The 57671-nt window shown below is 46.5% G+C and carries 52 protein-coding genes (2 of these 52 cut by a window edge); 35 read left to right on the top strand and 17 right to left on the bottom strand.

The features are described 5' to 3' along the window. The 8 genes from dcuC to ACXAGQ_RS21155 form a co-directional block, all read left to right on the top strand. Nucleotides 1–307 carry the 3' portion of a C4-dicarboxylate transporter DcuC gene (gene dcuC / locus ACXAGQ_RS21190; protein WP_475256527.1) on the top strand. 1055 nt of this gene lie to the left of the window's left edge, so 307 of the gene's 1362 nt are visible here — the last part of the coding sequence; the start codon falls outside the window, past its left edge; its stop codon occupies nt 305–307. Between the two features lie 10 nt (nt 308–317). Further along, nucleotides 318–1676: a class-II fumarase/aspartase family protein gene (locus ACXAGQ_RS21185; protein ID WP_475256526.1), complete on the top strand. Its 1359-nt coding sequence runs from the start codon at nt 318–320 to the stop codon at nt 1674–1676. Between the two features lie 214 nt (nt 1677–1890). Then, nucleotides 1891–4962, top strand: a complete 3072-nt coding sequence (locus ACXAGQ_RS21180) for a prealbumin-like fold domain-containing protein (protein WP_475256524.1) — start codon at nt 1891–1893, stop codon at nt 4960–4962. Between the two features lie 383 nt (nt 4963–5345). Next, complete coding sequence (locus ACXAGQ_RS21175; RefSeq protein ID WP_475256522.1) at nt 5346–6359, top strand: helix-turn-helix transcriptional regulator; 1014 nt, start codon at nt 5346–5348, stop codon at nt 6357–6359. 150 nt (nt 6360–6509) lie between these two features. After that, a complete protein-coding gene (locus tag ACXAGQ_RS21170; protein ID WP_475256521.1) occupies nt 6510–7964 on the top strand; it encodes a TolC family protein in 1455 nt (484 codons plus the stop codon). Next, complete coding sequence (locus tag ACXAGQ_RS21165; RefSeq protein ID WP_475256519.1) at nt 7961–8950, top strand: HlyD family secretion protein; 990 nt, start codon at nt 7961–7963, stop codon at nt 8948–8950. The genes ACXAGQ_RS21170 and ACXAGQ_RS21165 overlap by 4 nt, the downstream gene beginning before the upstream one ends. Beyond that, nucleotides 8947–10092 carry an ABC transporter permease gene (locus tag ACXAGQ_RS21160; RefSeq protein ID WP_475256518.1) on the top strand — a complete coding sequence of 382 codons (1146 nt, stop codon included), beginning with the start codon at nt 8947–8949 and terminating at the stop codon, nt 10090–10092. The genes ACXAGQ_RS21165 and ACXAGQ_RS21160 overlap by 4 nt, the downstream gene beginning before the upstream one ends. Then, the gene (locus ACXAGQ_RS21155) at nt 10089–11255 is read left to right on the top strand and encodes an ABC transporter permease (RefSeq protein ID WP_475256516.1); all 1167 of its coding nucleotides are present in this window, start codon (nt 10089–10091) and stop codon (nt 11253–11255) included. Before ACXAGQ_RS21160 ends, ACXAGQ_RS21155 begins: the two co-directional genes overlap by 4 nt. 96 nt (nt 11256–11351) lie before the next feature. Here the strand turns inward: ACXAGQ_RS21155 and ACXAGQ_RS21150 are convergent, their stop codons facing one another. The 4 genes from ACXAGQ_RS21150 to ACXAGQ_RS21135 all read right to left on the bottom strand — a co-directional run bounded on the left by ACXAGQ_RS21150 (nt 11352) and on the right by ACXAGQ_RS21135 (nt 15389). Next, nucleotides 11352–11984 carry a heme-binding beta-barrel domain-containing protein gene (locus ACXAGQ_RS21150; protein WP_475256515.1) on the bottom strand — a complete coding sequence of 211 codons (633 nt, stop codon included), beginning with the start codon at nt 11982–11984 and terminating at the stop codon, nt 11352–11354. Nucleotides 11985–12284: 300 nt separating this feature from the next. Beyond that, a complete protein-coding gene (locus ACXAGQ_RS21145) occupies nt 12285–13130 on the bottom strand; it encodes a hypothetical protein (protein ID WP_475256514.1) in 846 nt (281 codons plus the stop codon). A 271-nt stretch (nt 13131–13401) separates the two neighbouring features. Next, nucleotides 13402–14781: an IS4 family transposase gene (locus ACXAGQ_RS21140; RefSeq protein ID WP_475251517.1), complete on the bottom strand. Its 1380-nt coding sequence runs from the start codon at nt 14779–14781 to the stop codon at nt 13402–13404. Nucleotides 14782–14912: 131 nt separating this feature from the next. Continuing rightward, nucleotides 14913–15389, bottom strand: a complete 477-nt coding sequence (locus tag ACXAGQ_RS21135) for a CreA family protein (RefSeq protein ID WP_475256512.1) — start codon at nt 15387–15389, stop codon at nt 14913–14915. A gap of 244 nt (nt 15390–15633) precedes the next feature. Between ACXAGQ_RS21135 and ACXAGQ_RS21130 the strand changes: the two genes are divergently transcribed. Beyond that, nucleotides 15634–17400 carry a lysophospholipid acyltransferase family protein gene (locus ACXAGQ_RS21130; RefSeq protein ID WP_475256511.1) on the top strand — a complete coding sequence of 589 codons (1767 nt, stop codon included), beginning with the start codon at nt 15634–15636 and terminating at the stop codon, nt 17398–17400. 48 nt (nt 17401–17448) lie between these two features. On the opposite strand, the gene ACXAGQ_RS21125 is transcribed toward ACXAGQ_RS21130, so the two are convergent. From ACXAGQ_RS21125 to ovoA, 5 genes are all read right to left on the bottom strand, one after another. After that, on the bottom strand, nt 17449–18540 hold the full coding sequence (locus tag ACXAGQ_RS21125; protein WP_475256509.1) for a hypothetical protein: 1092 nt from the start codon (nt 18538–18540) through the stop codon (nt 17449–17451). A 90-nt stretch (nt 18541–18630) separates the two neighbouring features. Then, complete coding sequence (locus ACXAGQ_RS21120; protein ID WP_475256507.1) at nt 18631–19077, bottom strand: META domain-containing protein; 447 nt, start codon at nt 19075–19077, stop codon at nt 18631–18633. A 104-nt stretch (nt 19078–19181) separates the two neighbouring features. Next, nucleotides 19182–19514 carry a hypothetical protein gene (locus ACXAGQ_RS21115; protein WP_475256506.1) on the bottom strand — a complete coding sequence of 111 codons (333 nt, stop codon included), beginning with the start codon at nt 19512–19514 and terminating at the stop codon, nt 19182–19184. A 95-nt stretch (nt 19515–19609) separates the two neighbouring features. Beyond that, nucleotides 19610–19921, bottom strand: a complete 312-nt coding sequence (locus ACXAGQ_RS21110) for a DUF1289 domain-containing protein (RefSeq protein ID WP_475256505.1) — start codon at nt 19919–19921, stop codon at nt 19610–19612. Nucleotides 19922–20043: 122 nt separating this feature from the next. Then, nucleotides 20044–22170, bottom strand: a complete 2127-nt coding sequence (gene ovoA, locus ACXAGQ_RS21105; RefSeq protein ID WP_475256503.1) for a 5-histidylcysteine sulfoxide synthase — start codon at nt 22168–22170, stop codon at nt 20044–20046. A 205-nt stretch (nt 22171–22375) separates the two neighbouring features. Between ovoA and ACXAGQ_RS21100 the strand changes: the two genes are divergently transcribed. After that, entirely contained in the window at nt 22376–22933 is a 558-nt protein-coding gene (locus ACXAGQ_RS21100; protein ID WP_475256501.1) for a hypothetical protein, read from the top strand. Between the two features lie 109 nt (nt 22934–23042). On the opposite strand, the gene ACXAGQ_RS21095 is transcribed toward ACXAGQ_RS21100, so the two are convergent. Then, nucleotides 23043–23351, bottom strand: a complete 309-nt coding sequence (locus ACXAGQ_RS21095) for a hypothetical protein (protein WP_475244816.1) — start codon at nt 23349–23351, stop codon at nt 23043–23045. A 574-nt stretch (nt 23352–23925) separates the two neighbouring features. Here ACXAGQ_RS21095 and ACXAGQ_RS21090 point away from each other — a divergent pair. Then, entirely contained in the window at nt 23926–24417 is a 492-nt protein-coding gene (locus ACXAGQ_RS21090; RefSeq protein ID WP_475256500.1) for a GNAT family N-acetyltransferase, read from the top strand. 7 nt (nt 24418–24424) lie between these two features. On the opposite strand, the gene ACXAGQ_RS21085 is transcribed toward ACXAGQ_RS21090, so the two are convergent. Continuing rightward, a complete protein-coding gene (locus tag ACXAGQ_RS21085) occupies nt 24425–24988 on the bottom strand; it encodes a GNAT family N-acetyltransferase (RefSeq protein ID WP_475256498.1) in 564 nt (187 codons plus the stop codon). Nucleotides 24989–25112: 124 nt separating this feature from the next. Next, nucleotides 25113–25577: an SRPBCC family protein gene (locus ACXAGQ_RS21080; RefSeq protein WP_475256496.1), complete on the bottom strand. Its 465-nt coding sequence runs from the start codon at nt 25575–25577 to the stop codon at nt 25113–25115. Nucleotides 25578–26865: 1288 nt separating this feature from the next. Between ACXAGQ_RS21080 and ACXAGQ_RS21075 the strand changes: the two genes are divergently transcribed. From ACXAGQ_RS21075 to ACXAGQ_RS21060, 4 genes are all read left to right on the top strand, one after another. Beyond that, nucleotides 26866–27906: an amino acid ABC transporter substrate-binding protein gene (locus tag ACXAGQ_RS21075; RefSeq protein ID WP_475256494.1), complete on the top strand. Its 1041-nt coding sequence runs from the start codon at nt 26866–26868 to the stop codon at nt 27904–27906. A gap of 133 nt (nt 27907–28039) precedes the next feature. Further along, nucleotides 28040–29314, top strand: coding sequence for an amino acid ABC transporter permease (locus tag ACXAGQ_RS21070; protein ID WP_475256492.1), 1275 nt, complete (start codon nt 28040–28042; stop codon nt 29312–29314). Between the two features lies 1 nt (nt 29315). Further along, nucleotides 29316–30413, top strand: coding sequence for an amino acid ABC transporter permease (locus tag ACXAGQ_RS21065; RefSeq protein WP_475256491.1), 1098 nt, complete (start codon nt 29316–29318; stop codon nt 30411–30413). 21 nt (nt 30414–30434) lie between these two features. After that, nucleotides 30435–31202, top strand: coding sequence for an amino acid ABC transporter ATP-binding protein (locus tag ACXAGQ_RS21060; RefSeq protein WP_475256489.1), 768 nt, complete (start codon nt 30435–30437; stop codon nt 31200–31202). A gap of 85 nt (nt 31203–31287) precedes the next feature. Here the strand turns inward: ACXAGQ_RS21060 and ACXAGQ_RS21055 are convergent, their stop codons facing one another. Next, nucleotides 31288–31905 (bottom strand): hypothetical protein, encoded by a 618-nt coding sequence (locus ACXAGQ_RS21055; protein WP_475256488.1) that lies wholly within the window; start codon nt 31903–31905, stop codon nt 31288–31290. 551 nt (nt 31906–32456) lie between these two features. Between ACXAGQ_RS21055 and ACXAGQ_RS21050 the strand changes: the two genes are divergently transcribed. The 4 genes from ACXAGQ_RS21050 (at nt 32457) to ACXAGQ_RS21035 (ending at nt 38128) form a co-directional block, all read left to right on the top strand. Continuing rightward, nucleotides 32457–33083 (top strand): NAD(P)H-dependent oxidoreductase, encoded by a 627-nt coding sequence (locus ACXAGQ_RS21050; RefSeq protein ID WP_475256487.1) that lies wholly within the window; start codon nt 32457–32459, stop codon nt 33081–33083. Next, the gene (locus ACXAGQ_RS21045; RefSeq protein ID WP_475256485.1) at nt 33080–35014 is read left to right on the top strand and encodes a monovalent cation:proton antiporter-2 (CPA2) family protein; all 1935 of its coding nucleotides are present in this window, start codon (nt 33080–33082) and stop codon (nt 35012–35014) included. Before ACXAGQ_RS21050 ends, ACXAGQ_RS21045 begins: the two co-directional genes overlap by 4 nt. 533 nt (nt 35015–35547) lie before the next feature. Then, the gene (locus ACXAGQ_RS21040) at nt 35548–36756 is read left to right on the top strand and encodes a NupC/NupG family nucleoside CNT transporter (protein ID WP_475244827.1); all 1209 of its coding nucleotides are present in this window, start codon (nt 35548–35550) and stop codon (nt 36754–36756) included. 889 nt (nt 36757–37645) lie between these two features. Beyond that, on the top strand, nt 37646–38128 hold the full coding sequence (locus tag ACXAGQ_RS21035) for a hypothetical protein (RefSeq protein ID WP_475256484.1): 483 nt from the start codon (nt 37646–37648) through the stop codon (nt 38126–38128). Nucleotides 38129–38198: 70 nt separating this feature from the next. Here ACXAGQ_RS21035 and ACXAGQ_RS21030 read toward each other — a convergent pair whose 3' ends face one another. Further along, nucleotides 38199–39080, bottom strand: a complete 882-nt coding sequence (locus tag ACXAGQ_RS21030; RefSeq protein WP_475256483.1) for an NAD(P)-dependent oxidoreductase — start codon at nt 39078–39080, stop codon at nt 38199–38201. Between the two features lie 217 nt (nt 39081–39297). On the opposite strand from ACXAGQ_RS21030, the gene ACXAGQ_RS21025 reads away from it, so the two are divergent. The 5 genes from ACXAGQ_RS21025 to ACXAGQ_RS21005 all read left to right on the top strand — a co-directional run bounded on the left by ACXAGQ_RS21025 (nt 39298) and on the right by ACXAGQ_RS21005 (nt 44671). Then, complete coding sequence (locus ACXAGQ_RS21025; protein ID WP_475256482.1) at nt 39298–39933, top strand: hypothetical protein; 636 nt, start codon at nt 39298–39300, stop codon at nt 39931–39933. A 165-nt stretch (nt 39934–40098) separates the two neighbouring features. After that, nucleotides 40099–41919: a protein translocase subunit SecD gene (secD, locus tag ACXAGQ_RS21020; RefSeq protein WP_475256480.1), complete on the top strand. Its 1821-nt coding sequence runs from the start codon at nt 40099–40101 to the stop codon at nt 41917–41919. A gap of 1 nt (nt 41920) precedes the next feature. Next, complete coding sequence (secF, locus tag ACXAGQ_RS21015; RefSeq protein ID WP_475256479.1) at nt 41921–42817, top strand: protein translocase subunit SecF; 897 nt, start codon at nt 41921–41923, stop codon at nt 42815–42817. Nucleotides 42818–42991: 174 nt separating this feature from the next. Next, on the top strand, nt 42992–44179 hold the full coding sequence (locus ACXAGQ_RS21010; RefSeq protein WP_475256477.1) for a cystathionine beta-lyase: 1188 nt from the start codon (nt 42992–42994) through the stop codon (nt 44177–44179). Between the two features lie 141 nt (nt 44180–44320). Then, nucleotides 44321–44671: a hypothetical protein gene (locus ACXAGQ_RS21005; protein ID WP_475256475.1), complete on the top strand. Its 351-nt coding sequence runs from the start codon at nt 44321–44323 to the stop codon at nt 44669–44671. Between the two features lie 144 nt (nt 44672–44815). On the opposite strand, the gene ACXAGQ_RS21000 is transcribed toward ACXAGQ_RS21005, so the two are convergent. Then, nucleotides 44816–45097 carry a hypothetical protein gene (locus ACXAGQ_RS21000; RefSeq protein WP_475256473.1) on the bottom strand — a complete coding sequence of 94 codons (282 nt, stop codon included), beginning with the start codon at nt 45095–45097 and terminating at the stop codon, nt 44816–44818. Nucleotides 45098–45469: 372 nt separating this feature from the next. Here ACXAGQ_RS21000 and ACXAGQ_RS20995 point away from each other — a divergent pair, with 372 nt between their 5' ends. The 6 genes from ACXAGQ_RS20995 to ACXAGQ_RS20970 all read left to right on the top strand — a co-directional run bounded on the left by ACXAGQ_RS20995 (nt 45470) and on the right by ACXAGQ_RS20970 (nt 50391). Further along, a complete protein-coding gene (locus ACXAGQ_RS20995) occupies nt 45470–46051 on the top strand; it encodes a DNA-3-methyladenine glycosylase I (protein ID WP_475256472.1) in 582 nt (193 codons plus the stop codon). A 164-nt stretch (nt 46052–46215) separates the two neighbouring features. Then, complete coding sequence (locus ACXAGQ_RS20990; RefSeq protein ID WP_475256652.1) at nt 46216–47139, top strand: cation diffusion facilitator family transporter; 924 nt, start codon at nt 46216–46218, stop codon at nt 47137–47139. A 151-nt stretch (nt 47140–47290) separates the two neighbouring features. Continuing rightward, entirely contained in the window at nt 47291–47677 is a 387-nt protein-coding gene (locus ACXAGQ_RS20985; protein ID WP_475256470.1) for a hypothetical protein, read from the top strand. A gap of 117 nt (nt 47678–47794) precedes the next feature. Then, the gene (locus ACXAGQ_RS20980; protein WP_475256651.1) at nt 47795–48127 is read left to right on the top strand and encodes an SMR family transporter; all 333 of its coding nucleotides are present in this window, start codon (nt 47795–47797) and stop codon (nt 48125–48127) included. Nucleotides 48128–48410: 283 nt separating this feature from the next. Next, nucleotides 48411–49745, top strand: a complete 1335-nt coding sequence (gene astB, locus ACXAGQ_RS20975) for an N-succinylarginine dihydrolase (protein WP_475256468.1) — start codon at nt 48411–48413, stop codon at nt 49743–49745. A 124-nt stretch (nt 49746–49869) separates the two neighbouring features. Then, the gene (locus tag ACXAGQ_RS20970) at nt 49870–50391 is read left to right on the top strand and encodes a DUF2058 domain-containing protein (RefSeq protein ID WP_317520595.1); all 522 of its coding nucleotides are present in this window, start codon (nt 49870–49872) and stop codon (nt 50389–50391) included. Nucleotides 50392–50481: 90 nt separating this feature from the next. Here the strand turns inward: ACXAGQ_RS20970 and ACXAGQ_RS20965 are convergent, their stop codons facing one another. Further along, nucleotides 50482–51402, bottom strand: coding sequence for an alpha/beta hydrolase (locus tag ACXAGQ_RS20965; protein ID WP_475256467.1), 921 nt, complete (start codon nt 51400–51402; stop codon nt 50482–50484). Beyond that, complete coding sequence (locus tag ACXAGQ_RS20960; RefSeq protein WP_475256465.1) at nt 51353–52324, bottom strand: LysR family transcriptional regulator; 972 nt, start codon at nt 52322–52324, stop codon at nt 51353–51355. The genes ACXAGQ_RS20965 and ACXAGQ_RS20960 overlap by 50 nt, the downstream gene beginning before the upstream one ends. A gap of 261 nt (nt 52325–52585) precedes the next feature. Between ACXAGQ_RS20960 and fabG the strand changes: the two genes are divergently transcribed. From fabG to ACXAGQ_RS20935, 5 genes are all read left to right on the top strand, one after another. Beyond that, the gene (gene fabG, locus ACXAGQ_RS20955) at nt 52586–53320 is read left to right on the top strand and encodes a 3-oxoacyl-ACP reductase FabG (protein ID WP_475256463.1); all 735 of its coding nucleotides are present in this window, start codon (nt 52586–52588) and stop codon (nt 53318–53320) included. 226 nt (nt 53321–53546) lie between these two features. Then, entirely contained in the window at nt 53547–54872 is a 1326-nt protein-coding gene (locus ACXAGQ_RS20950; protein ID WP_475256462.1) for a serine/threonine protein kinase, read from the top strand. A gap of 27 nt (nt 54873–54899) precedes the next feature. Beyond that, nucleotides 54900–56357: a chromosome partitioning protein ParA gene (locus tag ACXAGQ_RS20945; protein ID WP_475256460.1), complete on the top strand. Its 1458-nt coding sequence runs from the start codon at nt 54900–54902 to the stop codon at nt 56355–56357. After that, on the top strand, nt 56357–56929 hold the full coding sequence (locus ACXAGQ_RS20940; protein ID WP_475256458.1) for a sigma-70 family RNA polymerase sigma factor: 573 nt from the start codon (nt 56357–56359) through the stop codon (nt 56927–56929). The genes ACXAGQ_RS20945 and ACXAGQ_RS20940 overlap by 1 nt, the downstream gene beginning before the upstream one ends. 6 nt (nt 56930–56935) lie before the next feature. Further along, on the top strand, nt 56936–57671 hold the beginning of the coding sequence (locus ACXAGQ_RS20935; RefSeq protein ID WP_475256457.1) for a hypothetical protein. The gene runs 980 nt beyond the window's last position; only the first 736 of its 1716 coding nucleotides appear in the window; its start codon is at nt 56936–56938; its stop codon lies off the right edge, out of view.

The following is a 57671-nucleotide window of genomic DNA, read 5'->3' as shown; positions in this document are numbered from 1 at the left end:
GGTAAGTATGCTGGTGGCGATTATTGGTATTACGGCGTTGATGTCGGGTTCAGGTAATGCTGCGTTCTTTAGTTTTTCCAACTTGGCGCCGGATGTGGCGACGCAGGTTGGCGTATCGACGGCTGCCCTTGCACTACCGATGCAGTTATCGGCAGGTATATTCCGCTCATTTTCACCCGTTGCTGGAGTCGTCATTGCGTGTGCGGGGGTTGCTGGCATTCCTCCTACAGAGCTTGTTAAGCGTACAGCAATCCCAATGATGGGAGGATTACTCACCGTTCTTCTTATTACATTTATTGGCGCTTAGGATAATATCTATGTCCGGTTCAAACGTTTCTGTCTTTGACTCTACCCTTTACTCACCGTTGTTTACCCAACAAGAGATGAAGCGGATTTGGTCTGACGATAATCTAATCCAGTCATGGTTAACCTTTGAGGTAAGCATTGCTAGGGTACAAGCTGAAGTGGGGCTTATCCCTCAGCAGGCCGTTGCTTCAATAGAACAAGTCTGCAAAAGCGAAAATATTGACTGGACTCGCTTGGCGCAAGACACCCAAAAGGTAGGCATGGCAATCAAGCCTTTGGTCGATCAGTTAACCGAACAAGGTGACGAAAACGTCAAGAGTTACCTGCATTGGGGATGTACTACTCAGGATCTGCTCGACACCAGTTTGGCGATGCGGGTGAAGCAAACGCTAGACTTAGTGCGCACCCAGCTAGTTACCTTGGGTGACTTGCTTGAAGGCATGATTGTTGCCCACAAGCACACCGTGATGGTGGCGCGGACTAATGCGATGGACGCCCTGCCAACAACCTGGGGTCTACAGGTAAGCAGCTATCTGCAGGAAATTAGTCGTCATATTATTCGCCTTGATGCGCTTTACCCAAGGGCAACCACAGGTATGTACGGTGGGGCCGTGGGTAATTTATCGTCGATTGGCCCTCAAGGTTTAGCCGTTCGTAAAGGTCTATTTGCCTCCCTTGGCCTGACAGAGCCAAAAGGCTTGGGAAATGCGAGCTTGGATAACATTGCCGAGCTTATCCAGTTCTTCGCCTTGATCCACGGTACTTTGTGCCGTATTGCCAATGACACCGAAACCATGGGGCGGGCGCCGATTGCAGAAGTACGCGAAGGGGAGACCGGCGGAGGTTCAAGCACCATGCCGCACAAAGCCAATCCGCGTGCAGCCAATATGATTCAAACCCTGTCTCGTATGGGGTGGATGTACGCCAGTAGCGCGCCTAACCTGATGGATCAGCACGATGTCCGCTCTGCCTCGATGCGGGTTCTGAACTGGAGTTTAGTGCCCGAATCGTCTTTGGCTGTTTCTACCGCACTGGAACGAGCCCAGCGTTTGATAGCGAACCTTGTAGTGAATAAACAGCAGATGCGTGATAATTTCGAAGCATCACGCAACTTCATCATGTCGGAAGCGGTAATGATGAGAGTGGCTGAAAAAGCCGGTCGCGGTGACGGTTACAGCAAGGTCAAATCAGCGATTGCCAATGCCCCTGCTGAGGGAAGCTTGGCTGAGGTACTCAAACAGGACCATGCGGTGTCAACCATCTTGTCTCCGGCTGAGATAGATGAGGCATGTGACCCGCAATACTACCTAGGGTGTAATGATGAGTTGATCGATGAAACGGTCGTTAACTACCATAAGTTGTTGGCCTAAAAGGCATAAGATTGCTTTTATCTCGGGTTTGTAGATTTAAGTCGGTTTTGGGGATGCGTCTTGATGACGATAATATGATTCATCCTTGCTAAGTTCTTAGAACTAAGGATATTTTATTCCTCACTGTAACTAACTTCTAAATAACTTAGGGGCATGCAGAGCCAATCACTTGGCTCTGACTTTGCGTTATTTTGTAGTAGAAGGGCTGTTACAGATGAAGACAAAAATCCTCAATAAACTGCGGAAGGGGGCTTGGCCAAGTATCGCTTTGATAGCGAGCATGCAAGCAGCTTCCGTATGGGCGTTTGATGAAGCGCCTAATACTGTCCAATTTAGGCTAGAAGGGTGCCGCAATGATGGTAACCCGACACTGATTCCCGGAAGTAACACACTACCTAACACAGATAGTAATTTTACCTGCCAAGACCCATCGCCGTTGGGAGGGAATGATACCCCTTATACTACGGGTAACTTGGGTAAAGGTTGGAATGAACTGGATTATGTTCCACATAGACTGATCACCACAAACAATAAAAACGGTGGCACTGTTACTTATAACGTGATCATTGCTGCTGATAATGCTGATAGTAATGGTATTGAAGGTTACGATGAAATCTTTGATGTTCAAATTATTACGAACCCAAATGATACGCAAAATGCCTTCTCTGATTCATCCTGTCAGCTTACTGTTGGCAATCAACAGATAGATACATCAGGCAATGTTACAGGTGGAATTCAGGATGTAATTTATCGTGAACTAACGATTACGCAAGCAGCTGATACTACATGTGTGATTGACTGGGCAAACAGGTTGGCCATTGGTGCCAGTCAGTTCCCAGGTTCATCGTTGCAAGCCTATATGTTCGAGTCCGAGGACTTCCAAAAAGGCAAGCGAACGGTTCCAATCCCTGTCAAAGATATTGTAGCGGTGGGGATCAGAAAGGACATGGCTGCTTCATCGGGCGAAGGGGTTATTTGGAATGTTAATAAAACGGTTAATCCTGTTAAGCTAGATCTTGGTAATACCTGTGATCAGCAAGTTGATAATTCAGGGGAAGTTAAGGTTACTGTTGAATGGAGTGTGATCCCGTCATCGGCTGATAGCGTCAAAGTTGTGACCAATATCTTTGTGTCTAACTCTGCATCACGAGATGTCCGTGCGGATATCACTGATGAAATTTTCGGTAATATTGATGACGGCGATGGAAAGAAATCATTGGACGTGGAAACGTTCAATAATGTACTTGTGCCAGCAAATAGTGAAGTTTTCGTCACACACACTTATGACATAGACGCTGCACCTGGAGATGTTTCAGAACTCAGTGATACAGCTTCTGCGATTATCAAGGATCCATCAAAACCTGGAACCCCCCCATTTTCGAACGATCCGATAATAGCTACGTTTGATTTGGGCGATCAAATCCAGATCATTAATGATACATCGACGACTGCTGTGATTACTGAAAGAGAAAAAATCACAGGTGACAGCCTTGTTTTTTCTGTAGATAGTTTGTCTGATGATTTAGGTGATTTCAACCCTAGCTATTCACTCGGTACGGAACGTGATTCTACTGATGATCCTTTGGTTTGGGTGTCCGATACCCAAAACCCAGTAGTATGTAACCAAGATAGCGGGTGCGTTGTTGACTCAATCGAGTTTACCAAAACGGTTTCCGTAGCCGATGGTGAAATAGTTGCTGCCACAGGTTCTTTGGATGACTGGGTAACACTGCTTGCTTCAGATGGTTCGAGTGCAACAAGTGGAACAGAAATGTCACCTATCTCAGTGGATGTGACAAGTACTGCGCTTGTTGATCTTGATGTACAACTTATTATTCCAGAGCTTGATTCAGGAACTTTGGATTGTACTGTCGAAGTGACTAACACCGGAGACTTTTCTCAGGAATTGATTTACAACTTCACCACTTCTGTTAACGATATCACCAAGACTCTTGAAAACCTTGAACCAGATATGTACACCGCGACAGTCAAGAGTTGTGGGAATTTTATTGGCGATATGATGGAAAGTGTAACTTTTGACTTGTCCTCAGAGCCAACCATTGAAGATTGTTCTGATAAAATTGTTTTGGAGCTTGAAGAGCCGGAGGTACCTTCAGATCCCGCTTATGCTGCTGTTGACAAGGTGACCTTCCCTGCTGGTGGAGAAGATGGCTGGCAAATGGTGTTGATTGGGCCGAATACCGGGGTTAACGGTATCGTGCTGGCCACATCAGATGGCACGCCGGATCAGTATGAAACCTTCCAGGGGGATTCATCGGACTTTGAGTTAATTACTGGTTCGTACACTATCACTGAGGTTTCTCGTGAGGGTTGGGTACAAACGGGAAGTAACGGTTGCTCGTTTGATGTTTTATTGCCTCGTGATTCGGGTAAAACCTTCCGGTGTCAGTTCACGAATAAGAAACTAGGTAAGATAATCATCAAGAAGAAAACTAAGCCTAAGTACGGTTCAGGGTTTAGTTTCACACAAAATATTGATGACAGCGGCAAATTCACCCTGGATCACGGCCAGAGCAAGGTCTTTGACGATGTCGAACCTGGAAGTTACGGTGTAGTGGAAGAAGACCCTAGCCCTGACTTTTTCCTCAAACAACTGGAGTGTACTGAATCGGTTACAGAAAATAGCCAAACCAGCGTGCCAAACCGAGTTGCAGTTATTGAGCTTGATCCAGGAGAAACCGTTGAATGTACCTATACCAATATTGAAAAAGGTATGGTTGTCATTAAAAAACATACCAATGGTTACCCGACTGAAGATAAGTGGATATTTACGCTGTACGGCCCAGAGGTCAACACTCATGCTATGACGCCTCCGAGTAAGCTAGACTTCGGTGTTAAACTGATTCCGAATAAAGTTTACAAGGTTTGCGAAATAGATATCCCTCAGGGTTGGTTGCCTATTTGGTTGGTTGATTCCGATAAAGATGGGTATCCTGATGAAAGGCTTGATCTAGAGATTAAATCTGCTGACTCACCGATCATTAAGTGGCTGGGAGCAAGTAAGGTCTTTAATCCTTACTACGGCAAGGGCTACGACAATGATGGTTACCAGAAATTCTGCGTTAACTTTAAAGTCAAGCCTGGTCAAACCCTACACTTCAAGGTTGATAACCTAAATCATGGTAAAGATGACAAAGGCTATAAGGAAAGCGAGCCGAAAGAGGATTGTCATGACACTTCGAAATATGGCGATTTCGGTAGTTACCATATGGAACCAACCGATTACTGGTCTGGCTCCTCGTTCTCAGGGGGCTGTGAAAGGTAATTTAGATATTTCAGTAACCTAACAGTTATACGATATATATCAAAGGCTCAATGGCTTCCAGAACCATTGAGCCTTTTTATTGTTGATTACAATATTGAAGAATCAGTAGTTACCACGGCAACGAATAAATTCCAGCAGTACACTAGAAAAATGACGGTATACACAGTCTGGTGGATAACACTCTTCCAATGCCAGCGACGTTCAAACGGGAACAGGACCAAGAGGAAAAAAGCATCGACAAGATACTGGGTAAAACTGATAAATGTTACTTTAATTTCAAACGCTTAGTTATGCATTGAAAGGTAATTTGCAGTTTGGCGTTTGCCATCTTGCGCTATCACTCTACCCTTAAGAGTTAGAGGATGTGCGGATGGCATTGATGTATGAGTAGTAGCAAAGATTCTGTTGTTCCTTTGATTAAGTCCGGTTACGCCCGTGTGTTGGTCGAGATCTTCTACGAATACAACCATGACCCCCACCAAGCGATCAAAGACTCAGGGCTTCCGCCCGACCTGTTTGACTTAGATCAGGAGTTCTTACCCCAGGAGCCAATGAAAAAGCTGATATACCTGTTGGCTAACCAATTGGGGATCACTCAGTTTGGCGATATTTTGCGAACGGCAATTAGGCGTAAAGCAATTCCACGTCTTATAGATGAATTTTCGCAATGTAAAACGGTTGAGGAGGCATTAGCGCTTAGTCAGGCGGTGTTTCTCTATGATTCCACTGTCGCTAATGTTGGCCTGGAAACCAATCACGGCAGGACGTGGTATTGGTGCAAACGTAAAGTTGATGATAGTGCGTTGTTCCTATGGTCGGAAATCTGGGCCGTGCTCTACGCCGTAGAGTTTATCAGTGTGCTGACCCAGAGAGATTGGCTGCCTGCTCAGATTAAAATCCAATCAAATAGCGCAGATGTCTATAAATCGATCCTAGGAAACTCGATCCAGTATTTTGTCGGCAATGATCGTATTGAATGGCTGATTGATGATGCCGTGTTGACGTTGCCGCTAAGAATAAGCCCCAAGGCATTTGAAGAGAAAAAACCATTGGTCAGCTGGCACGCAAATTTTACTGACCGTGTTTTTACTTCACTGTTACCCTATGTCCGAGAGCATAATCTCACCCTCGAAGAAGCCGCTGAGTTGCTCAGTATGACCCCCCGGACATTGCAGAGGAGGTTAACTGAAGAGCGTACCAGCTTCAGGCGGATCAAAGACAACCTCCTTTACACGGTTGCCGCGGATATGATGGGCGAAAATTTATCCCTTACCCATATTGCAAACCAGCTGGGCTACTCCAACATTGCCCACTTTTCCCGTTCTTTTAAGCGCATCAGTGGCCTTACCCCGAAGGTCTATCAGAAAATCATTCTGAGTTTGAACGATGAGCCATAGCTAGTTACTTCTATTTCGCATTCTATTTCAGTAAAAGTCACTGGTTTATCGATAAATTGCGTGACTTGCCCCACAGTTATTGATTTTTAGAGTTATTACTCTAAAATTGCAAATTCTAGCCATGAAAACAGGCAAATAGGTAATTTCACGATGAGAATAACGCCAGTTGCGGTGTTCACCTGCTGGGCAATGATGCTTGCTCCGGCATCGGCAAGTGTGAATATCACGCTTGCAAATAATGGAATAAATTCCACTTCGGCTTTGGAAAGTCAGACACAAGCTCAGCATCCAGTTAGCTTTCTTGATGCTTGGTATATTGTGCAAAACCAGAATGATGGTTTGGCTGCCGAACGCGCAAATGTAGAACGAAGCCAAAATATGCAAGATGCCGCGAGGGATTTGTATCTGCCATCTATCAGTGCCACGGCGAAGTATACGCGGCTTGATAAGCCTGTAGAGATCAAGCCTTCAGACTTAATTGAGAGTATGCCAATTGGTGACGTTGTCTCAGGCCTCCCCATTTTTGATCAACTATTTACTTCCCAATTGACCAAGCGTGAGGTGTTCACCAGTTCTATTCGAGCAGTCTGGCCGATTTTCACGGGTGGCAGGATTAATGCTGCGCAGGATATTGCCAAGGGACAAACCGAAGAAGCGTCCCAATTACTTGCCATGAAGCAGCAAGCGACCTTTGAAGATCTCTCCAAGTTCTACTTTGGTGTAGCACTAACCCAGCAAGTTCTGGACACACGTATCGAGGTCGAACACGGTCTGAAAAAGCATTTTGACCGTGCCCAGAAGCTAGAGCAGCAAGGACAAATCGCCAAAGTGGAGCGCTTGCAGGCTCAAGCCTCTTACGACAAGGCTAGAGTTGAGCGCCAGAAAGCCCAGCGTGATCTGGAAATTGCCCAAGTGGCATTGACTAAGTTATTGAAAGTCAATGACCCTGCGCTTCCGACGTCAGCATTATTCGTCAATGAAACCTTGCCACCAATGTCAGCATTTATTGATAAGACTTTGGCAGGTTACCCTGGGCTGCAGCTTCTTGATGCAAAGAAGAAACAAGCACAAGGCCTGATGGCGGCAGAGAAGGGTAAGTACTACCCGGAAGTGTATCTATACGGTAACTACAACCTGCATGAGGACGATACCCTCGCCGCGAAAACTGCCCCGGACTGGGCGGTTGGAGTGGGCGTCAATATCCCATTGCTTGATAGCTCGGGGCGCTCGGGCAAAGTGAAAGCGGCCCACAGTGCGGTGACCCAAGTAAATTATCTACGCGCACAAGCTGAGCAGGACTTGACAGTACTGGTCGAGAAAACCTACCGCGAAGCGATGCAATCACTCGAAGAATATAATGGCTTAGCCTCAAGCTTGGATCTTGCCAAAGAAAATGTCAGCTTGCGCGAAAAAGCGTTTAGCCAAGGGCTGTCAACTTCGTTGGATGTTGTTGATGCCGAGCTTTATTTAGCCAGCGTGAAAACCCAGCGTGCAGCCGCCGCCTATCAATACGTTATTTCTTTGACTCGCTTGTTAGCGGTCAGCAGTGAAATGAATAGTTTTAAACAATATCAGCAATATCAAGGGTTAGAGGTTCAGTCATGAGAAACGGCAAATCAAAGGCGACGTTGATCGCCACTGCGGCGGCAGCCACTGCAGTGGTTGGGTGGCTGGGCTATCAGTTCTGGTCGGCTTACCAGCCACAGCCAGTGCGCATGCAGGGCCAGATTGAAGCCCAGCATTACAATATTTCTTCCAAAGTACCAGGCAGAATCGAACAAGTGTTGGTTCGAAAAGGCGACATGGTTGAAAAAGGCGATTTGATCTTTACCCTCTCGAGCCCGGAAATAGATGCCAAGCTCGAGCAGGCCCGAGCCGGAGAGCAGGCTGCCGACGCCATGTCTCAGCAGGCAGAAAAAGGAGCCAGGGCGCAGGAAATTGCTGCCGCGCAAGACCAGTGGCAAAAAGCCAAAGCTGCTGCTGCCTTGATGCAAAAAACCTACCGTCGGGTTGATAACCTCTTTAAAGAAGGGGTAATGGCCGAGCAGAAGCGTGATGAAGCCTATACCCAATGGCAGGCGGCACGCTATACCGAGCAGGCTGCTTACCAGATGTATACCATGGCCAAAGAAGGTGCGCGGGTAGAAACGAAACGCGCCGCTGCAGAAAAAGTCCGCATGGCTGCCGGGGCGGTTGCGGAAGTCGAGGCGTATGCTGCCGATACCCAAATCTCTAGCTGGTTTGAGGGTGAAGTGAGCCAGGTATTGTTGCATGAAGGTGAGCTAGCGCCGCAAGGCTTCCCTGTTGTCAGTGTGGTGGACATGGATGACGCTTGGGCTCTGTTCAATGTGCGTGAAGATAACCTGAAACATTATCCGCAGGGAAAAGAGTTTGAGGTTAAGATCCCGGCGCTAGGCGAGCAAACTTACACCTTCAAGGTGACCCATGTTGCGGTTATGGGGGATTTTGCAACCTGGCGTACAACGGATGCGGCCCAAGGGTTTGATATGCTTACGTTTGAGGTGGAAGCGCGTCCGGTAGCACCGGTGAGTGGGCTTCGTGTCGGCATGGGTGTGATTGTCAGCGAATGAAGAGTCAACTCGCTCGTGAATGGCGGTTAATTCGCAATGAACGCTGGCTGTTGTCGATGGCAACGTGGCTGCCCTTGGTGCTGTTTGCCATCATCTGGGGCATCTTTTCGTCGGGTATTGCAAGGGATTTGCCCATTGGCGTGGTTGATTTAGACCACAGCCAAGTGTCCCGCCAGCTGGTGCGCACTTATGATGCCAACCCGGCTTTGGCTGTGTCGAGTGCTTATCCGTCCGTGGCCGAAGGCAGCCATGCGCTGCGCGGAGGAGAGATCTATGCGCTAGTGGTGATCCCGACCAACTTGGAGCAGGACACCAAGCTTGGCAAGTCACCGACGGCTACCGTGCTCTACAATAGCCAGTTTGTGCTCATTGGGAAGTTGGTGAACTCAGCAGTGGCACAAGCCCATGGCACGCTCAATGCGCAAATTGATACGCTGAAAAATATGGCTTCCGGTAGCCGGGTTCCCCTGCAGGCACTGGGGCAAGCGGTGCCTGTTAGCAATCAAATCACACCGTTGTACAACGGTAATAGCCACTATGGCCAATTTTTAGTGTCAGCGACGATTCCGGCAATATGGCAAATTGCGATAGTGATCACCACCATCATGGCCTTATCGGCGGAACAGCGAAACGCCGGGATTAACGAGTGGCTAGGGACAAAGCCGTTAAGCAACTTTGCCGGAAAACTGCTCCCCTATACCTTGCTGTTTGCTATTCAGGGTGCCATTTTCCTTACCGCGCTATATGGCCAGTTTGGCTGGCCGATGCATGGGCAATGGTGGATCTTGCTGCTTGCACAGTTGTTGATGGTTTTAGCATGCCAGGGCGTTGCGTGCCTGTTCTATTTATTCACCCTTGATGCCACCAAGGCCATGAGTCTGGCTGCTGGGTTCACCGCACCAGCCTTTGCCTTTGTCGGTGTGACGTTCCCGGCATCAGACATGCCCGGCTTTGCCTTGTTTTGGCGGGCTATGCTGCCGGCGACCCATTACCTAGATATTCAATTGCACCAGGTCAACCATGGGGTGTCAGCCTTGCAGGCAATGCCGCAGATGCTGAGTTTGCTGGCATTTCTTATTACCTTGGTGCTTTCAGCTTGGCGGGTTGGTCAGCTGGCTAAAATGCAAGGAGGAAACGTATGAGTTGGCGCTCACTGTTTAAGTTCGAGCTCAAGGCCATTTTCACCAATCCCTCGATTTTATTTACGGTGTTTGGCGGAGTACTTATTTACTCGTTTCTCTATCCGCTGCCTTATGCCAACCAGCTACCGAGAGAACAGAAGATTGTAGTGGTCAATCTTGACCAGTCTGAGCTGGGGCGCAAGTTTGAGCGTATGGTTGATGCTACACCGCAGGTGGTGATTGCTGCACGGGCCGAGTCGCTAGATGCAGGCAAAGCGCTGGTCAATCAAGGCGCAGTACAAGGGCTGCTGGTGATTCCGAAAAACTTCCAGCGCGATGTCTTGCTGGGGAAAAGCCCGACATTGGCCTACGGTGGGGATGCGGCTTACTTCTTGGTCTACGGTACGATTGCAGAGGGGCTTGCCACAGCAGCGGGGACATTGGGCGCTGAGGTGAAAGTCGCCAGAATGGTGATGGCGGGGAGTGACATGGCACTGGCTGCTGAACAATATACCGCGATCAAGCTAAACGCCCAGCCAGTGTTTAACCCGACGATGGGGTATGTGAACTACGTAGTACCCGCTGTTTTTGTCCTTATCTTGCATCAAACGCTGCTGATTGCTGTGGGCTTGCTCGGCGGAGGCCAGAATGAGTTCCTGCGCGCGGGGAAATGTGGTTACTGGGTTCATTATCCAGCGAGGCGGGTGGTGTTGGTAAGGGGGATTGTGTTCGCCCTTATCTACCTGCCCCTAGTGATGTACTATTTCGGTTTTAGTTTTAGCTATTACAGCGTAAGTCGTTTGGCAACAATGGCAGACTTACTATTGGTTACAGTGCCTTTTTTGCTTGCGATAATCTTCTTGGGAATGATATTGGGCCAGTTGATCCCTCGCCGTGAGCTGGCAACCGTTGTCGTCTTGCTAAGTTCCTTGCCGCTGGTTTTCTCAGCAGGGTTCATATGGCCTGTTGAAATGATCCCTGAGCCAATTACTTGGATGGCACAGCTAGCGCCCTCAACACCTGCAATTAATGCGTTTTTACGCCTAAATCAAATGGGGGCTGAATTTGACCAAGTTCTCACCTTATGGGGGCAGTTGTGGTTGCAGGCTATTATATATGGAGCCATTGCTGCAAGGTTGATGTTAAGGGTTAGCCGACATCAAAAATTAGCGGTTAAGAAATAATAATTAAGAGTGATACCTTATTTGGGTATCACTCTTTTTATTTGGTGTGAATATTACTTTGAATCGATGAAAGAGCTTGGTGACTCAATATTACTCTTATTCGACTTTCACCAAAATACTCGAGTCAGTATGAGAAACCGACTGACCATAAATATCTAGAAGAGTCGTTTGAGAATACGTCATTTTGTCGTCTTCTATTTGAATACTCATTGTAAAGTCAGTGGTTGTGGCATTCTCTTTCATGAAGTTTGATTCTGCGATACCGCGATCCGAGGCAACTAATGTCATGTGATCGCCTGCAGCTCCTTCGGCTGTTACGCAGGTATTTCTTGGCACACAGAATGAGTTATAAACGATCTGGTTGGTTTTATCATAAACAAAGTATCCACGTTGGTCATGGAACTTAGAATCGTCCTCTTTGCGGAAGACTTCCTGCTTATAGTAAAGCGCGACAAGGTATTGGTCGCTGGCATTGGTGGCATCGGCCGCGACTTCGAAAGTCATGGTTTCATAAAACGGTGTGACGGCTGGAGAGCCTGCAGCAACGTCAAGATCCTTCTGGGCTGGAGCAATATCAACACCGCCGGCATCCGCTGATATCCAGGTGCCAACTAGCTGCGCAAGTGGGCCGAAGTCCATACCATCAATGATTGTGCTTTCATTATCGTTAGCAAAAGCGGGTAGTGAAAGCGCCGCCGATATACCCAGAGCAATAATTGTGTTTTTCATATTGAGCTTCCTTTTGATTTATCATTTAAGATGAATTAATTCTTTTTATGGCGGTTACTTTATATGAATGAATAATGGTTAATTATTGATCTGTGTTAACTATTATTTGCGCCAATGGTATTTTCATTGCCATTTTGTGATGTAAAAAGTCGCATGAAATAAATAATTACATTGTGAAACATGATGAAGTGTTTTGCTAGTAATAACCTAACTTAATGGAAGGTGGATTAGAGCGGGATACTTGTTGTTTGAAAGCAAATTAAAGTCACCAAAAGATGACTTTAATTTGTATTAGTAAGTTTAGAATACTTCTATTTCTGCGGTTTGAGTCGAAACGGGGAATATTGAAATGTTTTTGTTGGAAAGAACTTTATTAATCGTTTCTGATTTTGAAGAAAATTCAACTTCAATAGTACAAGTGCCAAATTGTGATTTTAGGCTGTCGATATCTGTGTAAAAAAGAGAGCTGAACTTTTTGTTGTAATCGCCAGTTAAAACCCCTTCTCCGTCTTCAGAATAGATGCTTTGCACTGCCGCTGTAATATCGCCAGCATTTTCTTGGCAAACTAGCCTCTCTACCAGGTACTCATAGGTGTGATTTGCACTCTTATAGAGTGAGATGGATATATCATCGCCGTTAATATCTCCTGCGACGCCAAACGCTTGGGGTAGGGAGTCCAGACTTCCCTCTGAGACCAATTCACCATTTCGGGTATACCTGAACTCATAACTGCTGGCATTATTTGGCAGTGCGTAACTGTAGCTGTAGTTAGCGTTTAAATTAGTGGAGAAATCCTCCTTGATCTCGACAGGTTTGCCATCGGCAAAAATCGCAATACTATCGCTGTGATCTACCCGCAATCCCGTAAGGTGATTGTCGTAATTGTAGATTTTAGTGACGGCGTGAACTGAGTTGTTCTGGCTATTCACAATGATGTTGGTATTGAAATTTAAATTGCCCGTGTCATGACCGCTACTGGCGAGTCTATCTTGGGAAGTGGCGGGAAGATTAGCAACACTCCCGGTGTTTGCTGAGCTGTCATTACTGCCTGAACCGGAACTTTCACCGCCTCCGCCCCCTCCGCCACAGGCGGTAATAAGTAGGGTCGAGAGGGAAAGGGCTATCATTTTGGATACTAAGTTCATCTCAAATCCTTTTGTTGATTGTTTTAGTTAATCAACCAATGTTAACAGGAGCTTGGTGGCGCAAATATGCTCTTATGTTGTTTTGTTGTGGTTTTTAGAAGTGCTTCAAAAAGATAGGGTTTTAGGTTGTTAATTGCTGATATATAAAGCAAATATGTGATTTTTGTAATTGATTTTTATTCACTTTAGAATGATTTTTCTTTCTTATCGGGAAATACAGCTAATTCCTTTTTAGAGGGGTAGGTAAGGGAAGCCAAAGCCTGTCTCTTGATCACATCTCATCAGAGGTAAAGGATTGGGCTATAAGGTATCCTTCTTGAATTGCTGCTAATTTATACCAGCCTCGCCATAGGGCGGCCCAACCGGGCCGCCCTGTTCGCTTACTGTCATACCATCCGCCTAGCCTTGCTAATGTAACTCGAGCCCATTTCAGATCTGGAGCTGTTGTTGGTAAGGGCTTATTTTCTTGTTTGACCCATAATAATTTCCAGCATATTCCGGGTAGAACAGACTCACAGCTACTGGTTTCTTGTCCGCGGCTTTCTGCTCTAAGTTGTAACAAGCGGATAGCGATAAACGCTTGAATGACGGCAACTCTCTCCAGGTTGTCCTTTGATTGAAGTTGCAGTGCTTCGACATCGGTTCCATCACTTTTCCACGCCTTGTGGAACTCTTCAACCAACCAGCGCTGTTCGTAGTAACTGATTATCTCCTGGGCTTTCGCTAACGTTGTCACTGGCTCTGAAGTCAGTAAGTGCCACTCCAATTTTTCGTTGTTGTCACCTCGCTCTTTACAACCAACATAATACAGAGAAAGTGACTTGCCACACTTATTGGCTGGAACCTTAATCGTAATAGGAGCAAAGCATACATCTAATGTTGCTTTACGCGCTTTGCGACCACCCCGTTGAGCAATATGGACAGTTCGTTGTCCCGATGGGGATAACTCCTTTGCATAATCATGGAGCTTATAACCACTTTCCTCAATGCAGCGACTATAGGTCGAGCGCACAACAAAACGCTGCTGGTTGGTCAGCTTGTAATGTAAGTATTCGTAGATGTCTGACTCCCTATCACACACTGAAATGACTCGGGCTTGGAGTTGACCTAAACGTTCAGACATTGCGGTTGATGCCTGTTGCCACTTGAAGGTCTCCTTCTCTTCATACGGTCGCTTGGCGAACTTATGTCCCCGGCCTCGAGTCGCAATATCCCTCGTCCACCGCTGTTGTTCGATTAGCCCCACAACCTTTTGCTCGCGTGGTGCAAACAACAGAACAGAGTGAGCTAGCATCCCCCGGGTTCGATTTCCCGAGTTCACGTGACCAAGTTCATCGGAGAGGCTTTTATGCGTGTAGGTTAGAGCGGTGGAGTCTTCAAGGGCAAGTAATAAGTCATGCGCTTCAGCCTCGTTAGTTGTTGCCACAAAACCGGCTTCAGCTATCGCATTGGCTTCAACATCAGGGTTACGGATGAGGCGATATGCCCCTTCAATAGAGGCGGGATTAGGGCAGGCTTGCACAATAGACACTCCAACATTAGATGCCATATCACTGGCTAATTGGACTAGTCGTTGTGTACGTCTAGAGTCGCCAAGCTTGGCATGCGAAAAGGTTTGTTGAGCCCATTCTAAAGTAGAATTCCCTATCATGATGATGACCTTTACTCATATTGTGTAAGATCGGATCGCAATAAAGAAAAAGAGTTCAAAAAAAGCCCCCGCCATGAGGCGGGGGACTTGTGTATAAGAGACAGGCCAAAGCTTCCCTATGTATGAATAGGTTATTGAGCTGGTGTCGGTGCCTGATAAGCCTTGGTGCCCCACAGCGGCACTGTCGAAAGGCTGTGCTTGAAGCTACCTTCGGTCTCTTTGGTGGTGTACGACAGATAAAGTAACGTCTGGTTTTCAGCATCATAGATACGGCGAACTTTCATCGTCTTGAAGAAGATGCTTTTCGACTTTTTGAATACCACTTCGCCAGACTTTGATTTGTCTATCTGCGCAATCATCTCTGGGGTGATATCACCGGTTTGGCGGCAGGAAATGGAGCTGTCACTTGGATCGGCAAGGCTTAGGTTCGCTTCGACAGAGGCAATATGGCAGGTGACGCCGGTGACAACATCATCTTTCAAGTGCCCAATTTTGATGTCCTTCATGGTGAACATACCAAGGCTGACATCACCCACTTCATCATCCGAGCAGCCTGTTAATAAGGTGGACGCAGCCAGTAAACCCACAAGCAGTAATTTTGATTTCATTATTATTTCTCCATCATTTTTCATCATGATAGCAGCAACTTGGCGCTAAATTCTAATTTCTCTTTAGTAGATTGCTACGATTGAGAATGAATGGTGCTGGCGTAACACCGTTAGCAGAGTGCGGATTAATGCTTCATCATATCGTCGTATTTTGCTCATTTTTCTGACGTAAAAGTGCCACGGTTCGGTCATCTGCCTGTTTCATAATTTTCATTCACTGGTTGAATGACAAACAGGTAAAAACATGGAAGTGACAAGTCCTTTCCGGCTCCCACGAAAAACGCCCTTTGGTGTGGGAGAGCATGTTACTGAGTGGGCGACAGGGTTAAAGAAGCTGGATCAGTTCTATGCAGCTCGTCCTGTTGGCGGTGATGTGTCTGTTTTTCTCCGCTACGCGTTAGACACCTTAGGTATTCAGTACACAATTAAGCAGGGAGCGTTATCTCAAGTTCCTGCACTTGGTGCGACGGTTGTCGTGGCTAATCATCCACTGGGCTGTGTGGAAGGGGTGATCTTAGCCGAATTGCTTCGCTCTATCCGTAAAGACATTAAAATCCTAGCGAACCATTACCTGAAAACCGTTCCAGAGCTTGATGAGCTGTTTATCGGCGTTGATGTGTTCGAAGGCCCCCAAGCAGTAAAAGCCAATGTCAAAGCGTTGCGAGAAGCCAACAAGCACCTAGCCAATGGCGGACTACTGCTGATTTTCCCTGCCGGTGAAGTGTCGGCTTATGACAGGAAAACACGCAGTATTACCGATAAGGATTGGAGCCATTCAGTTAGCCGTTTGATCACTAAAAACAAAGCCACCACAGTCCCTGTATATATTGATGGCAAGAACAGCCGGAAGTTTTACATGGCGGGCCGTATTCATCCTTTGCTACGGACATTGATGCTTGGCCGAGAGTTGCTCAATAAGCGTGAAAGACAGATTCATTTAGCCATTGGTGAAGCGATTAGCTATAAAGAAATCAAAGGGTTTGATGATCACAAGCAGTTGGTTAACTATTTGAGGCTCAATACCTATCTGCTGGGAAGCCAACTGAAAAGTGCTCAGCAACGCAAAGCAATTGAGCATGCTAGCCATGCCGAACCGATCGTATCGTCTGTAGTTCCTGAGGCAATGGTTAATGAAATTAGCCTGCTGAATGAGAGTGAGCAATTACTATCGTCGGGGCAGTTTGACGTTTATTGCGCGCCGGCTCACCGTATTCCAATTATCATGCAAGAATTAGGACGACTTCGGGAGGTGAATTTTCGGGCCGTCGGGGAAGGGACGGGTAAGTCGACAGACATCGATGAGTTTGATCAGCATTACCAACACCTGTTTGTCTGGGATCGGGAAAAGCAGTGTTTGGTTGGAGCTTATCGACTTGGACTGGTCGATGAGATTTTGGCAGCGAAAGGCGTCTCGGGGCTCTATTCCCGAACCTTGTTTAATTACGACGAACGCTTTATTCGTCAGCAGGGGAGTGCGATTGAGTTGGGCCGCTCGGTTATCGCCGCTGATTATCAAAAGAGCCTGAGCGCCTTGATGTTGTTATGGAAGGGCATCGCCACCTTTGTGGCTCGCAACCCACACTATACCCATTTGTTTGGTCCCGTTAGCATCAGCAATGACTACAGTCCTGAAGCGCGGTATTTATTAGCAGAGAGTATGGCGGTGCATCATTATGATGTGCAGAGTGCGGAGTTGGTGTCTCCGAGCAATCCATTAGTGCAAAAAGAGCCGTTATTCTGGCAAACCGATATGTTGTCGTCATTGGCAGATATCCAACTGCTGTCGAAAGTGATCTCGCGCCTTGAGGGCGGAAAAGGTGTGCCGGTACTGTTAAGGCAGTATTTGGGGCTGAACGGTAAGCTGGTTTGCTTTAATGTCGATGCCGATTTCAATGATGCATTAGATGGCTTGATAGTCGTGGATTTGCGTGGAGTGCCAGCGAAAACCCTAGGTAAGTACATGGGAAAGGCAGAAGTTCAGGAGTATTTAGCAAGGTTTGCATCAAGCTAATAAGTGAGTTGTCAGGAGGGAGTATATTCGACACTCCCTCCTGAACTCCTAGTCTTCGTTTTCCTTGATATGACTAAGCTGCCACAGCTTCTCGGCTTTGGTGCCAATCAGCCAGAAACTCAGAGCCAGAAGCGCAAAGAAAACCGTCTTGTGCATCGCATCCCAGAAATACTCAAAGTAACGGGTATACAGGTTAATCAACAGGAAGGTGATACCAAAACTGCGGGTCAGTTTATCGGCATTTTTGATGCCGTGGTAAAGCAAGCCTAAACACACCAAGCCAGACAGGATCGCCCAAGGTAAAAATGAAACCTGGGATACCTTAGACCATGTAGCAGCATTGGTATGATTGCCAAACAAGGAAACCAACCATAGGGCAAACAGTAGGTAGAAAAGCCCAATGAAGCGGGTCGGCTCTTGCAAATAGGCAAACCGGTTAGTCGCAGCCGGTGTTCCTGCTGCAATATCTGCTTCGGCTGTTTTATGCTTGGCGAAAAACCACGCAGCAGCGAGGACGATTAAGCCTATCACCACAAGTCGCCATGGCATATTGAGCCCAATGAAATAGTCTGACGGCTCGGCAAAGTAACTGGTTTGCTCCAGTCCCCAAGCGGCAAAGCTCAGCAAGGCAAATATCCAAACCAGCATACTGGATAGGCGGAAGCCAATAACGCCGTAAATCACGGTTAATGCCAGCAGGAAGACGGCGATATGGGTGTCAACAAACCAGGCGGTTTCCCTCAGGAACCCTATCGATACCGCAGTCCAGAGCACACCAAAGAAATACATGGCTTCATTGCTGAAATACTTTTCGGGGTAGCGGCGTCGGCGCTTGACCCCGAAGGCGAATGAAGCCGCTGCCAGCCCTGCGCTGATAACAGACAAAACACTAGCGGGCGTATCGATCAAGGTCGCCAGTAGTGCCATAAGGTAATCATCAGCCAGCAAAATGCCGATAGAAATCACGAAGCAGGTGATAGCAATCCAAAACGAGTAGACAGCAAGGAGCTTCCAGTCAAAGCCAATAACCTCATAGCTGCTGCGCAGTGATTTGGCTGTTTCGGTATCGATCCGCTTTTCTGTTTCCCACTGGGTGATGGCCTCATTGAGCGTTTTGGCCTGGCGTTTATTAATCTTCATAGCTGAACATTTTGGAATATCGGAAAGCTTTCCTAGGAAAATAAAGCGCAGCCAGATGGCTGCGCAATGAGGTTTTGGCTCGGTGAATACTTACTGGCTGTCTTCCGCAGCGATCTCTTCGGGTGTGAACGTTAAGATATGCTGTTCTGACGTCAGGGTTAAAATATTGTTCTCTAATGCGGCATTGTTCCATTCTTGAAGGGACTGGGTCATGATCGCTTCCACCGTTGCCTGATCATCTTGGATACAGGCCATTTTGGTCGAGCCCATTCCGGTAAGGCGAAGCCTATTGCCGTTAGTCAGCTCGATTTGGCCGAAGAATCGATTGCATCCACCAAACCCTGATACTTTTAAGTCAGCATCAACAGCCATTCCCGGCACGGTGCGAGGCTCTGTAATAGTGATGTCTTTCCCGTCGACCTTAGCTAGCACCCAGCTTTGCTGAAGATTTTTGGCAGAAAAGCCTTGGTCTTGATCTGCATCACAGCCTGTGAGCAGCAAGAAGAGGGGAGCAAAAATGAGTAACCACTTTTTCATATACATTACCTCAAAGGTTTGCCTCATTGGGCTTTCAATCAACCATGATTGTTGAAAAGTTGTTTTGAATAATAGTAGCACTGCCAACCAGTTATCTGGAAATATCAATAGTGGCCGCGGCCAAAAAAGTTGACTTCCCCTTGTTTGTGGTGAAAGCCGTTTTCTCTCTCTAGTGTAAATTGTTGCAGTGCTCGCTGTGCGTCGCAATAACTGCCATTTTCGGCAAAAGCCTCGCGACTGGTATCAATAGCCCTCTCTGCCGTCCTGCGGACTTCGGAGGTTGCTTGGCTATCGCTAAAGATAATCTGTTGCTGGCTGAGCAAGGTTTCCATGTCTTTCAAACATATCTGTTCGTTGTCGGGAAACACGTTTCCAGCAGTGACTTGCAGTGGCAAGCCCGCAGTTAACAATATCAATACGACTCTAATTACGGTCATCTTTATGGCTACATCGAATGAGGGGAATTATAATACACTGTTCAATAAAAACAAGCTTAAGCATAAGTATTTGTTTTTATGATTTGTTTATAGGGTTAATGGTTTGCTAAAGGCAGGCTTTCCAAACATTTTCGGCACAGGCACGAACCCTCAGGCAGGCCTGATGTATCACGCTTGGTTAACTCAAAGCACCAGCATGTGCCTTTTCCTGCACTGATTTCGCAGTAGGCTGGCTGCCCGCACTGGCTACACGTGTGCGTTGATGACTGCCCTTGGATCTGCTCAATTTTCTGTTCTTGTTCTGAATCACTCATATTACGCCACGCTGTCAGTTCGGACATTGTACGGTGGCATCCACTGCAGATACCTTCATTGTTTTTACATTTTGCTACGCATGGAGTCTTCACGGCTGGTAGTACTATGTTATGTGCTTGGGGGCACAACATAACATATACCCAATTGACTGCAAGTCGGTTGGGTTGCTGCGGTTTGCCCCGCGCCTTTGGTTGGCTCGGGGCAAGGTTAGCGGCTAATGGTTACCTTCGCGCCTGCGCCATATCGTCATTTCTGATACTGAGTGCTGGAACTTGCGTTTGGTCTCCCTGATCACGAAGGGGATTTCTTTCACGGCGATGAGCTCAAAGTGGGGGATCAGTGTTTCGGTCAGTCCGTCAAGGGTCGTGAAGTTCTCGCCGTTGACTTTTATCCCCCCTAACCAGTTGGCTTTGTCAGTGTATTCTTCCAGCCAAGTATAAGGGGAAGCGATGACAAGGTATCCGCCAGGATTGAGTCGCTCGTGGATGGTGGTTAAAAATTGCTTGGGGTTACCCAAGCGGTCAATCAGGTTCGATGCATAGATCAAATCGTACTGACTAAACTGTGGTTTTAAATTACAAGCATCACCTTGAACAAAATTGATTTTTGTCGCTATGTCCTGATAACCGAGTTCGGCTAAGGTGACGCATTTGAACTCGACTAAGTCTCCCTCGGTGCGGATGGTATAGCGCTTTTCGCCCTGCTCGGTCAGTGAGTAGGCTTGCTGGATAAAGCGCGCGGAAAAATCGATACCATCAACATGGTCAAACGTTTTGGCAAGTTCGAATGAAGCCCGCCCAACTGAGCAGCCAATATCCAGTGCTCTGCCGTGCTGGGTGAGCTGTATCTCTTGCAAACAGGCTTGTACACCATGGATACAGAAGTTAGGGACAGCAAAGTAATCATGCCCGTAGTGGAATTCTAAGTACTGGGAGATTAGCTCGTCCGTCTCGTACACATTTAAGCTGGCCATGGTTTCAGGGGCTTGCTTGGATTCGACATAGCGGAATCCGGCATGCTGGTAGAAATGGCGTCTGAAGGCATAGCGTGAAGCTTTAATCGATTCATTACCGGTGGAAATCCAAGAGCCGCCCTTTATCAGGTTATGCTTGCCATCAAAGGTAGGGGTGGAGAAATCATCATAAAGGGGGTGCACTTTGAATCCTTGGAAGCCGTCAATGCTGGTTTCGGTCCACTGCCACACATTGCCGATGATGTCGCAAAAACCTTCGTGCTCAAACCGATCTACAGGGCATGAGGAGGCATAGTAGCCCAGTTCAATATTGCCCGGTGCTTCATCCCATTTCGGTGAGTCAGCGTCGATATTTTGTCTGAGCAGATACCATTCTGCTTCTGTCAGCAGCCGGACAGGACTTTGGGTTTGTTCAGCCTTCCAATTACAAAACGCTTTGGCTTCCAGCTGGTTGACCTCAACAGGCCAGTTCATCGGTAAGGGGATTTCTTCGGTGAGGTTACGCTGGAACCATTGATTGTCTCTTTTACGCCAAAAGCGAGGCATAGTGGCCTGGGTGTAGCCCAGCCATGCCTTGCCTTCATCGTCCCAGTAACGCGGGTGGCGGTATCCGTCAGCGTTGACAAAGGCAAGGTATTCTTGGTTCGAGACAAGGAATTTCGAGGCTTTGAAGTCAGCTACCTGATAACTTTGGCAACCGTATTCATTGTCCCAGCCATAGGTAGTTTCCTGTTCGGATTTACCGAGGGAAATATGCCCGCCGGCAACACTTAACAAGTTATTATCAGGCGCGCTGCCGCTATCGCTGCAGGCCGCCCAGAGAGGTGAGGGCGTCACATCCCCAAGCAGTAGCTGGCGAATAATCACTGAAGAGGTCTCCAGGTGGATCCGCTCGTGCTCAATCCCCATCATGATGATCCAGGCTGGGTCTTCCTCTTTGATAGGCAGGGAAAGGGGCAGTTCATCGATGACTTGATTAACCTGTGCTTTTACCTGTGCTCGGTATTGCCTGACTTCAGCCACCGTCGGCCATTGGTAGTGGGTGTCATCAAGATCATCCCAAGACATCTCATCGACACCAATGGCAAACATGGATTCAAAATTAGGGTTGAGCCTCTGCTCGATATATTTTCCGAGTTTGAGCTTGTTAATATAGAAGGTGGCGGTGTGGCCAAAATAGAAAATCAGCGGGTGGCGCAGGGGCTCGGCTTTGACAAAATAAGCCTCGTCATTGTTGATCACACTAAAAAGAGACTCATAGAGCTCCCATGTGTGGTTGAAGGCAAGTTTGAGCTCTTGGCGTTTTTGTTCGATGTCATGGCCAGTAAGAGGAATAGTACGAGTCGCATATGTTGGAACCTTATCCATTGAATCGCTTTCCTTTTCAGTTATTTTCAACAACCTGAAACTTAAAGATAGACAATGGAAATGCCTGTTATCAAATAAATATCGGGCAAGGGGAGTGATAGTCTTAACGGGAAATATAGGTGTAATTTTGATGACATAAAAGTGAAAAAAAATTTGCCATACTTAATGAGCAACATGTCTCTTTGTTGGGCAAACGGAAGAATAAATGGGAAAGGCTCCTTCAAGAAAATGGCAAGTGCCGACGTGGACGTTGGTGGCAATTGGCCTGATACTGAATATTGTGTCAGCACTGATCACTAATTTTTATATCGATGATTTAACTCGCCAGTCCAATGATATTACCCAGCGCCAGCAAAGTAATGAGAAACTGATCCAGCAGATTTGGCAGCAGGTGGAAACCGTTGAACGCAAGCGAGAGCACACCTTGGTGATCTTGAGTGCCGCCGAGATGGCGGGGACTTCTCTTCCTAAAGAGGTGGCGCAGCAGATAGAGTTTGATATCGCGTATTGGATGCCAGATCATCCTGTTCAACTCAGTATCGAGAATGTGCCAGGATTGATGGAAGCGTTAAATGAGGTACAGGGCGACCAGCGGGAGAAAATCAATGATCTTTATTTGGAAAACCAGGTACTGATTGATGAGAATGCAGAAAAAATGAAAGCGATTTCGCGGCTAAGAAATTTAGCCCTGTTTCTGCAGGTGCTTGGCTTGGCTTTCGTTTTAGCACGGGATCTTAACTGGCGGGATTACCGTTATCGGTAAGGCTTAATTGTTAGGGGCTAAATCGTTAGGGGGTAGATAAACTATGAGTACTAGCTCACAAAATGAAAAGCCCTCCGAGGAGGGCTTTTGCATGTCGGGGAAAATTCAACTATTTGTTAGTAGAGTGGAAAGCGAAACGTGAAGATTGTTTACCACCCTCTGTAGTTGCTTTGTATTTAATTGAACGAGAGTTTTCTAGTGTCAATGGAATGAAAACTCGACCGTTTGCGTCAGTTTTATAACTTTGACGTTGTTGAGGAACGTTAGCAACAGAAACAGTCGCATTAGCAGCTGGCTGACCATTTTCAGTTACCGTAACCCATGCACCGTTGTGGGTATCTGCCACACGGATGTCAGCAAAGGCTGAAGAAGACATTACAATCACAGCGGTTGCAGTTAGTACTTTCAAGCTAGACATAATCTTCACCTCGTTATCTATGGCTTTGGCCATATTGTTGTTGTGTACTTGTGCGTATTGCTAAGTTCACGTTCAACCTATAAGACCCGCCTATAAATCGTATCTTTCATCAAATTATTATTTTTTTTCTTATCACTTAAAATTCAGTGCGTTAACAGTTAAACTTTTTTTACATTGAGCATAATATGTGGCAAGTAGCTAAATTTGTTTCGTATCGCTAATGCGATTGAGCCCATTTGCCTCAATTTCAGTATAGCTATTGCATTTCAAACAAAGGCACAATTTTTGTGTTGTTTTTAACTATGGCTATGACGTGCAAAGAAAAACAAATAAAAATCGATTATTTACTCAAAATCCACCACACTGAACACCCTAGTTATACTGGGGAAGAACAGTAATGGATCAGCTAAATATTTTAATTATTAAATAAACTTAATTGGATAAGATTTTATAAAGGTATGCACCTGGAGTATTTATCTTCAATTTTTGATAAAGGTATTGTTTTTCATTGGTTTATATGTTGTTTTAAACACTAGGTTTAAAACACCAGATTTAAAATACAAAGAGGAAGCCAATGTCGATAACTATCAGGTCTGTCGAGATAGAAGATATCCCAGCAGTTCGAGAAATTTATGCTGGGCGGAATGCCTATGCAGGGACATTGCAGCTGCCTCATCCTTCACTGGAGCAATGGAAGAAACGCCTCGAAGATTTACCGTCAAATGTGTATAGCTTGCTGGCCGAAATTGACGGTAAAGTCGTTGGTCAAGCAGGAATGGCGATAGAGCAGAACCCACGTCGTCGACATGTTGCAGGTTTTGGCATGGCGGTTCACGATGACTATCAGGGAAAAGGGGTAGGAACCGCGTTGCTGACTGAACTGATAGAGCTGGCGGAAAAATGGGTTGGAGTCACGCGCATAGAACTGACGGTGTATACCGACAATGCTCCCGCAATCGCACTTTATGAAAAGCTAGGGTTCGTGATTGAAGGGACGTCGCGTAACTATGCCTTGCGCAATGGCGAATATGTTGATGTGTACCAAATGGCAAGGCTGAAAGAATAAACGAAGATCATTGTGCAGGAACTAAATTCTCAAGGAGTGCTTCAGGGCACTTCATTTCGTAGTACTCCATGTCTTCGGTGATCATATTGACTCTGACGGCATCATTTTTCGTCATGATATGCGTCATCCCAACTTTCTGCATGACTTTTCCGGGATTAGTCTCTCGGCTAAAGTGCCGGCCATAGATTGTTTCTAGTTTAAGGCGCTTGAAGCCGAACTCAATGATCCGTTCAGCGGCTTCAGTACAGTAACCATGCCCCCAATAGGGAACCCCAATCCAATAGCCGAGTTGTGCCTTGCTCGCTTCAATGTTATGCAGGCCGATACAGCCGATCAGTTGTTGTGATGATTTGAGGGTGATTGCATAGATAGCAGATTGACCTCGGTGCCAACCCGCTAAATGCTTGCCAATCCATTGACCGGCAATACCATCGGTATAAGGATGCGGGATATTGAGAGTGCCATTGGCAATTTGCTCGTCACCGGCAAGCTCTTGTACCTTTTTGGCATCAGAGAGTTGTAGTGGGCGAAGCAGTAAACGCTGAGTTGTTAACAACGGCTGGTGTGGCATAGTTACCCTCTTGTTATTGGTATTAGATAGCATTAGTAAAGCGTTAATTGACTATCTTGAATAGCGACCAGATCAAATTAGAGGATAAATATTAAACAATTAGAACATTCATATGATAATTGAGTTATTGGGAGGAAATTCTATTCTCAGGGTGCCAATTATCTTCACCATACGTTGCCAGGCTATCAAGAGCCCGTTTAATCCTTTTCTCGAATAAGTACTTTATGATCCACCCAGTACCTTTAACCTTCGGTGTGAACATGATCCTGTAGTGGATCAAACTGTCATGCGCATTGAGGCTATTGAACTTTATCCAGCCGCCATGCTCATCAACGGGGGCACCTTGGATTATCTTGTAGTGGAGGTGTTCATTTTCTTTATAATCGATGACTTGCTCTTGAATGGTGAACAATCCATCAGAGACCTCTCGTATAGCACCAATCCCGTTGCACTCGGGTTTGCCTTCTTTAATCAGGTGGTATTTACCGACAAAGAAGCGGCCGAGGTTTTTGTGGTCGGTGAGCAATCGAAACAGGACTTTCTTCGGTACTTTTGCGGTTTTCTCTAGCGTTATTGTATACATACCCATGGTGACAACCTTTCATGGACTATTATGCCAGTTTAAGATGTGTTACTGGGTTGTCAATATGATGTTTTTAACATGCGGGTTGTGATGTTGTGTTCTTGATGACCTTACAAATGTCTTGTTTTCGATAAATTTACCACATCGTTTACACTCACTGTAAAATTGATTTAAGCTAAATAAATCAATATGCTGAACGAGAATTTCTTTGAAAAACGATACCCGGTGTCAAAAATAGCTGATGCCTGTCACAAAAAAAATGCCAAAGAGTATTGCAAAAGGTTTGGTAGCCTCTTATATTGGAATCTGTTGATCGTTAATACAGAGGTGGAATTCCATACAAGACTTCTTAATCAAATAATTAAGGTTAAGTCACTCCCCTCTAGCTACATCACAGTTCTTTAACTCCTCGGTTATTCCAAAGTTGGCATGAGATATGCGTTTAACTTACGTGTTAGATTATTACCTAATTGGATAACAATGAGGATTGACGTTTTTCTTTTACTGAATTGTCATACGGATGTCACAGGGTTTAGTTTAAAGTAAAACGGTATAGGATGAGTAAGAACGGTATTATTAAAGAGAAATATCAACCTTACTCGTTTAGGAAAAATGAGAGGTGTATTATGTCAAATCGTAACCGTCGTCAGTGGTTCTACCACCAGGCGCAAACAAATAACCTGAAAACTAAATCTAAGTAATGTCGTTGCAGCGTATTCTCGCTAATTGCTTGATTTAAAATAGGTTTAAAGCAGTACAGCCAGAGGCACAAGTGATCCAGTGTTTCTGGCATATACTTCCCCCCATGTTTAATTTCTACTCAATCAAATAAATTAACTTCAGCTTTTACGCAAACGTTTTCTTTTTTAGAATCTCCACACTGCTTTAGAGTAATCTTTTAGTTATTGTTATTCGTTTATTTTTGTAGATGTTTAAACGCCTACTGATATTTAACGGATGACTTTCAATATTGGTTCTTAATGTACTTGTAATTGAGTACGCTATACCTCTTTGCCTTTTTTAAGTGCACGCTTCTCGCCAAATTGATGACCCCTTTTGATGCAATGATGCACCCTATGTGAACGGCTATTAAATGTAGGCTGGCATAATGAAACCGCAGCATCCTTTCTTGTTATCAAACAGTTATATCTTTTTCTAATGCTGGCTATCTCAGTGGATTTTTCTGTTTACACGCCTGGGTAATTCTTTTGGGGTATATTGGCACGCCTGTTGCAATTTTGAGACTGCAACATAAATAAAAAGCTTATCTCAAATGGTAGACAGGATGTCCAATATGAAGAAAGTCATTAATGGTGTTTCAATTTCTTTGCTCGCTTCAATGCTCATGATGTCGGGAGTGGCGAATGCTGCTTCGGCCTCAAGCGGGGCGACATTGAAGAAGGTGAAAGAAGCCGGTGTTCTAAAGTGTGGGGTGAGTACAGGCCTACCTGGTTTTTCCAGTACTGATGCCAAAGGTAACTGGGAAGGGATTGATGTGGAATACTGCCGGGCAGTTGCTGCCGCGGTACTGAAAGATGCCAGTAAAGTCCAGTTTGTGCCGCTGACTGCCAAAGAGCGCTTTACCGCCTTGCAGTCAGGTGAAATTGATATTCTCTCTCGGAATACTACCTGGACGATGCAGCGTGATAGCGCCCTGGGGATAAACTTCGTTGGGGTTAACTATTATGACGGGCAGGGGTTCATGGTCAGTAAAGAGCTGGGTCTTAGCTCGGCCAAAGAGTTGGATGGTGCTTCAGTGTGTATCCAGTCAGGTACGACTACCGAGCTGAACTTGGCCGATTACTTCCGAGTCAACGGGATGTCATTCAAGCCGGTGGTTTTCGATACCTCAGATCAGACAGTGAAGGGCTTTGAAGCAGGGCGCTGTGATGTGCTGACATCCGATCAGTCCCAGCTTTATGCACTGCGCATCAAATTAGCCGACCCGTCATCTGCAGTTGTGCTACCTGAAGTTATCTCTAAGGAGCCTTTGGGGCCTGTTGTCGCGCAAGGTGATGACCAGTGGTTCAATATCGCCAAGTGGACATTGAATGTGATGGTCAATGCTGAGGAGTACGGTATCGATCAGGCAAATGTCGATAGCAAGAAAAAGTCGACTGATCCAAACGTGTTGCGCTTGCTGGGCGTTGAAGGGCCAAAAGGGCAGGGATTGGGTTTAGCTGATGATTGGTCTTATCAAGTGCTCAAGCAAGTGGGCAATTATGGCGACAGTTTTGAACGCACCGTCGGCACAGGTTCACCATTGAAAATTGCACGCGGACTCAATGCGCTATGGAATGATGGCGGCATTATGTATGCGCCTCCAGTTCGCTAAAACGTCACCTCAAGAATGTGTGAATTCCAATAATACGTAAATTGGCTGGGAAGGATGCCGGCAGAAACTGGGAAGCTGGCATCCTTTTTCTTTGAATTGCACAGGGATTTAACTTGTTAGTATAGGTGCATAGATGTCTACAAGTGATTTAGAACTGGACTCACGGCTAAACCTTGAGTCCAAACCTGCCAGCAACGAGACAGTTGTAAGGGCAGCCTCGGTTGAGGGTAAAACAGCACCTGCCTCAGGTGGCCTAAAACGATTCGTGTATAACCCTTCAGTAAGAGCCGCATTTTTCCAGCTGCTACTGCTATGCAGTGTTGGCTTTGTAATTTATACCGCGATCACTAATGCTTTGGGTAACTTGGAGCAAAGGGGGATCTCAACGGGTTTTGATTTTCTGGGGCAAACCGCAGGCTTTGGTATCGGGATGTCGTTGATCCCGTATGATGAAACCCATACATATGGCGCCACATTCATTGTCGGTTTGCTCAATACGGCTTTGGTGGCTGGCTTGGGGGTAGCCTTGGCAACGGTGCTGGGTTTTATGATTGGCGTCGCACGCCTTTCGAAGAACTGGCTGCTAAGCAGAGTTGCTGCTGTCTATATTGAAGTGTTTAGAAACCTTCCTCTCCTGTTGCAAATTTTGTTTTGGTACACCGTCGTTTTGCAGGCATTGCCTTCTCCTCGCAATAGCTTGTCCTTGTCTGATGCGGTTTTCCTCAATGTTCGGGGGCTTTTTCTACCTGCGCTTGAAACCTATCCCGGCGCAGGTTGGGTTGGATTGTCAGTACTTGCTAGCTTGGTTGGTGTCATCGCCATCCATCGGCTCAAGCATCGCCGCCAGCAGCAAACAGGTCAGTTGATCCCCGCCTGGCGCTTGAGTGCGTTGGTGCTGGTTGTTTTGCCATTGGCTACATTCTTCGTTGCCGGCAAACCATTGGGTATTGAGTATCCCGAGCTCAGGGGCTTTAACTTCCGTGGCGGCATTGATGTGATGCCTGAGTTGTTTGCCCTGTTAATTGCACTTTCTATTTATACCGCGGCTTTTATCGCAGAGATCGTACGCTCTGGGATCTTGTCCGTAAGCAAAGGTCAAACCGAGGCAGCGAATGCGCTGGGTCTACCATCAGGCAAGGTACTGAAGCTGGTGGTGATACCGCAGGCAATGCGGGTCATTATTCCTCCTTTGACCAGCCAGTATTTGAACCTGGTGAAAAACTCTTCCCTAGCAATGGCAATCGGTTATCCCGACCTTGTATCGGTATTTGCGGGTACCACCCTCAATCAGACAGGCCAGGCGATTGAAATCATTGCTATGACGATGGCGGTCTACCTGACATTCAGTTTAGTCACCTCGCTGTTGATGAATATCTATAACCGTAAAATGGCATTGGTGGAGAGATAATATGAAGGTTTTCCATTTTTCACCCTCAGAAGCGCCACCATCCAAAATGGTGGGGGTATCGGCATGGCTAAGGGAGAATTTGTTTTCTTCAGCCTTGAATACCTTGATCACCGGCGTCATCGCTGGAAGCGTATTTATTGCATTGGCGAGTATTTTCCAGTGGGCATTTCTCGATGCCGATTGGACTGGGGTAAGTAGGGATGACTGCAGCCGTGATGGCGCTTGCTGGGTGTTCGTCCAGGCTCGGTTTGAACAATTTATGTTTGGCTTCTATCCAAGCGATGAGACCTGGCGTCCACTTGCCTTTATGCTGGGATTAGCCGCTATGCTTGCGGGCATGATGCTAGGCAATGCGAAAGTTAAAAAATGGCTCCTTGCTTTCACTTTAACCGCCTTCCCACCTCTCTCAGTCGCACTGCTTTATGGTGGTATTGCCGGTTTGCCGGTCATTGAGACACACCTTTGGGGTGGCTTGCTGATCACCTTGGTGATTGCACTAACGGGTATCGTGGTGTCATTGCCCTTTGGTGTGGTATTGGCACTAGGTCGCCGCTCGCAAATGCCCATCGTGCGCAGCTTAAGTACGGTATACATCGAGTTTTGGCGCGGTGTTCCGCTAATTACGGTGCTTTTCATGGCGTCGGTCATGCTGCCGCTGTTCCTATCGGGCGGGACGGAAATCGACAAGTTGGCGAGGGCCTTGATTGGCGTTGTGCTGTTTAATGCCGCCTACATGGCTGAGGCTATCCGTGGTGGCTTGCAGTCAATTCCCAAAGGACAGTTTGAAGCCGCTGAAGCCTTGGGGCTGAGTTATTGGAAATCGACGCGGCTGATCATTTTGCCTCAGGCTTTGAAGATTAGTATCCCATCTATCGTTAACACCTTTATAGCTCTGCTAAAAGATACCAGTTTGGTACTGATTATCGGAATGTTTGATGTCTTGGGGATTGCCCAGTCGGCCAATAGCGATCCTGCTTGGCTTGGGTTTTCGACCGAGAGCTTTGTCTTTGCCGCTTTAATTTTCTGGATTATGTGCTTCGGTATGTCGCGTTACAGCATTTACCTGGAAGGTAAGCTGAGTACCGAACACAAACATTAATTGCACAAGGAAGTCGTGAGTATGTATAGCAAAACAGTTTACCAATCAGTATCTGAAGATTCGGTGATCCGCCTACAGAAAGTCAATAAATGGTATGGAGAGTTTCATGTTCTTAAAGATATTGATTTAAATGTAAAAAAAGGCGAAAAGATAGTGATCTGCGGTCCATCGGGTTCTGGCAAATCAACCATGATCCGCTGTATCAACCATCTAGAAGCGCATCAGCGAGGGCAAATTAAGGTTGCAGGCACTGAGCTGACCGATGACCTGAAAAATATCGAATTGGTTAGACGAGAAGTGGGGATGTGTTTCCAGCACTTTAACTTATTCCCCCATTTAACGGTGTTGGAAAACTGTACCTTGGCTCCGATTTGGGTGAAGAAGATGCCTCAGCAGGAAGCCGAGGCGCTGGCGATGGAGTATCTAAAGCGCGTCAGGATTGCCGATCAAGCCCATAAATTCCCTGGCCAGCTATCTGGTGGCCAGCAGCAACGTGTGGCTATTGCCCGCTCACTGACGATGCAGCCGCAGGTGATGTTGTTCGATGAGCCGACCTCAGCATTGGATCCAGAAATGGTACGGGAAGTACTCGATGTAATGGTGGAGTTGGCCTCCGAGGGGATGACCATGCTGTGTGTGACCCATGAAATGGGCTTTGCCAGGGAAGTCGCCGATAGGGTGATTTTTATGGATGCGGGTGAAATCATTGAGGAGAATGAACCTGAAGCTTTCTTCAGCAATCCACAGTTCGACAGAACCCAAGCCTTCCTAGAGCAAATTATTCATTAATCGCCTTTCCAAGCAGGAAGACGAAAGATAACAAGTTGCTTTTGGTACAACCTCCCTTGGCGTCCTTATGGACGCCTTTTTTCACTCATTGGAAAATTGTCCCATCAATTTGCGCGTGTTCGGGGATTGACGTTACTGCTGCACCCCCAAGATAAACATTGCCTTTAACGACCAAAAACTCAGAAAGCTCTGTGATTTTCGAGTTGGCAAGGTGGAGGTCTCCTCCCACGTATAAATGTGCAGGTAGTTTGGTCAGCGATGTCCCCATTAGGCTGAGATCGCCATGGACTTGAAGCCCCTCGTTGATGGCAGCAATCTTCGAATGGGCAAGATTGAGGTAACCCCCAATACGTATTTGAGCTGGTAAGTATTCGATATTGCTATAGGCCAGGTTTAGGTTGCCTTTAACCGTGAGGCGGCTTGGCAGGCGGCGGATCTGGCTTTTTTCGAGGTTGAGGTTGCCCTCCACAACCAGTGGATCAGGCAAGACAAGGTTGGCAGAGTTGCGAAGGGATATATTGCCATAGGTATCGGTATGATTGAGCAACTGTTGCGGAACCATCATAGGTTGGGCATAGCTATGGCTAACCATTTGCAAGGCGATCAAGATAAAAGCAGGCATGGCCCGAGAGGAGGAAGCCCACTTTGAGCCACTTGCTTTATTGGTCTTACTGTATGTTGTATTTGGCAAATTACCTTTCATAACCAGCGCCGTGACGGTTCCTTTGACCTAATATGGTGCATTGTGCACTTATAGTAATCAGTTGATTGAGAAACATATTCCATTTATCACCCAATACTGCTTGGTATTAACAATGTACCCTAATAAAAACGGCAAAAACTAGCCTGAAAATGCACTAATTCGGTGGAAATTACATGAATTTGGATAGAGGTACCAATGTCCTAGGGGGTGATTGACGGTTTTTAATGATTAGCGCAGAAGGAAACAGTGTTGGCACACCTATTGCTTTGTTACTTATGCGTTTCGGGCAACAAGCAAGGTATCTTTACCTCCCCTAGGACATTGCGTCCTTCCTTGGATACCGAGCTTGGAAACGATGTAAGCAATTAGCACACAACTTCCTTTCGGGCGCTCTTCCAGGCGCCCTTTTTTTATTTGTCAGTCTACACTTAATGCAAAAGAGGTATGGCAAAAGTCGGGTGTAGGCTGTTGTCTTATCGACGTTTTGTGAGTTTTTTGGGGACACGGTGTATCCGTTGCTTGTTGTTATCTTTCCCAATGTGAGGAGCTTTATGTCAGGGACCAAGAACAAAGTACTCATCCTATTTGCCCATCCGTCAACCAATCGTTCTGAGATCAATTGGCCTTTGTTCCGATCTTCCCAAGGCATCGACGGTGTCACAACGGTTGATCTTTACCATGAGTACCCAACCTTTCGGATCAATATCGATAGGGAACAACAACGATTGCGCGACCATGACATCGTCGTGTTTATGTTCCCTATGTATTGGTATTCCACACCAGCAATATTAAAAGAGTGGCAGGATCTCGTGCTTGAATATGGTTTTGCCTATGGTGCTGATGGCACTGAGTTGCAGGGCAAGAAGTTCCTCTGCGCATTGACTGCGGGAGGTCCTGCGAATGCTTACTGTGAAGATGGTTTTAATCATTATACCATCCGTCAATTGTTGCACCCGCTGGAACAAACAGCGGTTTTAACAGGTATGGAATACCTTGCGCCCTATGCATTATTCGGTGCCCGAACGGCAGTCGAAGAGAAGCGGGTAGGTGCACATATTGAAGGTTGGCAGCGGTTGTTGCTGGCATTGCGTGATGACCGGATTGACTTTGAGCAGGCCGGAGAAGTGGCCAAGCTCAATGATCATCTCGACAGCTTGATCACTGAGGTGCCAGCATGACCATTTATTTTATCCAGGCATTTATCTATTTGTGTGCAGCGGTTGTCGCTGTGCCGATCGCCAAACGGCTGGGTTTAGGTTCTGTGCTGGGCTATCTGATTGCGGGGGTCGTGATTGGCCCTGTGGTTGGCTTGGTGGGGGAAGAGACCCTCGCTATCCAGCATTTTGCTGAATTCGGCGTAGTAATGATGCTGTTCTTGGTGGGTTTAGAACTTGAACCTAGGATGCTATGGGATATGCGGCATCGCCTGATAGGCCTTGGTGGACTGCAGGTTGGTTTGACGACGGTGATTGTGATGGCCATCGCTATGATGTTCGGTCTCGGCTGGACTATGGCGCTGGCGATTGGTTTGATCTTCTCCTTGTCATCTACGGCGATTGTGTTGCAGACCTTTAACGAGAAAGGGCTAGCCAAAACGGAAGGCGGGCGGAATGCTTTTTCTGTGTTGCTGTTCCAGGATATTGCTGTTATCCCGATGCTGGCATTGATCCCGCTGCTTGCTTTACCTGAGTTGGTAGAAAAAGCCCAGCAGTTGGCTCAACAGGCAGCTGACCACCATGAAGAGTTAAGCTTGGTCGCAGGATTACCCGGTTGGGGCTATGCGTTGGTGGTTATCGGTGCCATTGCTGCCGTGGTTGTGGGTGGCCACTTTCTTAGCCGGCCATTATTCCGATTTGTTGCAAATGCCGGGCTTAGGGAAATTTTTACCGCGACAGCACTGATGTTGGTGATCGGTATTGCTGCCTTGATGAGTTTGGTCGGCTTGTCACCGGCGTTGGGTACCTTCTTGGCCGGTGTGGTACTGGCGAATAGTGAGTTCCGTCACGAACTTGAATCGAATATCGAGCCGTTCAAGGGCTTATTGCTTGGCTTATTCTTCATCACTGTTGGTGCTGGCATCGATTTTACAGTGTTATTTAGCAATATTGGTATGGTGCTAGGCATCACCCTAGGGGTGATGATTCTAAAAGCCGCCGTGTTATTTACCCTTGCGCTAATTTTTAAAGTAAAGGGCAGTGATCGTTACCTGCTGACATTAAGCCTGGCCCAGGCCGGTGAATTTGGTTTTGTATTGCTCAGTTACTCGACGCAGAATCATGTGCTGCCAGCGGATATTGCCCAAGTGCTGGCTTTGGTTGTGGCGATTTCAATGTTCTTGACCCCAGGCCTGTTTATCTTCTTCGATAAAGTGGTTGTACCTAAGTTTCAGGAGCAGAGCAACGAGCGGGAGGCCGATGAGATTGATGAGACAGGCACAGTGATCATCGCAGGTATCGGCCGTTTTGGTCAAATCGTTAACCGTTTGCTGGTGGCTAACGGTGTTAAAACGGTGGTTCTCGACCATGAAGCAGGGCAAATAGACAACATGCGGGCTATCAAGATCAAAAGCTACTACGGTGATGCTACCCGGCCTGATTTGCTGCATACTGCAGGGATTGAGGAAGCTAAGCTTCTCGTTATTGCCATTGATGACCAAGAGCGGGCGGTTGAGTTGGCTGAGTATGTTAATCACACTTACCCTCATGTCAGGATATTGGCTCGGGCCTACGATCGGGGGCATCACTATGCACTTCGCTTTGCTGGCGCGGATTTTATCATCAGTGAAACTTACCATTCGGCGCTTACGTTAGGGACACAAGCATTAAAAGATCTGGGTGTTCATCCATTTCGTGCAGAGCAGCTTCGGCAAACGTTCAACGAAACTGAAGCTAAGAGTAAGGATGTGCTCTATCAGGCTTGGAAAGATAATACCGAGGACAATAAATATAACGCGACATACCGTGACTTGTTCATGCAGCTAGAAGAGGCGTTAAGCAAAGAAATGAAAGCCGATAGGCATGACAAACATGCATCGTCAGAGCGTGGTTGGACCCCACCACCTAAAAACTATATTGATGTGATTGCAGAGATGCAAAAGGAGCAAGAGTAGCCTTTGACGTAATTAATAGTTGAAAATAGCGCGGCTAAGTCGTTGAAGACTTAGTCGCGTTTTCTTTAGTCTTTATCAGAGCAAAACCCAAAAATAAAGGAAGCAAAAAATAGTAATCGTTTGCTTTTTTAGGGCTGAAATTGACAGGTGGAAATGTTTTCTTACATTTGATGGATAATTGCCCACTTAAACATGGATCACAAAAAAATGCCCGATTTGGGTTTTAAATGTGATCTATATCTCTATATACTCCGCTTCCGGCCAGAACCATAGAGTTCAGCCACCTTAGTTACAAGCTGTCACCATGGACATGTGAATGACCCACGGAGTTGGACCGGCATTACTTAGCTTGTTAATTAGGTGACTTGTATGTTTTACAAATGGACGGACAATTCCACATTTTCTGGGCGTTTTTGCTCAGGACCTTCCTATTTAGCTTTCTCCCCGAAGGCGATGTTCCCATTGGTAATGCAGGCAGTAACACCTTCATTTTTCGATATCCCAACACATAGTCAAAGCAACAGGACGAAATAATGCAGTTGTTAATTAGTTTGGCCGGTATTTTGGTACTGGTATTGTGCGCGTACGCGCTATCTGAAAACCGTAAAGCAATCAACTGGCGCACGGTTGGTGGGGCGTTGTTGTTACAGGCCAGCTTTGCTGCCTTGGTTCTGTATATTCCCGTTGGGCAAAAGATGCTGGGGGCAATGAGTGGTGGTGTTGCTAGCGTATTGGGTTTTGCCGATGAAGGGATCAAGTTCCTGTTTGGTGATCTAGCAACTTCCGGTTTTATCTTTGCTATTCGCGTCCTTCCTCTTGTTATCTTCATTAGTGCTCTTATCTCCCTTCTTTATTACCTCGGTGTGATGCAATGGATCATCAAAGTGATCGGTGGTGGCATTCAGCGTGCGCTGGGTACAAGCCGTGCCGAATCTTTGGTGGCAACAGGTAACATCTTCCTATCGCAAGGTGAATCTCCGCTACTGGTTAAGCCTTTCCTACCACAAATGACCCGTTCAGAGCTGTTTGCGGTAATGACAGGTGGTATGGCATCGGTAGCTGGTAGTGTGCTGGGGGGCTACGCTGGCCTTGGTGTTGACCTTAAGTACCTAATCGCGGCAAGCTTCATGGCGGCACCGGGTAGTTTGATGATGGCCAAGCTGTTGGTTCCAGAGCAGAGTGTAGCTGTTGAGCAAACTGATATCGAGATGGCAAAGAGTGACCACAGTAATGCGATTGATGCGCTAGCTGCGGGTGCTATGAATGGTATGAAGGTGGCTGTTGCTATCGGTACCATGCTAATTGCTTTTGTCAGTGTGATTGCGATGGCGAACGCGGGTCTAGAGACGGTTGGTTCATGGGTAGGTTTTGAGCACTTGACTCTTCAAGGTTTGCTTGGCTACTTGTTTTCGCCGCTGGCCTTTGTGATTGGTGTTCCGGCGTCTGAAATGTTGCAGGCTGGTGCCTTTATCGGCCAGAAGATGATCCTTAATGAGTTCGTTGCTTTCCTCGACTTCGTAAGTATTAAAGAGACTCTGTCTGAGCACAGCCAAGTTATCATCACTTTTGCACTATGTGGTTTTGCCAACATTGGTTCTATTGCTATCCAGATTGGTTCAATTGGTGTGATGGCTCCAGAGCGTCGTGGCGATGTGGCAAGCCTAGGTATCAAAGCCGTATTGGCCGCAACGCTGGCGAACCTGATGAGTGCTGCGTTGGCGGGGATCTTTATCAGCTTGTAAGCGCTTATTTTCTTAAATCAAGTTATTGCCAAAACCTCTTTCGTTTGAAAGAGGTTTTTTTATATTGGTGACAACCTAGTCAGCACTTAAATATTTCTGACGATACGAAGAGGCTAAGGCGAACAGGGTAACCATGATGCCAACGAAGAGAAAGCCGATGCCAAAAGTTAGGTTCTCATTGATAAGTAATTGATAGCAGCAAATTGCAAAAACGGAAATAGTTAACGCAATGTTCAATAAATGAACACGTGGTCTGTTTTTTGAAAGTTTCGCGTATAGCCTAACCATTATGCCCTCATTGTTATAATTAAAGTCCTTTTTAATTAAGGTGATTATTGATGATGTTTTTATAGGAAGGAAGCTTGCTTACCTTAAAATGTGAAACTATTAACATTAATTCAATGGGTAAAGTTTTTTAAATTGAGTCATGATTAGGTAAAAGCATGTAAATTTAATGTCACATATAAATAGTGGTGATTTTATATCCTTTAAATCAGTGGTTTATATGCTTTTGGTTCTGACCTGTGTTTAATATTTATCTCTTGTAAAAATCCTGTCTGAATAATTTGGCAGTATTAAGAAATTTATTTTCGTTTTGAATTGAAAATTAGGCATATTATGAAAATAATACCTATAAGGGATATTTTGCTTTTATTTTGGTGTTGATATCACTTCGTGAAAATTTATTTATCCCCTTAATTAGCAGCTTTCACTGTGTTTGTTTTAGCTTTGTAGTTGTGTCTGCGTCATTTGACACGAGATAAAGAGTAAGGGGTAAGCCAAGTAACTCTGATAATTAATATGAATTAAGCAATTTTCACTTTTAAAGCATGGCTATGTAGGTATCGTTACAACCCTGTTTTGAACGGTGTTTTTTAGTGGAGAAAAAATGAGACATCTAAGATTACTTGCAGCATCAGCACTTATGTTATCAGGCACGGCATCGGCGACGGTTTACGATACCTTTGTTGGTGTAGGGGTCAGTGATGGTGTGATGAACAATGCAGACCATCAGTTTGAGCCTAATTGGCGTGTTGGCGCAATCATCAACGATAACCACCGTTTGACGGGGACTTATGCATATGCAACGGACTCTGAAACGTCAAATATCTTTGCTTCCTATGATTACCTAGTCAGTATTTCAGACAACCAACAATGGAATTGGTTTATTGGGGGTAGTGCTGGTTATAGTGTATTCAAAGGTGCGGATAACGATTGGAGCCTAGGGGCGCAAACGGGTATTCAATATTCAATTAATGATAAGTACAGCATGGAAGTTGGCTACCGTGTGATTGACACATGGGATGATTGGAAGGATCGTAACATGTCTCAACTAGACTCTTTCTATCTGGCTGTAGATATTAAGTTGTAATCGACAATAAGATGACGTGAGGAAAGAGCATGAGGTGCATAAATTGCCTCATGCTCTTTTTTGTCTCGAACTAGCGCTTGTCGTTATCAAATTGCTTAATCAAGACCGAAGTGTCGGCACGTTGGTAGCCTCGTTGCTGCAGTTCGGCGTATTTTCCGTCAACTTGTTTGGCAAGAGGGAGCTCTACACCAAGCTTTTCCGCCGCTTCAAAGCAGATCCCCAAATCTTTGCGCATCCAGTCGATGGCAAAACCGAAATCAAATTCATCGTCGGCCATAGTCTTTGCACGGTTTTCTAACTGCCAAGAGCCCGCTGCACCATGTTTGAGGACTTCTGTCATTTGCTCGATATCTAGACCGGCCGATTTGGCTAAGGTAATTGCTTCTGATAAGCCTTGCAGTACGCCGGCAATACACAGTTGGTTAGCCATCTTGGTCACTTGGCCATACCCAGTATCACCCATCAGGGTTGTTGCTTTTGCAAAGCAGTCAATAACAGGTTTGGCTTGCTCGAATACTTTGCTATCGCCACCCACCATGACAGTGAGGCAGCCATTGACTGCCCCTGCTTCACCGCCGGAAACTGGTGCGTCAAGGAAGCTTAGTTGGCAATCACTGGCTAGCTCTGCAACTTCTCTCGCCACTTCGGCAGAGGCTGTGGTGTTATCAATGAGAATGGCACCTGGCTTGGCTGACGCTAAAATACCGTCTTCACCACAGCAGACTTGGCGTAAGTCATCATCATTACCAACGCAGGTAAACACAAAATCTGCGCCTTCAGCCGCTTCAGCTGGGGTTAGTGCCAAGCTGCCAGCGTAAGTTTCTACCCATTTTTCAGCTTTGGCAGTGGTACGGTTATACACGGTGACATGATGGCCTGCATTGGCAAGATGTCCAGCCATCGGGAAGCCCATGGTGCCTAGCCCGATAAATGCAATTTTATGTGATGTCATCAATTTGCTTCCCTTAATCAATTACGTTTGCCGATAATGGTAACGGTGATATATCGACTTTTCAGTATCTTGCAATAGCTGACGAAATGCTACTGCTTAGCTTCGATATATAGCACAACTGGCGTTGTCAAAAAATAACTAAAAAAATGTGGGCAAGCGCAATATTTTCTTGTGAATCACTAACAGTGGCCCTATGATGCAGGTGGTTATTCTGTAAATGGCCGTTATTTATATTTTTGTGGGGCTGACTTCAGTGCTAAGAATTTTGATGCTGATAGTGTGTTTGGGATTTGTGTGGCCTAGCCATGCAGGCTCTTCTACGCCTGTATCAGAAGCAGCAGGCATTCAACCAGCCCACCAGCTTGTAGATAACGAAGGCTTGGTTCCCCAAGTACTTTCAGAGCAAGTGTTTTCAAATCAAGTGCTTTTGAAGCAAGTACTTTCTAAGCAACTGACACAACCTGCTTCATTTGTTCCATCCCAAGCTGAACTCAATGCACTTTTGAAGTTTGATCAAACGGATCTGACTGATGCTGTCTATGCGGGTAGTCAATCTCCTTCAAGCAATAACCAGCATTCAAACCACGACCGCAGTCTCGATCTGGCGATTGCCGCTTCAAGCCGATTTTCCAGCTTACTGCGTCATGATCCCGAAGAAATAGAGCCAGCCTACCAGTTAGCGATAGAACTACCGATTGAGCCTGCGCCTAGCTTTGCCAAAGATTACCGGGTTGATATACAACCGGCTTTGGATTGGACGTTAAACACATCTCCACCTTCGGGCCGCGTCTCCGGCTGGAAGGAATCTAACCTCATATATACCGTTTACCACCATCGCCTCCCTTTGGCGTAATCCGCAATTTATCCCGTCCTGCTGTTAGTTCAGGACAAATTAACCCTGCTTGTTAAGTACATATCGTGCTGTGAGTAGGAGCGGTATTACACCTGCTTCCCTTATTTGATGGGGGCAGTGTGCTGTGCATCGTATGCGGTGCACACTAAAAACAGTGGTAAAAATATGAGAAAAAAATCCCCTCAGCGGTTACTGAATCATTATCCCGCCTGGAAGTATGTTGTTTTGATTGTCACCTTGGTGGTGATGATGCTAAGCGCGATCCCGACTTGGTACGGTGAGGACGCGGCGGTGCAAGTTTCTGCGAAAGGTGTTTCAGTCCCTGATGTTGTTCAATTACAAAATACCTTGAAGCAGCACGATATTGCGGTCAAACGTATCGATCAGCAGCCGGATAGCACCTTGGTGATACTTGCCGATGAGTCTCAGCAGACCCAAGCCCGGACGATATTGGCTCAAGCGATGGGGCCAAACAGCGATTCGCAGCTCACTTTGGCCATGACGCCTGCAGCACCGGCATGGCTGCAGGGCATGGGGTTTGCGCCGATTAAACTAGGTTTGGACTTGCGTGGTGGTGTCCAGTTCTTGCTTGATGTGGACATGAACCAGGTTTATCAAGCGCAAGCCGAATTGTTGCAAGATGAACTGCGCCAGGAGTTCCGCCAGCAGAGCATTCGCAATACTCGAATCGAATCGGTGGCCGCAGATACCTTGGTGGTAAGGCTTCCTAACAGCGAAGCCAATGGCAAAGTCCGTCAGTTTATCCGCCAAAACTACCCGCAATGGCAGGTCACTAATGACGCTGGCCATGGCGTGAAACTGGCATTGAAAAATGATGAGCAAGCGCAGTTAAGGAATCTGACGGTTCAGCAAAACCTGCAAACCATGCGCAGTCGCATCGAAGAGCTAGGCATTACTGAAGCGCTAGTACAACGCCAGGGCGAAAACCGTATTCGTATTGAACTGCCGGGGGTACAAGACCCAGCTGCGGCAAAAAGTGTGATTGGTGCTACTGCGAGCTTGGCATTTTATCCGGTACGAGAACTCGGTAGCGGCAGTACCATGACAATCAATGACGAGCATGGACAGCCAGTACGCGTTGCGCGTAAGCCAATTCTAAGCGGTGATCATATTGTCGATGCCCGTGCCAGCTTTGGCGAAATGGGTATGGCTGAGGTGAACATCAACCTCGATAGCGCTGGCGGCAAGATCATGTCTGACTTCTCTCGCCAGAATATCGGTAAGCCAATGGCAACCGCTTTCAGTGAATATAGCCGAGACAATGAAGGCAATGCGGTGCAGGAAAGCAAGATCATCAGTGTGGCAACGATCCAGAGCCAGCTGGGGAATCGCTTCCGGATCACTGGTGCTGGCTCTATGCAGGATGCTCAGGAGTTAGCATTGCTACTGCGTGCCGGTTCGTTGACAGCGCCAGTGACCATTGTTGAAGAACGTACTATCGGCCCAACATTGGGTGCGGAAAACATCGAAAACGGTTTTGCTGCATTGGCCCTGGGTATGGGGCTGACTCTTGTCTTCATGGCATTGTGGTACCGCCGTTTAGGTTGGGTAGCCAATGTAGCCTTGGTGTTCAACATGGTGATGCTGTTTGGCCTGTTGGCAATGATCCCTGGGGCTGTCCTGACGCTTCCGGGTATTGCTGGCCTGGTACTGACGGTCGGTATGGCGGTCGATACTAATGTGCTTATCTTTGAGCGTATCCGCGACAAGCTGAGAGAAGGCCGCAGCCTTGCGCAGGCGATTGACCGCGGCTTTAGCAGTGCCTTTAGCACTATTTTCGATGCCAACTTTACCACCATGATCACCGCGGTTGTGCTTTATGCCGTTGGTAATGGCCCGATTCAGGGCTTTGCTCTGACGCTTGGTTTAGGCCTTCTAACCAGTATGTTTACCGGTATTTTTGCTTCCCGCGCCATTATTAATTTGGTTTGGGGCCGTGATGCGCGACGTGAGGTGCGAATTTAATATGTTGATCACAATGAAGAATGCAACGAAGTGGCGTCACTTCACCAGTGTCGTGTCTATTATCTTGCTGCTTGGCTCTTTGCTGGCTATCTCCGTTAAGGGGCTGAACTGGGGCTTGGACTTTACTGGCGGTATCGTGACAGAGGTACAGACCAGCACGGCGTTAACCAGTCATGAGATTGACCAGCAGCTGGATGCGAATCTCGGCCAGGACGTGAGCGTCATCGCAGCCGGTGAGCCGGGGCGCTGGGTATTGCGCTATGCGATCCCAGAGCAAGGTGAAGCACCAAATATTTCTGCTGCATTACATACCTTGGATGCCAATGTCCAGGTGTTGAATACCAGTATCGTTGGCCCTCAGGTCGGGCAAGAGCTGGCAGAGCAGGGGGGCTTAGCTTTGCTGGTAGCGATTCTCTGTATTCTTGGTTACTTGAGCTACCGCTTTGAGTGGCGTTTGGCATCAGGCTCTGTTTTTGCACTGGCGCATGATGTGATCTTTGTATTGGGCTTCTTTGCCCTTACCCAGATGGAGTTCAACCTGACGGTACTGGCGGCTGTGCTCGCGATTTTGGGTTACTCGCTCAATGACTCGATCATTATTGCCGACCGTATCCGTGAGCTGTTAATTTCAAAGCCGAACAAGGCCATTGAAGACATCAATAATGAAGCCATTGCTGCAACGATCTCCCGTACCATGATCACTTCGGGTACGACGCTGCTGACAGTGGGTTCATTGTGGCTGCTGGGCGGTGGCCCTTTGGAGGGATTCGCTATTGCGATGTTTATCGGTATTTTGACCGGTACCTGGTCTTCCATTTCGGTCGGTACTGCGTTGCCTGAGTTGTTTAAACTGGACTCATCCCACTACAAACTGCAGCCGGTATCTCAAGAGCCGTAATTGAACAAAAAATCACTTACAAAGCTATTTAAATCTAAGGGCCTCCGGGCCCTTTTTTTATTGGGAAAATGGATAGTTATTTAGTGCATAGCCATTTATATCCAATACGCTTGAACTGTGATAACGTCAAAAGTATGGAGATTAGCGCCGAGATTGAAAGGAAAGAGACGCAACATGGGTAAGAAATCATTAGAAACCAAGATAGTAACTGCTGGACGTTCATCGAAGTGGACCCAATCACTGGTTAACCCACCGGTAAGCCGTGCTTCAACCATCGTGTTTGATTCGGTCAAAGAGATGAAGCACGCAACGGCAAACCGCGCAAATAAAGAATTATTCTATGGCCGCCGTGGTACCAACACTCACTTCGCCTTCCAGGATGCAATGGTCGAGCTAGAAGGTGGTGTCGGCTGTGCGCTATACCCATGTGGAACGGCTGCAATCACCAGTGCGATTTTGTCTTTTGTTAAGGCGGGTGACCATATCTTGATGGTGGATGGTGTCTATGAGCCGACCCGTGACTTCTGTGACAAAATGCTTGATAAAATGGGGGTGGAAACCACCTATTACGATCCTATGATTGGCGAGGGGATCCGCGATCTTATTAGGCCGAATACAAGGGTTCTTTTCCTTGAGTCGCCATGTTCAATCACCATGGAAGTACAGGATGTGCCGACCTTGGCTCGCACTGCCCATGAACATGATTTGGTTGTGATGCTCGACAATACTTGGGCATCCCCTATTAACTTCCAGCCGTTTGAGCACGGTGTAGATATTTCGATTCAAGCGGCAACCAAATACATTGTTGGTCACTCTGATGTAATGTTGGGTACCGCGGTCGCAAACGAACGTTGCTGGGATCAGCTGCGTGAAAACAGCTACCTGCTTGGTCAGTGTACGTCGCCGGATGATGTATACCTCGCCATGCGTGGCCTACGTACTCTAGGCGTACGCTTGAAACAGCATGAAGAGAACAGTATCAAGGTTGCGCAATGGTTGGCAGAGCGTGAAGAGGTTGACCATGTACGTCACCCGGCATTCGAAAGTTGTGAAGGCCACGAGTTTTACAAGCGTGATTTCAAAGGCTGCAATGGGCTGTTTTCTGTTGTATTGAACCGTGGTAACACCGAGGCGCTGACAGCATTGCTCGACGGTATGCAGCACTTCAGCATGGGCTATTCATGGGGCGGCTTTGAAAGCCTGATCCTTGCTAATGAAAACATTAACGCTTTGCGTACTGTCGCCAAGAAAGATTTTGCCGGTCCTTTGCTGCGCCTGCATATTGGCCTGGAGTCGCCTGAAGACTTGATTGAAGATTTGGAGCGAGGTTTTGAGCGTTTAAACGCAGTGTTAAATAAATAACCCCCCACATCTTATAGACAAAGAGAGGCCAGCGTATGCTGGCCTTTTGCTGTGTTGAATACGTTGAGAGTATCTATCTTGAGCCACGCAACACATATCTTTTGGCTACTATGTAGTAAACGGCAGACCAAAGGGGATGTTATGAAGAGGACAGGGTATTGGGCCGCTATTGTTATACTCCCAATGACAATGCTGGGTTGTTCAAGCTCGGATTTGGAAAATTACCAGTTATTTCCTAATGATTATGACTACGATGTGCCATACGACAGTATTTACCATTATGGCTATAACCAAGGATGCGACAGTGCCCTTGGAGTGACAGGTAATTATGGCAAGGTGTTTGGCAAGGATGAAACCCTCGATGGCAGTGATACCAAATTCAATCAAGGTTGGGATGATGGAAATCTAGCCTGTAAACAATCTAATTCTCGGATACTGATGTCGACTTCGTTTATCAATCCTTATCAGAGCTTTAGTTATAGTTACGAGTGAGTAGCGTATCGCTAAATATTTCTTAGGCATAAAAAAACAGACCGGGAAGGTCTGTTTTTAGGTAAGTCATTTTCATTTTGTTTGTAAGATAGACCCAGCCATGTATCGTTCTTAATCGTTAGTCACAAAATGTTATGCCTTACTTTAGTTTGGTCGTGTCAGTGACTGTACCTGACCGTCTCGGAACGAGACGGGTACAACTGCATGCACTTCGGGTAGGAGTAAAAATGCATCATCAATAGACTTGTTATTCATTTCTACTACAACTTGCAAGTATTGGTTCAACGCACGCTGAAGAGCTGGGGTTGATACGCGATTACCTTGCTTGCCGAACTGACTGTATTGACCTTTACTGGAATAAACCCAAACATTGTATGGGTCATCCCCTTTTTCTAGTTGCTCGATAAAATCGGCGATATTTCTCATAAAAGTCCTTTTCCCTAACCAATAACGACGTATTGATTTTCCCATTATGGAATGAAGCTGTTATTTTTCAATTTGATTTACATGTCTCATCTAAGGTTATGTGATGCTGGTAGCAAAAAAAGTGAAAATCGAATGCATGCTCAAAATTCATTTAACTTACTTTGTCACTTCGCCTTTAAATAACTGACAAACGAATCAGTAAACGTTTACAGGATAATTCTCTGAGGGGATATTATCAAGAGGTACTCTAACCACAACTACCCCTTTGGGGTTATGCGCACTTAAAAGCTATTTGTGCTCAGCAGTTTGGAGAAATATCATTGTTGTAACTAAATTTTTCGGTGATTAATTGAACATATTCTAGGAGATATCATGGAAAAAACGGTATGCGCGTGGGCTATGAAGCAACCGATCGAGCGGGAATACCACGACAAAGAGTGGGGAAGGGTAAATAAATCAGATACATATTTATTCGAATTCCTGACTCTAGAAGGTGCTCAAGCGGGATTGAGTTGGTACACCATTCTTAAAAGGCGTGAGGCTTACAGGGCGGCATTTGATAATTATGATATAGCGAAGCTTGCCTTATATGAAGATGATCGAGTAGAAGCAATTATTGGTGGTTATGATGTAATCAAGCATCGTGGAAAAATAAATTCGGTATTTAATAATGCACGAGCAGCCCAACAGTTAATTAATGAGTATGGCTCTCTGGCAAATGCACTTTGGCAGTTTGTCGATCACCAACCAATAATTAACCACTGGCAAACAATGGAACAGATTCCTACTTCAACAGAAGCTTCTAAGCAAATGAGTCGCTTTCTCAAAAAGAAAGGTTTTAAATTTGTCGGCGAAACTATTTGCTATGCCTTTATGCAAGCGGTTGGGATGGTGAATGATCATTTATTGACCTGTTACTGCCATCAAGAAGTAATAGACGAGCCAATAAAATAAACCAACGCTGATAGCTGTAGTTAATAGGTATCAACTATTTTAGCGATAGAACAGAGATACTGGTTTGTCACTGGGATGATGCGTATTATGTTGTTGTTTATTTTTTCCCCCTCTGCCGTAAGGCTTTTACGAGGGGGATGTTAACCATGCAAGAAGTTGGGACAATGGCTGATAATCCGGTAAAAGTAATACAGCGAGCGACGTGGGTCGGCTCAATAGCAAACGTTAGCTTGGCAGTATTAAAGATCACGATAGGTAAAATGACAGGTAGCCAGGCGTTGGTTGCTGATGGCGTACACAGTTTTTCGGATCTGATCACCGATACCGCTATCTTGATTGGCTCACGTTATTGGACCGCCCCCGCAGACAAAGGCCACCCATACGGGCATGGGCGATTTGAAACCTTTACCAATATCTTCATTGGCGTATTGCTGCTTATTGTTGGTATCGGAATTGGCTGGGATTCTCTATCGGCTCTGGGTCATGAATCCAAAGCGGTTCCCGGTATGTTGGCATTTTGGGCGGCAATTGCCTCAATCGTTGTGAAAGAAGTGCTCTACCGCTGGACGGTTATCCAAGCTAAAACGATCAACAGCCGCTCACTTCACGCCAATGCATGGCATCACCGTACTGATGCCTTGAGTTCATTGCCTGTTGCTGTTGCTGTGATTGCTAATTACATATTCCCTGATTTGCATTACCTTGATCAGGTTGCGGCGCTTATCGTTACAGCGATGATCTTAAAGGCGGCATTTGAAATCCTGTGGCCAGCAGTCATGGAGCTCACTGAGGCACAGGCTGATGAAGATATAGAGGCTAAGATCCAGGGCTATGCCAGTGAAGTGGCGCAGATCAAGGAAGTCCATGCCATTCGTAGCCGCCGTACCGGAAGCACAATCTTGTTGGACTTTCATATGCTGGTGGATCCCGACATGCGGGTTGAAGACGCCCATACTATCAGCGAAAACTTTAAGTCGCATATCTTGGCTCAGATTGATGAGCTGGTTGATGTGGTGATCCATATCGAGCCATATACGTGTGCTGAGCGTGTGGTTAATCCTTGCTGCGAGGACAAGAGCTGTGATTAATTTGCGCTCATTTGATGGATAAATAAGTGCTAATTCTCAAAATTGAGAAGGTGTAGCAACAGCGCGCTTGGCTATCTTCTTTAATGTGACCTCGATCAAATTAGCTAGCAGCTATCCTTGCTGCTAGCTAAGGTCTTAAAGGAGAAGCGCTATGCCGTTAATCAGAATTAAGTCTTTGCCTTTTGCCCAAGAAGTGAACATTCCCTCCACACTAGGTGTGCTTTCAAAAGCAGTATCAGAAACCAGCGAAATCGATTTAAAGCATGTTATGGCGACTTGGGACTACCTTTCTCCTCATCATTATGCCCATAACGGTAGGGTAGTCGACTGCCAACCGGATAAAACCCATCCTTTATTAGTCCACCTTGTCGCCCCCAGTTTCAATACCGAAGAGCAAATCGCCAGCATGCTTGAAGTTATTGCCAACACTTTGGCTGATGTACTGCCTGTGGCGAAGGAAAATATCTTCATTAACTTCTCCCCGGCTTACAGCGACGGTGTGTATGACTCAGGGCATGTTGTTGAGTGGGATGATTAATCTTATGCGCCTACCTAGAAAAATTTATATCTGGCATCATGACTTCTTCATCAAACTCACTTAGGATCAGCGCTTTCCTCGTACTATGAGTCTCTGATGTTCAAGTTGATTGCAGCTATGCCTCCTATGGTGGCCTTGTCTATAGCGATAGTTTGTGAAGTGATTGCGACGTCAATGCTGCCTAAAACCCAGCAATTTACCCAAATTATACCGACGCTGGTCACGCTGCTGGGCTATGCCATCGCCTTTTTCATGTTGTCGATTACGGTAAAGGCGGTTCCAATTGGTATTGCCTATGCGATCTGGTGTGGTGCGGGGATCGTTCTGGTTGCGATGATTAGTTGGTTGTGGCACGGGCAGCAGTTGGATTTACCCGCGTTGATAGGCATGATTCTTATCTTGTCGGGTACTGTTGTCATCAACGTTTTTTCTCGTTCAGTGAGCCACTGAGTGACTTACTCTTTTGTTGGATATGATGATCCAGCGCACAGTTCAATAAAAAGCCGGCTTGTTCTGAGCAGGCTTTATTTGAACTTACAAACGCTTAAATATGTGACGGCTTAAGGATAGGGATATCCAGAAGCGTCTCTTTTTTGCATAGCCATGCCATTAGCCGATGATTATATCTTCTTGGCTGAGATTACCAGAGAGTTGTACCACACTTGTTGTAAATGTAGCGACTTTGTTATTGTTGGTGTCATGAATAAAGGTGGTAATTAAACATGGAATGTCTATGAGCGCACTTGAAGCTAATTTTGACGGCCTGGTTGGGCCAACACACAACTACAGCGGACTCTCTTTTGGTAATGTTGCCTCGGCGAAAAGCCAGGCCAACCCGTCTAACCCTAAGCAGGCAGCCTTACAGGGGCTGGCAAAGATGAAAGCCTTGTCTGATATGGGAATGGTCCAAGGGGTACTGGCACCGCAGGAAAGGCCTGATACCGCAACATTACGCCGGTTGGGATTTACCGGTAGTGATGAATCTGTACTGGCGGCAGCGGCGAAACAAGCCCCGCAGGTGCTGGCAGCTTGCTGTTCTGCTTCAAGTATGTGGACAGCCAATGCGGCGACAGTATCGCCTTCGGCAGATACCATGGACGGCAAGGTCCATTTCACCCCTGCTAACCTCATTAATAAGTTTCATCGATCTATCGAACATGAGGTGACTGGCCGTATCCTCAAAGCCACTTTTTCGGATGAGAAACACTTTGTCCACCACCCAGCCCTGCCAAGCGTTGAGCACTTTGGTGACGAAGGAGCGGCTAACCATACTCGCTTTTGCCTGGACTACGGGCATCAAGGGGTTGAGTTCTTTGTTTTCGGCCGCTACGCATTTGATAACCGGTATCCTGCACCGAAGAAGTTTCCAGCCCGTCATACCTTTGAAGCCTGTGAAGCGGTTGCAAGGCTGCACCAGCTAGATACAGACAAAGTAGTCATCGCCCAGCAAAACCCGGATGTGATTGATCAAGGTGTGTTTCACAACGATGTGATTGCGGTGGGTAACCGTAATGTATTGTTCTGTCACGAACAGGCGTTCTTGAACCAGCAGGCTGTTTACGACGAGCTAAACCTCAAATTATCCGGTGCAATGCGTATTATCGAAGTGCCGACCGCAAGTGTCTCTATAGAGGATGCTGTCACTAGCTACCTGTTTAACTCCCAGCTCATTACCATGCCAAATGGTGACAATGTGCTTATATTGCCTGAAGAGTGTCGCAATAACCCAAGGGTGTGGGCATACCTTGAGCAGCTGGTAGCCAATAGGCAGGGCATTGACGGCATTAAGGTGTTTGATTTGAAGCAGAGTATGGCCAACGGTGGCGGCCCTGCTTGTTTGAGGCTGCGCGTGGCACTTACACAGCCAGAGCTGGCGGCAGTGAACCCAAGCACCTTGATGTCAGATGCGCTATATAGCCAGCTAAGCGGCTGGGTGGAGAAGCATTATCGTGACAGGTTGGCTGATGCTGATTTGGCTGATCCTTCCTTGCTGCTTGAGTCACGTACAGCCCTCGATGAGCTTACGCAAATTCTCAACTTAGGCTCGATATATCCTTTCCAGCGTTAATTGTTTGAATAGCGGCGTCTTTGCGCCGCTTATCTGCACGATGTCTAGTAGACAAGGTTGACGTGATTCCGGCGACAAAGGGATAATAGGGGTTTAATATATCTTTGCCCGTGACGGAGTCGAAATGGCGAAACTATCCCTTCAAGAGCAGATGCTAAAAGCTGGTCTTATTGACAAGAAAAAATTGAAAAAAGCGGGCAAACAGTCCAAGAAATCTCGTACTCTGCGTAATGAGGCTAAAGCCGCTGTTGAAGCGAATAAAGCTGCCCAGTTGGAGCAGGACAAAGAGCTGAACCGCCAGAAGCAGGATGAAGCGAATAAGAAAGCTATCGCTTCTCAGGTGAAGCAGCTGATCGAAATGAACAAGATAGATCTGGCTGATGGTGATATTGGTTATAACTTTACCGATGGTACGCTAGTTAAGAAAATCTATGTCGATAAGCAGACACAAGACCAGCTTGTTAGCGGCCGACTAGCGATTGCCCGCTACCTGGAGGGCTACGCAGTGATCCCTGGTGTAGTTGCCGATAAGATCAGCCAGCGTGATGAAGAGACGATCATTGTCAACAATACTGTGTCTGAGCAGGAAGTTGATGAAGATGATCCGTACGCGGACTTCCAGATCCCAGACGATCTGATGTGGTAAAGCTTTAATTAATAGAGCTTGGCCCCTTAGTGATTGATAAAGCCCAGCATATATTGCTGGGCTTTACCTATTGGGGTTTCCAAACAATTATCACGACGGGTTAAGGAAGTCTGAGATATAGCGGTATGTCGCTTCGCAATGCTCTGAGACCAGATCCTCCAAGTTAAGGAAAGCGTGTGTCATGTCGTCGAAATGGTGGTGGGTACTTTCTACCCCTAGCATCTGCAAGCGTTCGAAATACCGTTTTCCCTCGTCCTGTATTGGGTCAAACCCCGCGGTTATGAGCATAGTTGCTGGGTGGTTACTGGGTAACGCTGCAAACAGTGGTGAAGCCTCTCGGCGGTTTTCGCCTTGTTGGAAATACTGGTCGAAGTACCACTGTATTTTTGCTGTCTCCAAGATATAGCCTTCACGGTAATCCACTAAAGAGTCACTGGAAAACGTGTAATCAAGGCTCGGGTATATCAAGACTAGCTGGCTGATGGCTTCTGGGTGGTGTTGGGCAAGTGTGGTTGCTAACGCGCCTCCGGCCGAGTCTCCTGCCAGCGAAATGTGCGGGAGGTAATGAAGCTCCTGATCGTCAAGCGTGTTGGTGATTTGCTCAAGGCTTACTATACAATCTACCAATCCTTTGGGATAAGGGTATTCGGGCGACAGCCGGTAATCAATCGTCACGACAATGTGTTGGCTGTGGTGGGCAAGGCGGCGGCTTATGGGGTCATAAACCTCAATATTGCCGCACATGTGGCCGCCACCGTGGAAAAAGATTAACACGGGTAATTCAGTCCCAGGGGCTGGGTGATAAATACGGCAGGGGACAGAAGTGCCTTTAATATCGGTATCGGCGACTTGGCCGATAGCTATCTCAGAAGTGACTAACTGCTGGGTAATCGTTGCTAAACCTAGCCTTGCCATCTCTGGTGTTGGCGCAATCCCCTGTACCTTGGCTTGCGCGAGGGTATCATTGAATGATTTTAGCCATACTTGCAGGCTTTTGGGCAGATCGGCCATGCGCATTTCCTTGTTGCTTGATAAGTTCAATTTCGGGAACCCGCTCAATCAAGTAATCCTTGAAGTTGGCGCAGCGTGCCGGCATATATTTCCTTGGTTTGAAATATAGATTGAGCTCAAACTGGCTGCTGACATAATTTTCCAAAACAGGCTGCAAGGTTTTTCTGTCGAGCTCACTGGAGATCAAACTAAGGGGTAAGTAAGCAATTCCCCCACCATTCATCGCGATATTTTTGAGGATTTCGCTGTCGTCAGCTTCTACGGTTTGGGCGATTTCAACAGTTGAATATTCGCCATCCAATTCAAAAATCCACCGGTTGCCACCCACTAGCGTACTGGCGTAGAGGCAGCGGTGGTGCTTGAGATCATCGGGGACAATGGGCTTGCCGTTCTTCTCGATATAGCCTGGAGAGCAGCACGCCATCAAAGGTTCTCGAAGCAGTGAACGCTTCACCAGTAAGCTGTCTTTATCTTGAAAGCCCCGGTAAGTGGCATTGGCCCGAATGGCAAAGTCGACATCATGGACATGATCCACTTCGAAAGCCGTTTCCAGTACGACAAAATTGATGGACGGGTGCTCTTGCAAATACTCGCCGATGATCTGGCTTAGGTAGTGCTTGGCAAACAGGGGGGTGCTGGCGATTTTGATGGTGCCTCGGTCCTCACTGCTCATGTTCTGAACTTCATTGAATACATCGTCAATCTGGGTATGCAGCAAGCTGAACCTATCAAACAACCGCTGACCGGCCTGGGTTGGGGTGATTTTCCGAGTCGTCCGTTTGAGTAGGCTTACCCCCATCTTTTCTTCCAGCTCGTTTAACCAACGGCTGGCGGCAGACGGTGAGATATTATTGTGTTTGGCCGCTTCGCTTATCGAACCGGTTCTCACAACATGAAGAAAAAAGACAACCTTGTCTAACATGAGCCCCCCTAAAATCCATTTACCCACATATAGTTATAGCAAAAAAGTGCCAGAAAATGATGACAGCTAAGTGATAGCCTTGTTTGACCTCCCATATTCGCAAAGGTGATTTGCATCAATGTGACTAATGGTTTGGGGTGAATCTTCTAAAATACCAGAATACAGTGAGTTGTGTTGCCCGTCACAACTGCAGGCACTCGCTAATACCAGTTCTAACCGTTTTGATGTAACAGTTTGGTATTCATATAGGGGAATAAAATAATGCTAAATAACAAAGTGTGTATCGTGACAGGTGGTGCCCAAGGGATTGGCCGCTGCATCGTTGAAACCTTTGCCAAGAATGATGCGTTGCAAGTGTATGCGTGTGACATGAATTTGGCGGCAATGGCTGATTTGCAGGCAAAGTACCCGAATGTCACAGGTATTGAGCTAAATGTTTGTGATCGTGAGAATATTGCGCATTTCATTGAAAAAGTGAAGTCAGAGCACGGCAAAATTGATGTCTTGGTCAACAATGCCGGGGTAACCCGTGACAACCTGATTGAAAAAATGTCCGAGGAAGACTGGGATCTCGTGTCTGACGTTAACCTAAAGGGCGTGTTCAATATGACGCAGGCGATTGCGCCTGTTATGGTTGAAGGCGGCGCAGGCTCTATTATTACCATGTCTTCAGTAGTGGGCACGGATGGCAACATTGGTCAGTCCAACTATGCGGCGACCAAAGGTGGCGTTATTGCCATGACGAAAGGGTGGTCGAAGGAGTTTTCTCGCAAAGGTGCTCAGGTAAGGGCCAACTGTATAGCGCCTGGATTTATTGAAACGCCGATGACTGTCGATTTACCGGAAAAAGTACTCGATTTTATGAGGCATAAAACACCGCTGGGCCGTATGGGGAAACCACAGGATATCGCCAATGGGGCGCTATTCCTTGCTAGCGATAACTCGGCGTTTATTACTGGCCAAACTCTGAAGATTGATGGTGGGTTGGTTATTTAAACAGCACTACGTGCGCCATTTAATTGACGGTCGCAATAGCGGCCGTTTTTATTGAACGCTGGTTCATTAATCGGAAAATATTTATTACCTCCCTTTTTAAAAGGGTACCGTAAAATATTATTATACTGTGATAACGATACTTCTAGCGTCTAAAATCAGCTTTACAAACATAATGAGTATTTAGTAGATTACACGTCAAATTTATACTAAAAATTAACATTACGCAGTGCAATCAAGCTCAACCGCTACCGCTCTATTTTACCAACTTCTAGATGCAGATGAAGATAGCAAAAAAGCTATTTTGTCTGGATTAGCATCTGAAGATCCTGAGGCTTATAACGAGCTTCAGCAGCTTCTTGATGTTAGCGACAGGCAGCCTCTGACTTCACTTCTTGGTTTTCACGCCCAGCATGCAATGGGTGGCGAACTCGACTTTTTAGGGCAAGTTGTTGACAAATACCAATTAACTCATGAGCTTGGCCGTGGTGGTATGGGGGTTGTTTATGCTGCGCACCGAGCTGATGAAACCTTTGAACAGCAATTAGCCATCAAATTTATCCAGCCACAATTAACGGAGGTTTTGGGTAAGCGTGCTTTATTTACAGAAGCTCAGTTATTGGCTCGCTTAAATCATCCTTGTATCGCCAAAGTGTTTGATGGCGGGGAATATCAAGGCTGCGTCTATATTGTGATGGAATGTGTAGAAGGTGATACCCTGAACAAATATGTTCAGAAAAATACACTGTCAACCAGAAATAAGCTGTCTATTTTTAAGAATATTTGTTCAGCAATAGAGCATGCTCATCAGAATCATATACTGCATGCGGATATAAAGCCTGAAAATGTTCTAATCGACACTATTCATCAGCCAAAGCTGCTCGATTTCAATTTAACTCAAGCGATCAATAGTAATGCTGGCGAAAAGAACAATGAGCTGGTGGCATTTAGCCGTGAATATGCCAGCCCAGAGCAGCAAGCTGGTGGGTTTCTTACCCAGCAAAGCGATATTTACTCGCTGGGTAAGCTGTTACAGTTTTTGCTGCCGCATTCACATGCCGATATTCAATCTGTCATAACGAAAGCGATACAAGAACAGCCAGAGCGCAGATACTGCAGTGTGAGTGAATTGCGCAGCGATATAGAAAATATCCTCGCTAGCCGGCCTATTTCAACCAAGCAAAACCTGCCACTGTATTGCCTAGGCAAGTTTGTACAGCGACGCCCAGTGCCTTTCATCTCGGTTTTTCTCTTAGTGATGACTATCGCTGTGTTTACAACCACGCTGATGGTTCAAAACCAGCGCCTTGTGGAAGAGAAAACCATTGCCGAAAACATGATGTATGAAGTCACCAGTATGATGTTCCACGCCAAAGGCAGTGATCAGGCTTTGATGTCGGTAGGGGCAATGCTGGATATTTCTAGGCGTAGGATTCTGTCTAACCCAGATCTTCCGAAGCATATCAAGCAAAGGTTGTTAATGATAATGATGACTCCGACACCAGATAAATACCAAGCCGAGGCATCTGACAGTCGTAAATTAGAAGAAAGTTAAAATAAAAATTATAAGGAACAAGCACCGATGGAAGTTTCTAAGTTGGCAGGTTGTATAGCAACCACTTTGCCTGTCATTGCTTCTGCCATGGCATTTTCAGCCGATTCTGCAGAATTGCAGACTGGGTATTTTATAGATGCGCCAGTTACTGGGTTATTCTATACGACGAGCTCTAGCCTAAAAGGCTTTACTGATAGAGGGGCTTTTCAGTATCAGCCCGGTGACGTTGTCAGTTTTTTCCTTGGCAATGATGAGCAGGGTATTTTATTGACTCAGCTGTCTGGACAGCAGGTGATCACGCCTACGCTGTCATCAACCAGCCCGAGTCGAAGTATCAATTTGACCCGCTTGCTACTTTCGCTGGATAGCACGCCAAAGAACCGCGAAGAGATTTTGCTATTGAGTGATATCTTGTCTGAGCCTCAAATCCAGCAGCAATTGCGCCAGCTTGATCTCAATATTTTGGATAGTGTAAAGGATAAAATCGACCTTGATTGGGTGTCTGCGCAAGAAGCCGTTGAGCACCTGAACCAAAGCCAGCAGTATATCGAGGAGAATTTTACCTCCGGGCAAGTGGTCTTCTCGCCTTTGAATAAACGCTTTCACAATATAATGATCAAGAAAAAGGATCACCGGGGAAAAGCGTGCCTTGTCGATCTGCGTTATGTAGATAAACCGAATTATCATACACCCATTGGCGAGATAAAGTACCAGATCACGTCGACCCATATGCTGCAGTTCCCAAGCACGGGGGACTACTTCCGAAATTGCTACCTTGATCGTTCGAAAGGCTTGAAGTCTGAGGTTGAAGAGCCGATTTCGAATTTTGCAGACTCTAAAGGGCTGGTGGCTTGCAGCTTGAATGGCTGCACCCGAAATGATCTCAATGGCTTTTCGGTAGAAGACTTTGACGATGAAGGTGATTGGAAGTACCGCACCATGGCGATCAACTTTGATCCTACTACTGAGCTCTTAATGGAAAAGGTGCAGGGGTTAGGGCCAAAAGACAAAGTCCGCCACGCCAACAAGGGGGAAATGATTTGGTTTACTTATCCAGAAAACGTAGGCCATCAAATTCCTTTTGAAGGAGTCTGGAAGCAGACCACTTATATTGATACTGACATCCAGCAGAGCTGTTTGATGGTAGAGGAAGGCAGGGTATGGCAAGGGCCTGTAGGTGTGGAGAACTGCCCTGTTGAGAACATTGCGTATACCCAGGATGTTACCAATGAGTTTGGTGATATGTGGTGGGTAAGAAATGGTTCTGGTGCCGCAGAATTAGCACAGATGAATGTGATGGTTCGCTGGTATCCAGCAGGAAAGCCATCTCGCCACACGACTTGGGAATATCTTCCTGCCGGTGAAAAATGGGATCAAGGCATCCTATACCGGTACCAGCAGAACATTACCCGAAATAGGGATGGCTCGGATCAAATCCAAACCTATGCCATTTCAGAATTCAAGAAAGTATCCGGAGCGATCTAATGCAGCCAGGAAGCACAGCAATCACCCAGATTATCAAACAGTGGCAAGCGGGTGACAAAATGGCTGAGAGCCAGCTTTACCAATTTGCCTATTTGCAACTGCGAAATATTGCCAAGCAGGAACGGGACCGAAGCGCGGCGAAATACGGCCTAGAAAATCAGGTATTGGTCGACAGTGTAAATAGTACGACGGCTTTGGTCCATGATGCCTACCTGAAGTTATCGAATACGGATATGGCAAACGTAGAGAGCAAGCGCGACTTCTACCTGATGGCTGCCAAGGTAATGCGGCAAATTTTGATTGATAACGCCCGTTCACTACAGGCGCAAAAACGCCAGCAGATAACGATGCTGCCGGACGCCAGCGAAGACAAGTTCGAGCAATTGATGATTATGGACAAAGCGCTGGAGCATTTCAGCGTACGTTATCCCCGCCAGTCAAATGCGCTTAAGCTGAAGTATTTAATGGGAATGCGAACACAGGAAATCAGTGATTTGCTTGAGTGCAGCGCCAGTTTGATTGAAAAAGATTTGAAGTTTTCTCGCTGTTGGCTTCAGTCACGGATGGCATAGTCAATAATGAAATCGATGGTAACAAAGCTTGCGGTTAGCCTTGTGCTGACAGCTGGTGGGTGGTGGTTCTATCAAACGCCTGCCATTGCGCTATCAAGCCAGGAAGTCGGGGATGAGGCTGTTTATGCCAATGATGAGCGAGGCTATCTGGCAGCTGGCGCAGAGGACGATAGTTTACTCGCTGATAGTTTATTCGCTGACGGTGCGGCGAAACTCACACGCGCGAAATTGGTACTGCCACTAGAACCTATTCGGGGAAACGATGACAGCACCGCTTCGGTAGCAACAAAATCCTCTAGTGAGCCAGATGTATTAAAGTTTGAGCGGCAGCTGGAACCGCAACGCTATAACGAGCAGGTAAAGCAGGCTGACACATTGCCTGCTTCGTCCTCGTCACCCTTGTTAGCGCCATTTCCGGCTCGGGCTGCTGGTGCATTTGAAGCTGCAAATGACTCAGTGAGGCGTGAAGCGGTCAGCATTGATACTGAAGCGGGCAACCATAAACCCAGAGTGAACCCATCTGTCCTCAGGCAGTTGCAGGCAACGGTCAATCATTGGGATCTTGCGCAGCAGGTGCCCGCAAACTATAGCCTGTCGCTGCAGGGATTGTTCAATGATCCCGATGGCGATAGCTTGACCCAGAAAGTGATATTCAATGTTCCCGGTATGACGGTGACCGGCCATGAAATATTGCAGGTTCAAGGTATTCCGCAATCCGTGGTCGCCTCACCCATGCTGACTT

This window comes from Photobacterium sp. ABD4_091, from assembly GCF_056160145.1.
The sequence above is the reverse complement of the archived record's forward strand: the minus strand, read 5'-3'. Positions and strand labels throughout refer to the sequence as shown.

Coding starts and splice junctions, on each gene's coding strand:
- ACXAGQ_RS21185 (WP_475256526.1), top strand. CDS start 318: ATGTCCGGTTCAAACGTTTCTGTCTTTGACTCTACCCTTTACTCACCG.
- ACXAGQ_RS21180 (WP_475256524.1), top strand. CDS start 1,891: ATGAAGACAAAAATCCTCAATAAACTGCGGAAGGGGGCTTGGCCAAGT.
- ACXAGQ_RS21175 (WP_475256522.1), top strand. CDS start 5,346: ATGAGTAGTAGCAAAGATTCTGTTGTTCCTTTGATTAAGTCCGGTTAC.
- ACXAGQ_RS21170 (WP_475256521.1), top strand. CDS start 6,510: ATGAGAATAACGCCAGTTGCGGTGTTCACCTGCTGGGCAATGATGCTT.
- ACXAGQ_RS21165 (WP_475256519.1), top strand. CDS start 7,961: ATGAGAAACGGCAAATCAAAGGCGACGTTGATCGCCACTGCGGCGGCA.
- ACXAGQ_RS21160 (WP_475256518.1), top strand. CDS start 8,947: ATGAAGAGTCAACTCGCTCGTGAATGGCGGTTAATTCGCAATGAACGC.
- ACXAGQ_RS21155 (WP_475256516.1), top strand. CDS start 10,089: ATGAGTTGGCGCTCACTGTTTAAGTTCGAGCTCAAGGCCATTTTCACC.
- ACXAGQ_RS21150 (WP_475256515.1), bottom strand. CDS start 11,984: ATGAAAAACACAATTATTGCTCTGGGTATATCGGCGGCGCTTTCACTA.
- ACXAGQ_RS21145 (WP_475256514.1), bottom strand. CDS start 13,130: ATGAACTTAGTATCCAAAATGATAGCCCTTTCCCTCTCGACCCTACTT.
- ACXAGQ_RS21140 (WP_475251517.1), bottom strand. CDS start 14,781: ATGATAGGGAATTCTACTTTAGAATGGGCTCAACAAACCTTTTCGCAT.
- ACXAGQ_RS21135 (WP_475256512.1), bottom strand. CDS start 15,389: ATGAAATCAAAATTACTGCTTGTGGGTTTACTGGCTGCGTCCACCTTA.
- ACXAGQ_RS21130 (WP_475256511.1), top strand. CDS start 15,634: ATGGAAGTGACAAGTCCTTTCCGGCTCCCACGAAAAACGCCCTTTGGT.
- ACXAGQ_RS21125 (WP_475256509.1), bottom strand. CDS start 18,540: ATGAAGATTAATAAACGCCAGGCCAAAACGCTCAATGAGGCCATCACC.
- ACXAGQ_RS21120 (WP_475256507.1), bottom strand. CDS start 19,077: ATGAAAAAGTGGTTACTCATTTTTGCTCCCCTCTTCTTGCTGCTCACA.
- ACXAGQ_RS21115 (WP_475256506.1), bottom strand. CDS start 19,514: ATGACCGTAATTAGAGTCGTATTGATATTGTTAACTGCGGGCTTGCCA.
- ovoA (WP_475256503.1), bottom strand. CDS start 22,170: ATGGATAAGGTTCCAACATATGCGACTCGTACTATTCCTCTTACTGGC.
- ACXAGQ_RS21100 (WP_475256501.1), top strand. CDS start 22,376: ATGGGAAAGGCTCCTTCAAGAAAATGGCAAGTGCCGACGTGGACGTTG.
- ACXAGQ_RS21095 (WP_475244816.1), bottom strand. CDS start 23,351: ATGTCTAGCTTGAAAGTACTAACTGCAACCGCTGTGATTGTAATGTCT.
- ACXAGQ_RS21090 (WP_475256500.1), top strand. CDS start 23,926: ATGTCGATAACTATCAGGTCTGTCGAGATAGAAGATATCCCAGCAGTT.
- ACXAGQ_RS21085 (WP_475256498.1), bottom strand. CDS start 24,988: ATGCCACACCAGCCGTTGTTAACAACTCAGCGTTTACTGCTTCGCCCA.
- ACXAGQ_RS21080 (WP_475256496.1), bottom strand. CDS start 25,577: ATGGGTATGTATACAATAACGCTAGAGAAAACCGCAAAAGTACCGAAG.
- ACXAGQ_RS21075 (WP_475256494.1), top strand. CDS start 26,866: ATGAAGAAAGTCATTAATGGTGTTTCAATTTCTTTGCTCGCTTCAATG.
- ACXAGQ_RS21070 (WP_475256492.1), top strand. CDS start 28,040: ATGTCTACAAGTGATTTAGAACTGGACTCACGGCTAAACCTTGAGTCC.
- ACXAGQ_RS21065 (WP_475256491.1), top strand. CDS start 29,316: ATGAAGGTTTTCCATTTTTCACCCTCAGAAGCGCCACCATCCAAAATG.
- ACXAGQ_RS21060 (WP_475256489.1), top strand. CDS start 30,435: ATGTATAGCAAAACAGTTTACCAATCAGTATCTGAAGATTCGGTGATC.
- ACXAGQ_RS21055 (WP_475256488.1), bottom strand. CDS start 31,905: ATGAAAGGTAATTTGCCAAATACAACATACAGTAAGACCAATAAAGCA.
- ACXAGQ_RS21050 (WP_475256487.1), top strand. CDS start 32,457: ATGTCAGGGACCAAGAACAAAGTACTCATCCTATTTGCCCATCCGTCA.
- ACXAGQ_RS21045 (WP_475256485.1), top strand. CDS start 33,080: ATGACCATTTATTTTATCCAGGCATTTATCTATTTGTGTGCAGCGGTT.
- ACXAGQ_RS21040 (WP_475244827.1), top strand. CDS start 35,548: ATGCAGTTGTTAATTAGTTTGGCCGGTATTTTGGTACTGGTATTGTGC.
- ACXAGQ_RS21035 (WP_475256484.1), top strand. CDS start 37,646: ATGAGACATCTAAGATTACTTGCAGCATCAGCACTTATGTTATCAGGC.
- ACXAGQ_RS21030 (WP_475256483.1), bottom strand. CDS start 39,080: ATGACATCACATAAAATTGCATTTATCGGGCTAGGCACCATGGGCTTC.
- ACXAGQ_RS21025 (WP_475256482.1), top strand. CDS start 39,298: ATGGCCGTTATTTATATTTTTGTGGGGCTGACTTCAGTGCTAAGAATT.
- secD (WP_475256480.1), top strand. CDS start 40,099: ATGAGAAAAAAATCCCCTCAGCGGTTACTGAATCATTATCCCGCCTGG.
- secF (WP_475256479.1), top strand. CDS start 41,921: ATGTTGATCACAATGAAGAATGCAACGAAGTGGCGTCACTTCACCAGT.
- ACXAGQ_RS21010 (WP_475256477.1), top strand. CDS start 42,992: ATGGGTAAGAAATCATTAGAAACCAAGATAGTAACTGCTGGACGTTCA.
- ACXAGQ_RS21005 (WP_475256475.1), top strand. CDS start 44,321: ATGAAGAGGACAGGGTATTGGGCCGCTATTGTTATACTCCCAATGACA.
- ACXAGQ_RS21000 (WP_475256473.1), bottom strand. CDS start 45,097: ATGAGAAATATCGCCGATTTTATCGAGCAACTAGAAAAAGGGGATGAC.
- ACXAGQ_RS20995 (WP_475256472.1), top strand. CDS start 45,470: ATGGAAAAAACGGTATGCGCGTGGGCTATGAAGCAACCGATCGAGCGG.
- ACXAGQ_RS20990 (WP_475256652.1), top strand. CDS start 46,216: ATGGCTGATAATCCGGTAAAAGTAATACAGCGAGCGACGTGGGTCGGC.
- ACXAGQ_RS20985 (WP_475256470.1), top strand. CDS start 47,291: ATGCCGTTAATCAGAATTAAGTCTTTGCCTTTTGCCCAAGAAGTGAAC.
- ACXAGQ_RS20980 (WP_475256651.1), top strand. CDS start 47,795: ATGCCTCCTATGGTGGCCTTGTCTATAGCGATAGTTTGTGAAGTGATT.
- astB (WP_475256468.1), top strand. CDS start 48,411: ATGAGCGCACTTGAAGCTAATTTTGACGGCCTGGTTGGGCCAACACAC.
- ACXAGQ_RS20970 (WP_317520595.1), top strand. CDS start 49,870: ATGGCGAAACTATCCCTTCAAGAGCAGATGCTAAAAGCTGGTCTTATT.
- ACXAGQ_RS20965 (WP_475256467.1), bottom strand. CDS start 51,402: ATGGCCGATCTGCCCAAAAGCCTGCAAGTATGGCTAAAATCATTCAAT.
- ACXAGQ_RS20960 (WP_475256465.1), bottom strand. CDS start 52,324: ATGTTAGACAAGGTTGTCTTTTTTCTTCATGTTGTGAGAACCGGTTCG.
- fabG (WP_475256463.1), top strand. CDS start 52,586: ATGCTAAATAACAAAGTGTGTATCGTGACAGGTGGTGCCCAAGGGATT.
- ACXAGQ_RS20945 (WP_475256460.1), top strand. CDS start 54,900: ATGGAAGTTTCTAAGTTGGCAGGTTGTATAGCAACCACTTTGCCTGTC.
- ACXAGQ_RS20940 (WP_475256458.1), top strand. CDS start 56,357: ATGCAGCCAGGAAGCACAGCAATCACCCAGATTATCAAACAGTGGCAA.